Genomic DNA, 41652 nt, shown 5'->3' with positions numbered 1-41652 from the left:
GGCGTCGCCAGGAAACCGGCAGACAGCAGCCCGAACAGCAGGACATGCCCCGCCGTCGCGACGCCCAGGCCGATCTTTTCCGAACGCTCCATAGGACCGACCTAAGGCTCCTGCCCTGAACCGCCGCTGACGTCGACCTGCGCCGCATCGTCATGGCCGCCTGTGCTCACCAGCGCCACCTTGTTGAGGCCGGCGCGGTTGAGTTCGCCCATGACGCGCATCACCCGCCCATAATCCAGCGCGGTGTCGGCGCGCAGGAAGATTTGCGGCGGCTCCGCCTTGCCGGCATTGGCCGACATGATCTCGGCCAGGCGATCGGGCAGGTCGGCATCGCTGATCTGCGCATCGTCAATGAACAGACCGCCGTCCCGGTCGATCGACACCACCGTCGGTTTGACGTCTGCGTCCAGCCCCTTGGCGCGCGTTTCCGGCAGGTTCACGGGCACGCCAGTCACCAGTAACGGCGCCGTCACCATGAAGATGATCAGCAGCACCAGCATGACATCGACCAGCGGCGTCACGTTGATATCGGCCATCGGCGCGCGCCCGCGCCCCCGCCGGCCCGAAGGAGGCCCGGACATCGCCATTATCGCGTCGCTCCCGTCACGGCTGCCCCAACGCTCATCGCTGCGCCTCCAACTCGCGGCTCAGCGTCGCGTAGAAACCGTCGGCGAAGCGGGTCAGCGTGGATTCCAGCCTGTTGATGCCATGGCTGAAACGGTTGTAGGCGATGACCGCCGGGATCGCCGCGAAAAGCCCGATCGCGGTCGCGAACAGCGCTTCGGCAATGCCGGGCGCGACCACCGCAAGGCTGCTATTCTGCTCCGCCGCGATGGAGGTAAAGGCCCGCATGATGCCCCAGACGGTGCCGAACAGGCCGACGAAGGGCGCGACCGATCCGATCGTGGCCAGGATGTTGAGCCGGTCGGACAGGCGATCCACCTCTCCGCCGATCGCGCTCGACATGGCGGTGGACAGGCGGTCGCGCGTGCCGTCGCGATCGATCACGCGCTGCGCGGTAGACCGCCGCCATTCGGTGACCCCCGCCGCCATCACCTTGGCTGCCGGAAACGCCGCTTTGCCGCGCGTTTCGTAGAAGCGATCGATATCCTCGGCCTTCCAGAAATCGGCTTCGAACGATCGGCTTTCCTTGCTTGCCTTGCGCAGCATCACGGAAAAGCCGATGATGATCGCCCAGGTCCAGATGCTGGCCAGCAGCAGTCCGATCATCACGCCTTTTACGACGATGTCGGCCTGGAGGAACAGCGCGAGCGGAGACAGGGTCGCGGCGTCGGCCATCGCGCCGGCGGGCAGGTTGAGGGTCATGGGTGGATGTCTTCCCCTTGGCAAAGGCGATTGAATATGTCGGTCCACGCCTTGGGCTGGCGCTGCGGGCGGCCCTGCGGCGTCAGCCAGGCCACGCTGATGTCGGCGTGGGTCAGTTCTTCGTCGCCGCGCATGACTGACTGCTGAATGGAACAGCGCGTCGGGCGGACGTCGGTCACGCGGCTGACCACCATCAGGTCATCGTCCAGCCGAGCGGGGCGCCGGTATCGAATGTTGAGTTCCGTCACCGCATAGACGCCGCTGCCGCCCTCATGCTCGCTGCGCTGGTCGATCCCGGCGATACGCAGCATGTCGGATCGCGCCCGCTCCATATAGCGCAGATAATTGGCGTGATAGACCAGGCCGGACAGGTCCGTATCCTCGAAATAGATGCGCAGCGGGAAATGATGCACGGCGGCGACGAAGCGTCCGCTGGCTGGCGCTGGCATCGGTTCGGGCAGGAACATGGCCGGCTTTTAACCATGGCTGTGTCCTTGCGCAAAGCGGGAAATGGCTTTTGCCCACCGTCTGTCGGCGCAGGACTCTCGGCTGGCCGCGCCGGCCTTGTCGCGCTACGGGGGGCAGCAGGATGACTCGCAGGAAGAGGAACGAGCGGATATGACCGATATCAGGACGGTGGGCGTGATCGGCGCCGGTCAAATGGGCGCGGGCATCGCGCAGGTGGCGGCGCAGGCCGGCTATGATGTGATCCTCTCCGACATCGACCTTCCCCGCGCGGAAAAGGGCAAGGCCGGCATCGCAAAGCTGCTGGCGCGCGCGGTCGAAAAGGAAAAGATGACGCAGGCCGATGCCGACGCGGCGCTGGGCCGGATCGAGGCGGTGGGCGACATCGCGCCGCTGGCGCGCGCGCAGCTGGTGATCGAGGCCGCGACCGAGCGCGAGGACATCAAGCGCACCATCTTCGGCAATGTCGGGCCGCTGCTGGCGAAAGACGCCATCCTCGCCAGCAACACATCCTCCATCCCGATCACCCGCCTGGCGCAGGCCGCGCCGGACGCGGCGCGCTTCGTTGGCGTTCATTTCTTCAACCCGGTGCCAGTCATGGGCCTGATCGAGGTCATTCGCGGCCTCGGCACCAGCCCGGAAACCGTCGCGACGATCGAAGCCTTCGCGCAGCGTCTGGGCAAGGTGGTGGTCCACGCCTTCGACGCGCCCGGCTTTATCGTGAACCGCGTGCTGATGCCGATGCTCAACGAAGCGATCTTTGCCTTGGGCGAAGGCGTCGCGGGCGTGGTGGACATCGACACGGGCATCAGGCTCGGCCTCAACCATCCGATGGGCCCGCTGACCCTCGCGGATTTCGTCGGGCTCGATACCTGTCTTGAAATTTGCAAGGTGCTGCTGACCAGCACGGGCGATCCCAAATATCGGCCCGCGCCTCTTCTCGTCAAATATGTCGAGGCTGGCTGGTACGGCCGCAAGACCGGCAAGGGCTTCTACGACTATTCGGGGCCTGAACCGGTGCCGACCCGCTGAGAGGATATTGGGCGCGGGTCTTTACCCCGCGCTCAGCCCATGCTTCTTCATGCAGTGGCGCAACTGGTCATAGGTGAGGCCCAGCCCCTTGGCGGTCGCGCGTTGATTGTAGCGGAACCGCTCCAGCGCCGTGCGGATGATCGCCGCCTCATGCGCATCGACCGCGGCGCGCAGATCGCTGATATCCTCGAACGCTGCTGCCGGACTGGGTGTAGAGGCGGGGGAGGCTGCCGCCTCCTCCACCTTGGGCATCAGCGGCCTGGGCTTCCAGGGGGAGGCGAAGGGGTCGAAGGTGATGCGGCTGATGGGCTTGGCCGGTTCGTCCCAGCGATAGACCGCCCGCTCCACCACGTTACGCAGTTCGCGTACATTGCCTGGCCAGCCATGCCCCTCAAGCTCCGCTGCGCAGGCCGCGCTGAAGCCCGGCCATTGAGGCCAGTTGAGTTCGGCCGCCATGCGGCGTCCGAAATGATTGGCCAGCACGGCGACATCGCCCTCCCGCGCGCGCAGCGGGGGCAGGGTGATGACTTCGAAGCTCAGCCGATCGAGAAGGTCCGGGCGAAAGCGCCCGGCATCCGCTGCGGCCGGCAGATCCTCGTTGGTGGCCGCCACGATCCGCACATCCACCATCACTGGTCGCGATGCGCCGATCCGCGTCACTTCGCCATATTCGATCACGCGCAGCAGCCGTTCCTGCGCCGCCATCGACAGCGTGCCCAGTTCGTCGAGGAAAAGCGTGCCACCGTCCGCTTCCTCGAACCGTCCCGGCCGCGCCTTGGTCGCGCCGGTGAAGGCGCCCTGCTCGTGGCCGAAAAGCTCCGCTTCGATGAGGGTTTCAGGAAGAGCGGCGCAGTTCATGACGATCAGCGGCTCGCCCCAGCGGGGAGAAAGATGGTGGAGGCGCTCGGCGATCAGCTCCTTGCCCGTGCCGCGCTCGCCGATGACCAGCACCGGGCGGTTGAGTTCCGCCGCGCGCCCCGCCTGCTCGACCGCGTCGAGGAAGGCGAAGCTTTGACCAACAAACTGCGTATTTTTCTCCATGCGCCAACTTATGGTGAAATATCCCACTCCTTGGCAAGTGCGATGTTGGTGCGGGGCTGCTGAACCAGCCGGAAATCGTCGGATTTTTGAGCCTTTCCACGATTTGGCACGCCCTCTGCAATGCTTTGGGCAATCCGCAACGACATGCGGAACCACATGAAGGCCAAGGTTCAGGGAGCAAGACAATGGAAAAGACCACCGACAGCGTTCGCGAAATCGGCCAGTTGATGTCGGTCGCCGTTGCCGCCGTCCTGTTTGGATCGACCATGATCCTTTCGGCCGTCGGACCGGCCCGCGCCAGCGAATCCATCGCGCTCGCAAGCCACGACATGGCCGCCCCTTCGCGCTATCTTGCGTAAGGACGCGGTTCGAACAGATACGACCAGGAGTGACGTTAAAATGGGCATTTTCTCCCGCACCCGCGACATCATCGCCGCCAACGTGACCGACTTGCTGGACAAGGCGGAAGACCCGGCGAAGATGATCCGCATGATCATCCTCGAAATGGAGGAGACGCTGGTCGAGGTGCGCGCATCCGCCGCCCGCACCATTGCCGACCAGAAGGAGATGCGCCGCCATATCGCGAAGCTGACTGCGCTGCAGGACAGCTGGACGGAAAAGGCGCAGCTTGCGCTCAGCAAGGACCGCGATGATCTTGCGAAGGCGGCGCTGGTCGAAAAGCAGAAGGCCGCCGACATGGCCGAGCAACTGGGTCACGAGATCGAGACGCTTGACGAGGCGCTGGCCGCTTCGGAAGCCGACATCGCCAAGTTGCAGGCCAAGCTGCGCGAGGCGCGCGCCCGGCAGAACAGCATCGTGACGCGGATGCAGAGCGCCGAAAATCGCCTGCGCGTCCGTGAAGCCTATGCCGGCGAGAAGGTCAACGAAGCCTTTGCCCGTTTCGACATGCTGGAACGCCGCGCCGACATTGCCGAAGGGCGGGCCGACGCCATGAACCTGGGCCAGCAGCCCAAGACGCTGGAAGAGGAAATCGCCGAATTGAGGACCTCCGACAAGGTCGATGCCGAACTCGCGGCGCTCAAGGCCAGCATGAATAGGGGAGCCTGATCCATGGAGGACGTGTTCCTGCCCATCATGATCTGCGGCATGCTGTTCATCGGCATGCCCTGGCTGATCTTCCACTATGTCACCAAATGGAAGCAGGCCCCCAAGATCACCGACGAGGACGAGAAGCTGCTGGACGAACTCCACCTTCTCGCCCGGCGGCTGGAGGAAAGGCTGCAGACGGTCGAGCGGATCGTCGCTGCCGACAATCCCGATTTCCGCCCTTCGCGTCCGCAGGAGACGGACGACTATAGCTTCGACCGGAGGAACTGACATGAGCGCCCGCCGCACAAAATTCTACCTCGACAAGGCTAATGGCAAGGTCATGGGCGTGTGCTCCGGCATCGCCGACTATACCGGGATCGACGTGGTCTGGGTTCGGGTCGCGATGTTCCTGTCCTTCTTCATCATCGGCTGGACGCTGCTCGGCTATTTTGCGATCGGCGTGATCGCCGACAACAAGCCCTCAGGCCTCTATACCGACCGGGACGACCAGAAATTCTGGCAGGGCGTGCGGGCCAACCCGGCGCGCTCCACCCGTGACGTGCGGGCGAAGTTCCGCGACATCGACCGGCGCCTGGCCGACATCGAAATCTACTACACCAGCCGCAACACCCGCCTGGCTGAGGAAATCGACAGCCTGCGCTGATCGCAGGCGTCCGACAGGGAGAATGAAGATGCAATGGTCCTGGCTTCTTCCCGTGCTCGTCTGCGTCTCGGTGGCCCTTGGTTCGGTGCTCAACACCTGGATCAAAGCGAAGCACGGTTATCCGGTGACGGGCGAAAACGGGAACACCGTTCATCGAACCGATCCGGACGCCGGTCGAAAAATCGACCTTTTATCAAGCGAAAACGAAAAGCTGAATGGCCGCATCAGCCGCCTTGAGGAACGGATCGCCGTGCTGGAGAGGATCGCCACCGATCCCGCCCTTCGCACCGCCCGCGAAATCGACGCGCTGCGCTGAGCCGGTCGCGCAAGGGAGTTACGGACAATGTCTCAGTTAGGCAATTTCGCGCCGGTCGCGCTGCTGCTCGGTGCGCTGGCCATCGGCGGCTGGATATTCACCACCTGGCTGCGCATCAAACATGGCTATCCGCTGGAAAATAGCTGGGGCAAAGCGGTCTATCCCCGCAAGGACGAGGAAATGGTCGAACGGATCAAGCTGCTCAGCCAGGAAAATGCCCAGCTCCGCGCCGAGGTCGGGTCGATGAAGGATCGCCTTGCCGTGGTCGAACGCATCGTCACTGACGAAAGCCACCAGCTCAATCATGAAATCGAAAGGCTGCGCGGCCCCGCCAACTGAGCGCGCAGGTCATTAGGGGATATATGCAATGATCGACAATCCATTCACCATGGTCGTTCTCATCGTGGCCATCGTCGCGATATCGCGTGTGTTGCAGGCCAAGTTCGGCGTCGTGCGCCACGGCAAGGGCGAAACGCTGATCCAGCGTGGTCCCGACCCGGAGGCCGAACGGCTTCGCGCCGAGGTCAAGGCGCTCAAGGACCGCGTGGCCGTGCTCGAACGGCTCGCCACCGACAGCAACACCGCTCTGGAACGCGAATTCGAAAAGCTCCGGAACGGCGATTGAAGCACGCCATCCGGGCTGGGAGGCATTTATGCAGGACCCTTATGTTTATCTGATCCTGGCGACGACCAGCCTTGCCGGCGTCGCTATCATCGCCGTCGCGGCCTTGCGCGGCTGGAACGGCTGGCTCGACCTCAAGCGGGCGGAACTGGTCCGCCATGGGCAGGGCGACGTCGGCGCCCCGCCATCGGCCGCCGCCCGTATCGAGGTGGCGGACCTTAAGGAACGGATCCGCAAGCTCGAGGCGATCGCCGCCGGGGTGGACCTTTAAAGCTCCGGCGGGCGCGGTTCAGGATCGCGCCCGCCGCAGGGGGTCATCCCCGCAGGCTGGCTCCCAGTTTTTGCGCGGCCTTGACGATAGCGGCGCTGATCGCCTCCAGCTCTTCCTGGGCAAAGCTTTTTTCCCCCGGCTGCAGGGTCACTTCGACAGCCAGCGACTTGTAACCCTCCTCGACGCCCGGCCCCACGAACAGGTCGAACAGTCGGACGTCCGTAATGGCCTTCTTGTCAGCGCCGCGCACCGCACGGACCAGCGCGTCGGCCTCGACATCGGCCGGGACCAGAAAGGCGAAGTCGCGCTTCACCGCCTGCAACGCCGGTGGTGCATAAGGCGGGCGCATGAAGCCGCTCTTCCGCTTGGCGGGAATGGCGTCCAGGAAGATTTCGCCAGCGACGACCGTGCCCGTCAGGTCGAAGGTCCGCGCGAGGCTGGGATGCAGCACGCCATATTCGGCGAGCACGACCTTGGGTCCAAGCCGGAGCGTTCCGGACTGGCCAGGATGATATGCTCCCGACGCCTCTCCGAAATTCTGCAGATTGGCGACCGGAGCGCCCGCGCCCGCCAGCAGCGCGAGCAGTTCGGCCTTCGCGTCGAACGCGTCGAACGGCTGCGCCTTGCCGGAACGCCATCCGCGCGCGCTCTTCTCCCCCGCCAGCACGAAGCCGACCGTGGCCCGCTCGCCCTGCGCGAAATAACGGCGACCCAGTTCGAACAGGCGGACGGACGCCGCGCCGCGATCCATGTTGCGCGCCGCTGCCGCCAGCAGGCCGGGCAGCAGCGAGGGCCGCATCACTTTCAGCTCTTCCGAGATCGGATTGGCCAGAGTCCAGTGGCCGCCGCCAACGCTCGCTGCTTCCTTCTCCGAAATGAAGGACCAGTTGATCGCTTCGGCCAGGCCGCGCGCCGCCGCCGTGCGCCGAACCCGGCGTTCGACCAGCTGTTCGGGCGTGGCGGTGGGTCGGGCAACGCCGGGCAGGCGGGGCAGGGGCGTGGAGGGCACCTGGTCCAGGCCCACGATCCGCACCACTTCCTCGACGATGTCCGGCCAGCCGTCGACATCGCGTCGCCAACTGGGAACGGTCACCTGCCATCGCGCTGGCGTGCTCACCGGCATCCCGTCCTGATATTCGACCGACGACGTCTCTATCGCGACGCCAAAGCCGAGTTGCTCCAGAATATGCTGTTGCTCATAGGCGGGCACGTCCACGCCGGCCAGCGCGACGCAGCGCTCGGGCGCATAGTCCACGACCTTGGCGGTCAGCGGCGGTGCGCCTGCGCGGGTCGCCTCGCTCGGGCTGCCGCCGCACAGGTGCGTCACCAGGAAAGTGGCGATGGACAAGCCGTCGTCGAGGAAGGCCGGATCGACCCCGCGCTCGAACCGCCCGCGCGCGTCGGAAGTAAGGCCCAGCTTCTGCCCCGTGACGGCGATCCGTTCCGGCGTGAAATAGGCGCATTCGATCAGCACGTCGGTCGTGCTTTCCTGCGCGCCTGAATGTTCGCCGCCCATGATGCCGCCGATATCGTGTACCGCTTCATCGTCGGCGATGACGGTCATGGTCTCGTCGACAATGTAGGTCTTGCCGTTGAGCGCCAGCACCTGCTCATCCTGCCGCCCGCGCCGCGCGACCAGACCGCCCTTGAGCGTCCCCAGATCATAGACGTGTAGCGGCCGCCCCAGGTCGATCATGATATAGTTGGTGATGTCCACCAGCGCGCTGATCGGCTTTTGGCCAATGGCTTTCAGCTGCTTCGCCATCCAGTCGGGCGATGCGCCGTTCTTCACGCCGCGCACCACGCGGGCGTAAAAGGCCGGACAACCCTCCGCGTCCTCGATCCGCACCTCAGGACCGGGGCCTGTGCCGGCGATCTCCGGCACGATGATGGCGTTCAGCGTGCCAAGGCCCGCCGCGGCCAGATCGCGCGCGATGCCGCGCACGCCCATGCAGTCCTGCCGATTGGGCGTCACCGACACGTCGATCACCGGATCGTCGAGGCCCGCCCATTGCGCATAGGACTGTCCAACCGGCGCGTCGTCGGCCAGTTCGATGATCCCGTCATGATCCTCGCCCAGTTCCAGTTCGCGGTAGCTGCACATCATACCGTTGGATTCGACACCGCGGATCGCAGTCTTCCTGAGCACCATGCCGTTGACCGGCACGACCGCACCCTCGACCCCGAATACGCCGACAAGGCCAGCGCGCGCATTGGGCGCGCCGCACACGACCTGGAGCGGGTTTCCGTCGCCATGATCGACGGTCAGCACCTGCAACTTGTCCGCCTGCGGATGCCGCTGCGCGGTCAGGACCTTCGCGATCCTGAACGCGCCCAGCTTCTCCGCCGGATTCTCGACGCCCTCGACCTCCAGGCCAATGGCATTCAGCGTCTTGAGGATCGTCGGCAGGTCCGCGTCGGTGGCGAGATGCGTCTTGAGCCAGGACAGGGTGAACTTCATGCGCCCACTCCTCCGCTCAGCGTCGGCACGTCCAGCGCCGAGAAGCCGTAATGGCGCAGCCAGCGAAGGTCGCCGTCGAAGAAAGCGCGCAAGTCGTTCATCCCATATTTGAGCATGGCAAGCCGGTCGACGCCGGTGCCAAAGGCAAAGCCCTGCCACTCGTCGGGGTCGAGGCCGCATGCCTCGATCACGCGGCGGTTCACCATGCCGCTGCCCAGCACCTCCAGCCAACCGCCATCAGCCGCATCGCCGTCGCCGCCGATCACGCGCTGGCCGTTCATCAGCGTATAGCCGACATCGACCTCCACCGACGGCTCGGTGAAGGGGAAATAACTTGGCCGCAGCCGCAGGACGATATCCTCGCGCTCGAAAAACGCCTTGAGGAAGGTTTCCAGCGTCCATTTGAGGTGGCCCAATGTGATGCCTTTGTCGATCACCAGCCCTTCGATCTGGTGGAACATCGGCGTGTGGGTCGCGTCGCTGTCGCTACGATAGACGCGGCCGGGCGCGATGATGCGGATCGGCGGTTCCTGCGTCATCATCGTGCGAATCTGCACGGGCGACGTGTGGGTGCGCAGCAGCATCTTTTTCCCGTCTTCTCCATCGGGGAAATAGAAAGTGTCGTGCATCGCCCGCGCCGGGTGCGTCTCGGGAATGTTAAGCGCGGTGAAATTGTGCCAGTCGTCCTCGATCTCCGGCCCGGTGGCGACCGAAAAACCGAGGTCTGCGAAAATTTCCGCCAGCTCGTCCATCACCTGGCTGACCGGATGGACGCTGCCCTGCGGCACGGGATCGGCAGGTAGCGTCATGTCGACCTTTTCCGAAGCGAGCCGCGCATCGAGCGCCGCCTGCTCCAGCATCGCCTTCTTCTGCGCCAACGCGGCCGTCACGCTTTCGCGCAGGTCCTGGATCGGCGGTCCCTTTTCCAGCCGCTCGTCGGGCGACATGGGGCCCAGCGTCTTGAGGAGGCCGGTGACCACCCCGCTTTTCCCCAACGATCCCACCCGCAGCGCCTCCAGCGCGTCCAGCGTGTCGGCGGCGTCGATGTCGGCGATCAGGCCGGCTTTCAGTGCGCTAATTTCGGTCATCTATCTTCTCGAAGCCTGTGATGGCGGAACCATGGCGCGCCTTAACGGGCCGGGCGGCGCAAGGGAAGGGTCAGGCTCTTGCCCCCAGTAACGCGCCGCCAAAGCCGATGAACAGCAATCCCGTTCCCCGATTGAACAGCCTCTGCCGGTTTGCCGGTTCCAGCCAGCGGGCCAGCCGCGCGCCGCCCAGCGCATAGGCGCCGTACCAGAAGCTCTCGATCACCACGAAGCTGCCGATCAGGATGCCAAGCTGAAGCCAGAAGGGCCGATCGAGCACGATGAACTGGGGGAAGAGCGCCGCGGCGAAGATGATGAGCTTGGGGTTGGACAGGCCGGTGAGCAAACCCGTCGCGTAAAGCGCCCGGTCCGATCGCACGGGCCGTGTCGTCGCGCCGCCGCCAACGGGCGCACGCCACGCTTTGACGCCCAGCCAGATCAAATAGGCGACGCCCGCGTAGCGCAGCAGGTCGAACAGGCGGGGCGAAGCCTTCAGCAGCGCGCCCAGTCCCAGTGCCGACGCGACCAGACACAGCAGCACCGCGCTCATCAATCCGGCCATGGTGGACAGCGCCTTGCGCGGGCCATGGGCGATGCTCTGCGTCATGACGTGCAGCATGTTGGGGCCGGGCGTGGCCGAAATCAGGAAAACCGCCGTGACGTAAATCCACCAGAGATGCAGCGACATGGGGTGCTCCTTCCGAAGCGGTTACCTCATCCGTCCGTCCGCAACGAACGGACGTCGAGCGAAAACAAAAAGGGCGCCGAAGGCATCTGCCCCGGCGCCCCTTTGGACGATCTTGCGATCGATCCGGCTCAGGCCGCCGGCAGCGCAGCCTTCGCCTGGGCGATGATGGCGCTAAACGCCTCGCCCTCGTGCATCGCGATGTCGGCCAGAACCTTCCGGTCCAGCTCCACGCCGGCCAGCTTCAGGCCATGCATGAACTGCGAATAGGTCAGGCCCTCGGCGCGGACGCCGGCGTTGATGCGCTGAATCCACAGACCACGGAAGGTCCGCTTCTTCACCTTACGGTCGCGATAGGCGTACTGGCCGGCCTTTTCGACGGCCTGGCGCGCGATGCGGATGGTGTTCTTGCGACGGCCATAATAGCCCTTCGCCTGATCCAGAATCCGCTTATGCTTCGCCTTCGTGGTCGTACCACGCTTGACACGTGCCATGGGTCAGGCCCTCCTTACTTCAGGCCGTACGGCGCCCAGAGGCGCACGTGACCGGCATCGGCGTCCGACAGGACGGACGTGCCGCGGTTCTGACGGATATATTTCGCATTGTGGCTGATCAGCCGGTGACGCTTGCCAGCGACGCCATGCTTGACCTTGCCGGTGGCGGTGAACTTGAAGCGCTTCTTCACACCGCTCTTGGTCTTCATCTTGGGCATTTTCGTCTCCTTGTTCAGCGCGACGATTACGAACAGCCACGGCAGCCCTAGTTAGCCGGGCGGTTCTTCCGAATATCGCGAAGGGCGGCCCTTAGTGGGCTGAGCGTCAAAAGGCAAGCGATTCGGCGCTGCTCAAGAATGATGATGGTCGTGGTCTTCGGCGTGCAGCGCTTCGAGCACATCCTCCAGCCTTGCCGGATCGCCCAGCGCCAGCACATGGCCTTCGCTGTCCGCCGTCAGCGGCTCGCCGTTCCAGTCGCACATCCGCCCGCCCGCGCCTTCGACAACCGGCACCAGCGCCGCGAAATCATAGCTTTGCAGCCCCGATTCGATCACGATGTCGAGGAAGCCCGACGCCAGCAGCCCATAATTATAGCAGTCGCCGCCATAAACCGGCCCCTGCCGCGGCGATCCGCCCGACACGGCGGCGACCAGCGCCATATAATGCGCCACATCGCCGTCGGCGAACAGGTGCGGGCTGGTCGTGGCGATCCCCGCGCCCTCAAGGACGCGGCAGGTGCGGGTCCGCACCGGCTTGCCGTTGAAGGTCGTCGGCTGGCCGCTCATGCCCGCCCAGCGTTCGCGCGCGATTGGCTGGTCGATGATGCCGATGGTCGGCCAGCCCCCTTGCGTCAGCGCGATCAGCGTGCCGAAGATCGGCCGCCCGGCGATGAAGCTGCGCGTCCCGTCGATCGGATCGAGAATCCACACCCGCTCGGCATCGGTGCGCACCGATCCATATTCCTCACCCACGATGCCGTCGCCCGGCCGCTCCTTTTCCAGGATCGCACGGATCGCTGCCTCAGCGGCGCGATCGGCCTCCGTCACCGGCGACTTGTCCGCCTTCACCTCCACGTCATAGCGTGCCCGAAAAAAGGGACGGATCGCCGCGCCGGCGGCATCGGCAAGGCGGTTGGCGAGGGCCAGATCGTCACGGGTGGTCATGTCGGACGCCTAGCCGCTGAGAGGGCTTTGCGCTACCCTTGCGAACGGAACATGAGGAGAGGATCATGACAGGATCGCCCGTCATCCCTGGCTTGCGCTATACCGACGCGCCGGCCGCCATCGAATTTCTGTGCGACGCCTTTGGTTTCGACCGGCATGCCATCTATGCCGACGACGTCGATTCCACGATCATCCATCATGCCCAGTTGGTACTGGGTACGGGCATGGTCATGCTGGGAAGCGTCCGCGACGGCGAAACCGAATCGCTCTACAGCTGGTCGACGCCGCGTGCCTTGGGAGGGGCGACCACATGCATCTATGTGGTGGTGAACGACCCGGACGCCCATTGCCTGCGTGCGCGTAACGCCGGCGCGGTGGTGGTGAACGAGCCGCACGATAATGAAGGCTATCCGGGGCGCGGCTATGAAGCGCTCGATCCCGAAGGGAATATCTGGAGCTTCGGCAGCTATGATCCCTGGGCACCCCTAACGCATTAAATCTTCCGCAACCCGACCGTTCTAGCCTGCGTCTGGAAAGGGATGAACATGGCGCTGGTCGGTTGGATATTGAGTTTCGCGGCGCTTTTCGGCGGCCTCGCGCTGCGGCAGGATCTCCCCATCGGCGGATCGACCGCGCTATCCAATCTGCTGATCGGTCTCGCCGTCCTTGCCTGTCCAATGCTTTGGCACGAAAAGCCCATGGGGGTTTCGCGCGGTCAACGGATCGTCGCCGGCCTCGCCCTGATCCTCGCCGTGCCGCTCATTCTGCTCCCAGCCGCCTGACACTGTTCAGTCGAACAGGCTCGACACCGAACTCTCGTCCGCGATCCGCTTGATCGCTTCGCCGAGCAAGGGGGCGATCGGCAGGTGGCGGATATGCTTGGCGTTGTTGACCGCGTCCGTGCCCTGGATCGAATCGGTGATGACCAGTTCTAGGAGGTCCGACGCTTCCACCCGCGCCACTGCCCCGCCGGACAGCACGCCATGGCTGACATAGGCGACCACTTCCTCGGCGCCCGCGGCCTTGAGTGCACCCGCCGCGTTGCAGAGCGTGCCCGCCGAATCGACGATGTCGTCGATCAGGATGCAGAAGCGGCCCTTCACATCGCCGATGATGTTCATGACTTCCGATTCGCCCGCCCGTTCGCGGCGCTTGTCGACGATGGCGAGAGGCGCGTTATCCAGGCGCTTGGCCAACGCCCGGGCGCGCACGACGCCGCCGACGTCCGGCGACACGACCATGATGTTGCGGTCGCCGAAACGCGCCTGGATGTCGGCCGACATCACCGGCGCGCCGAACAGATTGTCGGTCGGGATGTCGAAAAAGCCCTGGATCTGCCCGGCATGCAGATCGACCGAGAGCACGCGGTCGGCGCCCGCCGTGGTGATGAGGTTTGCCACCAGCTTCGCGCTGATCGGCGTGCGCGGGCCGGGCTTCCGATCCTGCCGGGCATAGCCGAAATAGGGGACGACCGCTGTGATTCGCTTGGCCGACGCGCGCTTGAGCGCATCGATCATGATCAGCAGCTCCATAAGGTTGTCGTTGGTCGGATAGGCCGTCGACTGGATCACGAACACATCTTCGCCCCGGACATTCTCATGGATTTCCACGAAAACTTCCTCGTCGGCGAAGCGGCGGACGCTGGCGTCGGTCAGGGGGATTTCGATATAATCGGCGATTGCCGCGGCGAGCGGCTTGTTGGAATTGCCGGTCATGAGTTTCATGGCGAAAAACCCCGTGACGAAAGGATGACAGTGCGCGAGACGCGGCCCCTTTAGCGGCGCTTGGGAGCGCTGGAAAGGCGTTTTGCGCCCGCCTTCAAAATGGACTAGGGGGCCGGCATGACCGATAAACTCGTGATCGCGCTGGCGCAGATGACCCAGTCCGTGGGCGACCTTGCCGCCAATGCCGACGCCATGCTGGACTGGCGCGCACGGGCGAGCGGCGCGGATCTCATCGTCTATCCCGAACTCCAGCTGATCGGCTACCCGCCCGAGGATCTGGTGCTGAAGCCCGCGCTTGTGGATCGCGCCAATCAGGAACTGGATCGCCTGGCACGGGCCACCGCGGACGGTGGCCCGGCCATGCTGGTGGGGACGGTGGTCGCATCGCAGGGCGTCCTGTTCAACGTCGTCGCCCTGCTGGAAGGGGGCGCGGTCACCACCATCCGGCAGAAGCGGGAACTGCCCAATTATGGGACATTCGACGAAAAGCGGTTGTTCGCGCCCGGCCCGTTTCCAGCCCCGATCGACTTTCGCGGCGTCAAGATAGGCGTTCCTATTTGCGAGGATATCTGGTTCCCGTTCGTCACCGCGCACTTGAAGGCGCAGGGCGCGGAACTGCTCATCAGCCCCAATGGCAGCCCGTTCGAAGTGGACAAGGACGACCGCCGCCTGAATGCCGTTGCCGGTACTCGCGTTCGGGAAACCGGCCTGCCGCTCGTCTATCTCAATCGCGTCGGCGGGCAGGACGAACTGGTCTTCGATGGCGCATCCTTCGTGATGAATGGCGATCTTTCCATCGCGCACCAGCTGCCCGACTGGGAAGAGGCGCTGACCCTCACCCTGTGGGAGAAGCGGGAAGGCCGCTGGACCTGCCTGCCCGGCGAACGCCACGCGCTCGATGAACGGCCGGCCGACATCTACAATGCGATGCTGCTGGGCCTGCGCGACTATATCGACCGCAACCGCTTTCCCGGCGTTGTGCTGGGCCTGTCGGGCGGGATCGATTCCGCACTTTCGGCTGCGGTCGCCGTCGACGCGCTGGGGCCGGACCGGGTCTGGTGCGTGATGATGCCTTCGCGCTTTACCAGCCGCGACAGCCTCGAAGACGCGGTGGCATGCGCGCGCCTGCTCGGTGTGCGCTATGACACCATCGCGATCGAACCTGCGGTCGGCGCCTTCGACGCCATGCTCGCCCCGGCTTTCGATGGCCGCCAGCGCGACCTTGCCGAAGAAAATATCCAGTCGCGCATCCGCGGCGTGACCTTGATGGCGCTCTCCAACAAGTTCGGGCACATGCTGCTCACGACGGGCAACAAGAGCGAGATGTCGGTGGGCTATGCCACCATCTATGGAGACATGGCGGGCGGCTATTCGGTGCTGAAGGACGCCTATAAGACGACTGTGTTCGATCTGGCGCGCTGGCGCAACGGGAAAGCTTCGTCGCCGGGCCTCGGGCCCGCCGGGCCGGTCATGCCGGACCGCGTCATCACCAAGCCGCCCAGCGCCGAATTGCGCGACAACCAGCGGGATGACGACAGCCTGCCGCCTTATGAAGTGCTGGACCCGATCCTCTACGGCCTGGTCGAGGAGGAACTGTCGGTCGAGCAACTGGTCGCGCGCGGCTTTGATCGCGACACCGTCGCCCGCATCGAGCGTCTGCTTCATGTTGCCGAATATAAGCGCCGCCAGTCGCCTCCGGGCGTGAAGCTGGGCATCCGCAATTTCGGCCGCGACCGCCGCTATCCCATCACCAACGCGTTTCGCACCCTATGACCGTCATCACCCGCTTTGCCCCGTCGCCCACCGGCCATCTTCATGTCGGCAACATCCGCGCCGCGCTGCACAACTGGCTGTGGGCGCGCAAGTCCGGCGGCAAATTTCTGCTGCGTCTCGACGACACCGACCTTGAGCGTTCCCGCATCGAATATGCCGAATCGATCAAGGCCGATCTCGCCTGGCTCGGCTTGCAGTGGGACGGGGAAGAAAAACAGTCGGATCGCTTCGCCCTCTATGAGGCGCGCTTCGCGGCACTGAAGGCGGCGGGCCGCGTCTATCCTGCCTATGAAACGGCGCAGGAACTGGACCTGCGTCGCAAGATATTGCTGGGGCGGGGCTTGCCGCCGGTCTACGACCGCGCCGCCCTTTCACTGACAGCCGATCAAATCGCAGCCTTTGAGGCAGAAGGTCGGTCGCCGCATTGGCGCTTCCGGCTGGATCATAATCGCCCCATTGTGTGGACGGACCTGATCCGCGGTGAACAGCGATTCGATCCGAAGCTGCTGTCCGATCCTGTCGTCCGCCGCAGCGACGGCAGCTGGCTCTACCTGCTCCCCTCTGTGATCGACGATATCGACATGGGGATAAGCCATGTCCTGCGGGGGGAGGATCATGTGTCGAACACCGCGACGCAGATCCAGATGTTTGAAGCGCTTGGCGCGCCCATCCCGTCCTTTGCGCATGAAGCGCTCCTGACCGGTGCAGAGGGCAAGCTGTCGAAGCGGCTGGGTTCGCTCGGGGTCGCCCATTTCCGCGAGCAAGGGCTGGAGCCCATGGCCATCGCCTCGTTGCTCGCCCGCCTCGGCAGTTCGCAGCCGATCGAGCCTTTCGCGCATCTGGCCCCGCTGGTCGAGAGCTTCGACTTCGCCCATTTCGGGCGTGCGCCGGCCCGTTTCGACGAGGGCGAGCTTGCGGCCCTCAACCAGAAGATCGTGCATCTGCTGCCCTACGACGCAGTGGCGGATCGCCTGCCCGAAGGCATGGACGAGGCGGCGTGGCACGCGATCCGTCCCAATCTCGAAACGGTGGCGGGTGTCGCCGATTGGTGGCGTATCGTCACCGGCCCGATCGACGGGCCTCAATCCGACCCGGAGGACCGCGACTTTCTGAACGCAGCGCGCGATATTCTGGCGGACGCGCCATTCGACGCCGACATCTGGCGCAATCTGACCGGCGCGCTGAAGGACAGCACCGGCCGGAAGGGCAAGGCGATCTTCCTGCCGCTCCGCCGCGCGCTCACGGGGCTCGACCACGGCCCCGACATGGCGCAGCTGCTGCCACTCATCGGGAAGGCGGAAGCGATCAGGCGGCTTTCGGCCTAGGCGATTGCAGCCAATGCCCGGCCGACAGCGGCGATACCTTCGGGCGCCGCAGCGAACCCCATGTGGGTGCAATCGACTTCGATCGCCTTGTCACGCTCTCCGGCACGCCCGCGTGCGCATTCCGGCAGGATCACGCCGTCGCGTCGCGACCACAGCGCCACTGTGGGGACGGGCGGCTTTTCCTCGCGCGTGCAGGGGAAAGGGGGGCGATCGACCGGAAAACCCGATACGAGCTGATAGAGCCTCCAGGCATGGTTAGCGCGGGGATCGCCGGAAAAGGGCGTGCCCAATGTGACGACACCGGCGACCTTGTGAGGCGCGAATTTGGCATATTCCCGCGCATAGAGGCCGCCCAGGCTCCATCCCACCAGCGTGACCGGCTCGTCCCGCTCTTGGCGTATGGCATCCAAGCGGGCGTCGATCCTGGTCAGACTGTCCGGGCGGGGACCGAAATTGCGGCCCATGCCCCAGTCGTGGGCGCGATAGCCGCCGGCGCTCAGGATATGGCGCAACCATCCCATCCGCTGTTCGGATGCCATCAACCCCGGGATCAGCAGGACGGGCCGCCCATCGCCGCGCATTTGCGTCGCCAAATCATCCGCCTGCGCACGCGTGCGCGCCAGGTCGAACGGCATCGACAAGTTGCCCAGCAACTGCTGCACCGGCGGCAAGGTCGCGGCACGCGGTCCGGGTGCGAGGCGATCCTTCCAGAAACTGCTGACGGCTTGGGCGTAAGGCGGCACGACGATGAAATTCCCTGATCCCGCAACGGGCAAAGATGACATTGTCGTGACAAACGCGCCGACCGTCTACCGGTTTCAACGCATGCGCCAAACAGTTCGTCGTTTGTGACAGCGGAAAGGTCAGGGGGCGAGCGGCGACGTCTGACTGATGGCAGCGCCTTCGGTCCCGCGCAATTGACGCGGCTCCAATATCGCCGCCGTCTCGATCAGGTCCAGCGCGCGGCGCGCTTCCATGTACCGCCGTGCCGCCTGTATCCAGCGATCGGCGGCTGCCCGTCCGGGCATATGCTCCACCTCGGCCAAGGCGGCATTGACGCGGCCTGCGTCGATGTAGCGCAAGGCGCGATCCATCGCGATTTCAGGCCGGGGCGATGGCGTGCTTTCCTTGCGGATGGAAACCAGCTGGCGCGCCTCATGTTCCAGCGCCGTCCACCAATCCGCCGTCGCCGGGCTCTTTGTGACCTCGTCGGCGATCTGGTTGAGGCCGGCACGCAGATCGACCAGCGTGATCGGGTTGCGGGCTGCATTGATGATGGCCGCGACCGCGCGGGGCTGCGCCTGGCCGAAGCGCAGTCTCAATTGGCCTTCGATATATCCCAGCGGAGCCCCGCTATCGAGTGCCCTGCGGGCGGCAAAGGCGACCAGCAGGCCCTCGGCGCGCGCGGCGTTGCCGGATGCAGCCTGCGCCTCGACCGTGATGCGGTTCAGCCTTTCTTCCAGCTGCACGACGCGCCCGTCCAGCATTTGCGCGGTTCCGGCGGTCAACGGACGCGCGGCGGGCGCGGGATATGCTGCCGGAGCAGTGGCGGCGGGCGTCGTCGCGGCCGGCGGCCGCTCTCCCCATTGACGCTGGATATACGGCCAGGCCCAGACGGTCAGCGCGACGCCCAGGGCGAAGGCGAGCAGCAGCAGGATCAATACCGGCAACAGATTCCGCCGTGGTGCGGGCGGAGGCGTCGCGCCGACGCTTTCAGCCCCATCCTCCTCGCTCATGCCGACCCTTTCGCCTGTCATTGACCCGTCATTCGCATAATCGGCGCGCAAGGGCTAGCATCTCGTCATCGTCCGGCCTCGCGGCGGCATGGCCGCTTGCCCAGCCGTCGCCACTGGCGGCCAGCGCCGCGGCGCTGATCGCGACGACATGCAGGCCGTTTCGCCGGGCCGGCGGCAGCAGCATGGACAGCCTTTCTCCAGCGCGCGGAGAATGGACGAGCAGGATGGCATCTGCGCCTGCCTGTTCTGTCGGTATCCGCTCTGATATCAGGCTGGCCATGGAATAGACGGAGATGCGCCTGACGGACAGGCCGCTTATGTCCATCGGCGCGACCGTGGTGCCGGCCAGATGCAGCACGCGCCGGCGACCATCCGCGCGCACGCGTGCCGCGATGGCATTACCGTCACCTGTTCCGGCAGTCACATCGGCAAAGCCCGCGTCCCGCAAAGCCTGGGCCGTTGCCTCCCCGACGGCATAGGCCGGCAGGATGCGATATCTGTCCAAACCCGCTCCGGCCATCCGCACGCCATTCGCGCTGGTTAGCAGCAGTGCGTCGAATTCGTCGGCGGCCGGCTGGTTCCAGGGTAAGGGTTCCGGCGCGAACAGCGGCAACAGCACGGGCTCCAGCCCCAGTGCTCTTGCCTTTGCCGCCGTCCGGCTGGCACCCGGCTCCGGCCGCAGGATGACGACCTGCCTCACCCCTCGAACAAGGTGCGCAGCGTGGGGCTGGCGCGATCGAGCAGGGCCTGGCCTACCGCTTCGCCGCCGTGCAGGTCGCCTCGCGCCAGTCGCGTTTCTTCTCGCACGGTTTCGCCGCCGTCCGGGCTGATGATTTCCGCGCGGAGGAACAGCCTGTCGCCCTCGATCACGGCGAGCGCGGCGATCGGCGAGTGGCAGGTGCCGCCCAACCCTTTGAGCAACGCCCGCTCAAGCATCACGCAATCGAACGTGTCCCGGTCATTGATCGCCGCCAGAGCCTCAACCACTGTGTCATTGCCGGCCAGCGTCTCGATCCCCACGGCGCCCTGCGACGGGGCCGGCAGCATCGTCTCTACGGGCATGGCAACGCCGATCCCCTGCTGGTCCAGCCGGTCGAGGCCCGCCGCCGCCAGCAGCGTTGCATGCACTTCGCCCGCCGCAAGCTTGGCAAGGCGGGTGGCGACATTGCCGCGGAACAGGGTGATGGTCGCATCGGGACGCAGCCGCATCACCTGCGCCGCGCGGCGGGGCGAACTGGTGCCGATCAGGGGATGGGCCGGCAGATCGCCGAACGTCTCCGCACCGATCAGCCTGTCGCGCATGTCGGCGCGCGGCAACATCGCGGCGATGCGGAAGGCGTCCGGCCGGATCGTCTCCACATCCTTCATGCTGTGCACGGCAAAGTCGATCTCGCCCGCCCCCAGTGCACGATCCAGTTCCTTGGTCCACAGCGCCTTGCCGCCGATGTCCGCAAGGGCACGATCCTGGATCCTGTCGCCGCTGGTCTGCACGGGGACGATTTCGATGGCGGTGTCCGTCCATCCATGGGCGTCGACCAGGGCCTGCGCTGCCATGCGCGCCTGCGCCAGTGCCAAAGGCGATCCCCTGGTGCCCAGGCGCAACGGTCTGTGGGTGAAAAGCATATGCGGCTTGCTCTAATGTCCAGCGGCACTAGATGGAAGCGGCAATGACCATCATCCTTGGCCTGGAATCGAGCTGCGATGAAACCGCCGCTGCGCTGGTAACGGCTGATGGCCGCGTCCTCGCCCATCGTCTGGCGACCCAGGAAGAAGCGCACCGCCCCTATGGCGGCGTCGTGCCGGAAATCGCCGCTCGCGCCCATGTCGAGGCGCTCACGCCATTGGTCGAGGCTGCCCTGGCGGATGCGGAGATGACGCTGGCCGATGTGGATGTGATCGCGGCGACGGCGGGCCCCGGCCTGATCGGCGGGGTGATGGTCGGCCTGGTCACCGGAAAGGCGCTCGCCCATGCGGCCGGAAAGCCGCTGGTCGCGGTCAATCATCTGGAGGGTCACGCCCTTTCCCCCCGGCTGGCCGATCCGACCCTTCAATTCCCCTATCTGCTGCTGCTGGTGTCGGGCGGCCATTGCCAGTTGCTGCTGGTGAAAGGTCCGGGCGACTATGCCCGGTTGGCGACGACGATCGACGATGCCGCGGGCGAGGCGTTCGACAAGACGGCCAAGCTGCTCGGCCTTGGCTATCCCGGCGGACCGCAGGTGGAGAAGGCGGCAAAGGAAGGCAATCCGAAGGCGGTCCCGCTGCCGCGCCCGCTGGTCGGGACCGCCGAACCGCATTTCTCCTTCGCTGGCCTGAAGAGCGCAGTGATGCGCGCTGCCCAGTCCGGACAATATGCGATGCAGGATATCGCCGCTTCCTTTCAGCAGGCCGTGATCGACTGCCTGGTCGACCGGACCCGCCGCGCGCTGGCGCGGGCAGAAGGTGTCACCGCACTGGTCGTGGCGGGCGGAGTTGCGGCTAACGGGCCGATCCGCGCGGCGCTGGAACGGCTCGCGGCGGGTTACGACCTTCCCTTCGTCGCTCCGCCGCTCTGGCTTTGCACGGACAATGCGGCCATGATCGCCTGGGCGGGTGCGGAACGCTTTGCGGCCGGGCTGGTGGATGACCTGACCGTTCCCGCCCGGCCACGCTGGCCGCTCGACCCGGCGGCGGAAAAGGCGCGCGGAGCGGGAGTGAAAGCATGAGGGCGGGAGTCATCGGCGCGGGCGCATGGGGCACGGCTCTGGCGCAATTGATGGCCGGCGATGGGCAGGGCGTCCTGCTGTGGGCCTTGGAGCCTGAGGTGGTCGACGCCATAAACGGGACGCAGCAAAACCCGCTCTATCTGCCCGGCATCCCGCTTTCGACATCCATCCGCGCGACCGGTGCCATGGCCGATCTTGCCGCCTGCGACCTGTTGCTGGTCGTCAGCCCGGCGCAACATCTGCGTAAGGTGCTGGCGCAGGCGCCCGCCGGGGTGCCGCTCCTGCTCTGTTCGAAGGGGATAGAAGCGGGCACCGGTCTCCTGATGTCGGAGGTGGCGCAGGAGGCGCAGCCGGGTTCGCCTATTGCCGTGCTGTCCGGCCCCACCTTCGCGCATGAGGTGGCGAAGGGTCTGCCCACCGCGATCACGCTCGCCTGCGAGGATAAGGCGTTGGGTCAGCGCCTCGCCGCCCGCATCGCCCGCCCGTCCTTTCGGCCCTATCTGTCGGACGACGTCATCGGCGCGGAGATCGGCGGCGCGGTCAAGAATGTTCTGGCCATCGCATGCGGGGTCGCGGAAGGCGCGGGCCTTGGCCTCAACGCGCGCGCCGCGCTCATCAGCCGCGGTTTTGCGGAAATGACCCGATTCGGCCTGGCGCGTGGCGCGCGAGCGGAAACGTTGGGTGGCCTTTCAGGCCTTGGCGATCTCGTGCTCACCTGCTCCTCCACCAATTCGCGCAACTTCTCGCTGGGCAAGGGCCTGGGCGAGGGCGGCAGCGCAACCGCGCTGCTGGCCAACCGCCGCACCGTTGCGGAAGGGGCGCATACCGCGCCCGTGCTGCGCGATGCGGCTCGCGCCGCCGGTGTGGAAATGCCCGTGGCGGAGGCAGTATGCGCATTGCTTACCGAAGCGGCATCGCTGGCCCAGGTGATCGACGCGCTGCTTGCCCGGCCGTTGCGGCCCGAATAATCCATCGCGCGCCAAGCCGAACTTGCCTAGAACCAACCCGCAGCCATGACCCAGGCCCAGCAGCCCCTTACGGCGACGGATCGCACATTGCCCGACGATGGCGGCGATATCGCGGCGTTGGCGAAGGGCGGCCGGACCAATGTGTTCGGATTCCTGCTGCGGCTGGCGGCGCGCCTGCCCTTCCTGTTCATCGCCGGCCGCTGGTATGGCGCGGACGCGCTCGGCCGGTTCGCCTATGCGGTGCTGGTGGTCGAATTCGTCGCGCAGATCGCGACGCTGGGCCTCAAGCGCGGCCTTGCCGGGGCACTCGCGCAGACCGAAAGGCCGCACGCGCATGTCGTAACGGACGCTATGGCCGTCACCTTCCTGGCGACGCTGATCGGCGCGGGCATCCTCATTGCTTTTCCCCAAGCCATGTTCCCGAACAGCGGCATCAACGGCCTTGATCGCCTGCTGGCGCTGGTGGTGATCGCGGTCGCCGGATCGGATGTCGCGCTTGCGGCCTGCGCATACCGGTTCGACGTTGGCGCGACCGTGCGCGCGCGCTCCATCATCGAGCCATGGGCCATCAGCATCGGCGCCTTCGCCTTCGCCTTCTATTCGACGCGGGACGGTCTGATCCTCTCCTACGCCGTTTCAATGATCGCCGCGCTGGTTGCCTCGCTCATTCCCGTGGCCCGCCATTATGGGCTGCCGCGCGGATGGCGGCCGGACGCACGTCGCCTGTGGCGGTTGGCGCGGCGCAACCTGCCGCTTGCCGCCGCCGATGGCGTCGAATGGGGATCGCGGCGGCTCGACATGGCGATCCTGGGGCTGTTCGTCGGGCCGGCGGCGATCGGCATCTACTATGTCGCGCAGCAGGTCGCGTCGCTGCCGCAGAAGCTCAAAACCAGCTTCGATCCCATCCTCGGCCCGGTCATCACCCGCAACCTCGCCGAAAACAATCTGGCCGCCATCGCCCGGCAGGTGAGCCAGGTGGGGTTCTGGATCATCGCCGCGCAGGCCGGGATCGCGCTCGCGCTCGGGATACCGGGGGAGGCGGTGATGGGCCTTGTCGGACCGCATTTCGTCGGCGGCACCGGCGCGCTCGCCTTCCTGTTGCTGGCCGAAGTGGTGGCGGCGACGGCGGTGGTGAGCGAATCGGCGCTGGTCTATATCGCCCGCCATCGCAACCTGATGATCTCGCTGGTCATGATCGCCTTCCAGGCCGGGTTCAGCTTCGTCCTGATCCTGGTGGCGCGGCAGATGGAATTGCCGGTGCTGTGGATCGCCGCGGCCCCGGCTCTGGCGCTGTGCATCGCGCTGGGGTTGGGGGCATTCGTCAAGGCGCGGCTCCTGTCCCGCCTGCTGGACGCGCCGATCAATGCCTGGCGCTGGCCGCTGCTGAGCGCGGCCGGGGTCGCCTGTATCGTCGGCGCCGCCTTCGTCGCGCTGCCGCCGCGCTTCGAGTGGGTGGAACTGGCGGTCGGGATCTGGGCGATCCTAGGCGCCTATGGCGTGGTCATCTGGCGCTGGGGCTTCGGTCCGGAGGATCGCACCCTCTTCAGGCGGCAGAAGGCGGCGTAGGACAGCCGCCCTCCGTTCTTAAGCTCAGGCGAACAGGCGATCGCGGATGACGCCAAGGTCGTCTTCCGGCCGCGCGCCCCAGTGCGAGATTACTTCCGCCGCCGCCGCCGCACCGAGCGCCAGGCAGTCGCCGACGCCCCGGCCTTCGATATGCGCTGCCAGGAAGCCGGCCGCGAACAGATCGCCCGCGCCGGTGGTGTCAATGATGCGATCCACCGACGCGGCGGGCGCTTCGTAGCGGACGCCGTCCACGATCGCCACCGCGCCGCGTTCGCCGCAGGTCGATACCAGCACCGGCACCTTGTTGGCGAAGCAGGCGAGCGCGGCCTCGACATCGTCGCGCTGGGCCAGCGAACGGATTTCGCCTTCGTTGGAGAAAAGGATGTCGATCAGGCCCTGGTCGATCAGGTCGATGAAGTCGGCCCGGTGCCGGTCGATCACGAAATTGTCCGACAGGGTGAAGGCGACCTTGCGGCCCGCCTGCTTGGCAGCGTCGATCGCCGCCCGCATCGCAGCGCGGGGCTGTTCAGGGTCCCAGAGATAGCCTTCGAGATAGAGGATGCCGGCAGACCGGATCATGTCGAGGTCGAGCGCGGCTTCCGGCAGGAATTGCGACGCGCCCAGGAAGGTGTTCATCGTCCGTTGCGCATCGGGCGTGACGAGGATCAGGCAGCGGGCGGTGGGCACGTCGCCCTGCATGGCCGGCGTGTCGAAGCGGATGCCGAGCGCGCGCACGTCATGCGCGAACACCGTGCCCAACTGGTCGTCATTGACCTGGCCGATGAAGCCGCACTTCTTACCCAGCGCCGCAAGGCCAGCAAGCGTGTTCGCGGCCGATCCACCGCTGATTTCCTTCGCCTGGGGCATGTCGGCGTAAAGGGTTTCCGCCATGGTGGCGTCGATCAGCTGCATGCCGCCCTTGGTCAGCGCATGCTGTGCCAGAAAGGCGTCGTCGCTGCGGGCGAGCACGTCGACGATGGCATTGCCGATGGCGACCACGTCGAGTGTGGCGGGAACGGAAGCGGTCACGCGAAATCCTTGTACAGATGGCTGGAATAAAATTTCGCCGTTCCTACCTGTCCGCGCCGCTGCGTGCAACGGCGCTGATTGACGGGGTGCGCGGGCGGGGGGATAGTCGCGCGATGGTGTTCACCGCCGCCCTCAAAGCCTTTCCATCCATTTTCCACGGCGCGGCGCTGCGGCTGCTGGCAAAGACGCTGATCCTGACGCTTTTGCTGTTCGGGCTGCTGGCGACCGCGCTTTGGGCGGGGCTCCATGCGCTGCGCGTCTGGCTGAACATCGGCGGCGGCGCGCTGGCCGAAGGGGCGGCGACGGTGCTGGTCGTCGTGGGAGCTGGATGGCTGTTGTTCCGCGCGACGGCGATGGCGGTGATGAGCCTGTTTGCCGACGACATCGTCGAAGCGGTCGAGCGCGCCGACTATCCCCATGCCGCCGCGCGACAGATGGGATGGGCGCGCAGCCTGTGCCTTGCGCTCGCCTCGCTTGGCCGGGCCATCGGCTGGAACCTTCTCGCGCTGCCCGCCTATATCCTGCTGCTGGTGACGGGTGTGGGCACGGTCGGACTGTTCCTGGCGCTCAACGCCTATCTGCTGGGCCGGGACATGGCCGACCTGGTCGAGCCGCGTCATCCCGCCTTGCCGCCCATCGGACGTGGCAGCCGGTGGCTGATCGGCCTCGTTTCGGCGCTTCTCTTCCTCGTACCGCTGGTCAACCTGCTTGCGCCGATCTTCAGCGCGGCTATGGCCGTGCACATGCTGCTGGGACGAAAATCGCCGTCATGACCTTCCGTGCCGTCCGCCGCCTCGCGCCGGTTCTGGCGCTGCCGCTGCTTGCTGCCTGCGGATCGGCGGTGGTGCCGCCTGCCAGCTATACGCCGCCGCCCGCCGGTCCGCCCGCCAGCGCCTTCACCCGTCAGGGGCCGTTGCTCGGGTCCGACGCCAGGGAGTTGACCCGCCTGTTCGGCACGCCCCGGCTGGACATCAGGGAGACGACGGTGCGCAAGCTGCAGTTCGCCAACGGACGCTGCGTACTGGACGCCTATCTCTATGCCCCGGCCAAGGGGAAGGAGCCGGTCGTCACCCATGTCGATGCACGCACGCCGGCGGGCGCGGATGTCGACCCGGCCGGGTGCGCGGCGACATGGCAGGCGAAGTGAGTCGGCGCGGCAACCGAACCAGGTACAGTTCCTGGCGTTGTGGCCGATCTTTCCCGTAACCCCGGCTCATGGCCAAGCTGACGGGACGCCGGCACATTGCCTCACCGGTCCGTCAGCCGTTCGATCGCCCATTGCGCCGCTTCGGCCACCACCGGAGCAGGATCGTCCGCCAGCGCGCGCAGGTGGGGGAGAAGAGCCGGATCGCCGCTGTTGCCCGCGGCGATGGCGGCGTTGCGGACCATGCGGTCGCGGCCGATGCGCTTGATCGGGGAGCCGGAGAAAATCTCGCGGAACCCCGCGTCATCAAGGTCGAGCAGATCGGCGAGCGCGGGCGCGGCAAGCTCCGCCCGGCCAATGAAGGCGCGGTTGGCGGCGGCGGTTTGGGCGAACTTGTTCCAGGGGCAGACCGCCAGGCAATCGTCGCAGCCATAGATGCGGTTGCCGATGCCGGGGCGCAGATCGTGCGGGATCGGCCCCTTATGTTCGATGGTGAGGTAAGAGATGCAGCGGCGCGCATCGACCATGTAGGGCGCAGGGAAGGCGTTGGTCGGGCAGGCCGTTTGGCACGCGGTGCAGCTGCCGCAATGGTCCTGCTCCGGCGCGTCGGGGGTCAGCGCCAATTCGGTGTAGATTGCGCCCAGGAACAGCCAGCTGCCATGGTCGCGGTTGACGAGATTGCTGTGCTTGCCCTGCCAGCCCAGCCCGGCCCCCTGCGCCAGCGGTTTTTCCATGACGGGGGCGGTGTCCACGAAAACCTTGAGGCTGCCGGGCTGCTGCTCGACCAGCCAGCGGGCGAGACCCTTCAGCCCCTTCTTCACCGTATCGTGATAATCCTTGCCCTGCGCATAGACGGAGATGCGCCCCCGGTCGGGCACGTCCGCCAGCGCCAGCGGATCGCGGCCCGGCGCATAGCTCATGCCCAACATGATAACGCTGCGCACGTCGGGCCACAGGCCCTTGGGAGAGGCCCGCTGTTCGGCGCGTTCTTCCATCCACAGCATGTCGCCATGATGGCCGGCCTGAAGCCAGGCGCGCAGCCTTTCCCCCGCAAGCGGAGCGGCGTCGGCGCGCGCGATGCGGCAGGCTGCGAAGCCGAGCGCACTGGCCTGCGCCTTCAGGCGCTGCTCCAAGGTTTCTGTAGGCATGGCCATGGGTCCACATTATCAGGGCGGCATGATCGCTGACACACCGGCCCTCACGCCCGCCCCATATTCCGGCTATGCCGTGGAAGGCCATGGCCTTGTCAAGTCGTTCGGCGCTTTCCGGGCGGTGGACGGCATCGACATCGCAGTGCCGGTGGGGTCGATCTATGGCGTGCTTGGCCCCAATGGCGCGGGCAAGACGACGCTGCTGCGCACGCTGTTGGGCATCGTCGATCCGGACGAGGGGCACAGGACCCTGCTGGGGGACGCGCGGCCGCTGCGCATGGCGCGTCAGGTCGGCTATCTGCCCGAAGAGCGGGGCCTCTATCCATCCATGAAGGCATTCGAGGCGATCGCCTTCATGGGTGCGCTGCGTGGGCTGCCACTGGCGGAAGGGCGGCGCCGGGCGAAGGCTATGCTCGAAGGACATGGACTGGGCGGCGCGATCGACAAGCCGATCCGCCAGCTGTCCAAGGGCATGGCGCAGACGGTGCAGCTGTTCGGCACGCTCGTCCACGATCCCAGGCTCATCGTGCTGGACGAACCCTTTTCCGGGCTGGATGCGATCAACCAGGAAAAGCTGGAGGCGCTGATCCGCGACCGAGCACGGGCGGGGGTAACGATCCTCTTTTCCACCCATGTCATCGCTCATGCGGAGCGATTGTGCGAGCGCATCGCCATCGTCGCGGGCGGGCGCATCCGCTTCGAGGGTACGCCTGCGCAGGCACGCGACCGGCTGAGATCGCAGGTGCGGCTGCGCACCCGGGCGAGCGACGGGGCGTGGCGGCGCGCGCTGCCCGTCGACACGCTGGCGCAGGACGGCAGCTGGCATTTCGCCCTGCCCGATGGCGGGATCGAACCGCTGCTGCGCGAACTGATCGAGGGGCATGCGGGGATAGAAAGCCTGTCGATCGAACGACCGGGGCTGCACGACGCCTTCGTTGCGATCGCGGGCGCGGATGCGGCGCGGGCGATGGACGCGGCAGGGAACGAGGAGGCGGCGGCATGAGGGAATTGGCGCGCGCCGCCTTCGTCATCGCGCGGCGGGATTTCAGCGCGGTGGTACTGTCGCGCACCTTCATCCTGTTCCTTTTGGGACCGTTATTGCCCATCCTGATCGGGTTCGCTTTTGGGGGCCTGGGGGAACGGATATCGAGCACCGACCTGCGCCCTGTGTTGGGCGTCGCCCTGTCGGCGCAGGACAATGTGGCGATCGGCCGCGCTCGCGAACGGCTGGCGGAGCGGATGGGGGACAAGGCGCTGGCGCGCATCCGGCTGATGCCGCCCACCGCCGATCCGCGCGCGCAGCTTGCCCGGCCCGACGCGCAGGCGGTGGCGATCCTGACCGGCTCGCTCGCCCGGCCGGTGCTGACCGGCAAGGCGGAGGATATCGACCGGCTGCAGGGCGACGTCAGCCTGATGGCCACCGCCGCGCTTGCCGAACGGACGCTGCGATTCGTACCGGTGGAGCGGCAGGAGGTAGCGACCAGCCAGGGTGCGCAGTCGCAGGGGCGATTGCTGATCGGCCGGATCGCGCAGGTGGTGATGTTCTTCCTCACCATCTTGCTGGCGGGCATGATCCTGTCCAATTTGGTCGAAGAAAAGACCAACAAGATCATCGAGATACTTGCTGCTGCGGTGCCCATCGACGCGATCTTCCTCGGGAAGCTGATGGCGATGCTGGCGATGAGCTTCGTGGGTATCGCCTTCTGGGGCGGGACGGCCTTCGTCGTGTTCGCGGCGCTGGGAGGGCAGCCCGCCGCGCTGCCCGCGCCCGCGGTGGGCTGGCCTGCATTCCTGATCCTGGCCGTCCTCTATTTCGCAATGGCCTATACGCTGCTCGGATCGCTGTTCCTGGGGATCGGTGCGCAGGCGGCGACGGTGCGCGAGGTGCAGACGCTCAACATGCCCATCACCATGGGACAGATGCTGATCTTCTTCTTCGCGAGCTACGCCGTCGACCATATGGGATCGCCGGCGGAGGTGGCGGCGTGCATTTTCCCATGGAGTTCGCCCTTCGCCATGATCGCGCGCGCCGGCCAGGACGCCGCGCTGTGGCCACACCTGCTGGCGCTGCTGTGGCAGGCGGCTTTCGTGGCGCTCATCATCCGCGTCGGCGTGTTGCTGTTCCGCCGGCATGTGATGCAGTCGGGCGGGCGGTGGTGGAAGAACCTGTTCAGGCCGGCGACAGGCTGAAGCGCGTAGGAGACGCCGATGAACCGTAGGCATTTCCTGACGGCCCTTGGTGGCGGCGTTGCTGGCCTTGCCCTCTGGCAGATGCTGCCCGGCGAGGCGGAAGCGGCCTATCCCTACAAGCTGAGCGATGCCGAATGGCGGAAGAAGCTCAGCCCTTGGGCGTATAAGGTGCTGCGGCAGGAAGCGACGGAATATCCAGGTAGCAGCCCGCTCAACGAAGAGCATCGCAAGGGCCTGTTCCACTGCGCAGGGTGCGACCAGCCGCTGTTCAGTTCGACCACCAAGTTCGACAGCGGCACCGGATGGCCGAGCTTCTGGCAACCCCTGCCCAAGGCGGTGGGGACGAGCAGGGACTTTGCGCTGGGCTATGCCCGAACGGAAGTGCATTGCGCGCGTTGCGGCGGCCATCTGGGCCATGTGTTCGACGATGGGCCCAAGCCCACCGGTCTGCGCTACTGCATGAACGGTGTGGCGATGCGCTTCAGTCCCGCTTGACACGATAGATGTGCAGCGGGCCCTTGCCCGGAAGGGGCTGGAGCCAGGCGGGAACCTGTCCGCGGGCGAGACGAGCGGCGAGGCCGTTAGGCGCGAGCTTCACATAACCGCGATATTCCCCAAGATCGTCGCAGGTCAGCAGATAATCCGCGCCCTTCCCGCCATTGACGCTGGCCACGATCGTCCGTGCCTGCGCAGGCGGGGCGGTGAAGCCGCGAATGACGGTGGTGATACCGACAGCGTTGCGATGATGGCCGGTGGCCACGATCCGGTGGCCGGTGCGCACCAGGATCGTGGGGCCGATGTCGAGTGGCGAGAACAGCATCGACGGCGGCAGCGCCGCGACGTCGCGCATCGCCATGCCGGGCTGGCAGGCGAGAATCTTCTGCTCGGCGGCTGCTTCCTCTGGCGTTTCGAACAGTGTGACCGCGCCGACCCACAGGATGCTGAGTCCGAACGGGGTGAGCAGCGCGAGGCTGACCGATCCCAGCACGCGGGCGATGGCGGACGAGGATGCCTGCACCCGGGCGAAGAGGGTGAGGATGAGCCAGGCCGTGCCAGGAATCGCCAGCCAGTGCGCCATGGACAGCGCGCGCATCACCAGGGCCGCCACGCCGGTCGATCCGGCCAGCAGCAACGCGAGCAGCAGCCAGCGTAGAAGGGCAGGGCGATCCTGGCGGTGGGCGAAGGCGGCGGCTAGCGTCGCGGCAAGACCGAAGACGGAGGGGATGATGATGACGCCCATGCGCGACACATCCTGTTCCCAGACCGGCCGCCCTTCCATGATGGCCATGTACCAGACGCGGTAGGCAAGTGGGCCGAGGCTCTGGAACGGGTCGCCCGACAGGCAGGGGCCGCCGGACAGCGCGAGCGCCACAAGGGCGCTGCCTGCGCCAAGGCCGGCGGCGGTCAGGCGGCGGCGCCAGTCCGATGCGCCGAGGACAGCATGGGCGAGAGGGAGAGAGATCGCCAGCGCCAGCAGGGGGAAGAGATAGGGCACCGACAGCGCGTCGCATTGCACGCTGCGCAATGGCGTCACGCCGCGCGTCGCGAGCGACAACAGCAGGCTCGCAACGCCCAGCGTTGCCGCCGCGCCAACCAGCCGGCCGCTATCACGCGCAGACAGAAGGTGCTGAATGCCGAGCGCCGACAGGAACAGGGCGACATAGGGCAGCGCTTCGCTGGAAATGCAGAGCCACGCTGCGAGCGCGACGCCGATCAGCGTCCCGCCACGTCGCGGCCGGGTATCGAACAGACCGCAGGTGGCGATGGCCCCCAGCATGATTTGCCAGCCATGATGGTCGATGCGGAACGGTTGGAACTGGACCAGGATGGAAGGAGCGGTGAGCAGTAGCAGGACGCCCAGCAACGCGGTGGAACGGCTACCGCCGATGCGCCTGCCGGCGACCCAGGTTGCGATGACGAGGCCACCCAGCAGCAGTAGTGGCACCGCGATTGTCGCGAACAGTTCCGCGCCGGACGGTCCGACCAGTGGCCGTGCCAACAGGATGAACGCGGCGATCGGCAGGTCGACAATCCGCGACCAATGCATCGGCCCGCCCAGGGGCGGATTGACGCGATGTTGCGTCACGTCGAACCAGGACTGGCCGGCAAGAAGGGCGCGCACCTGTTCCAGCCGCAGTGCGTCATCCGTGTCGAAGAAGCGCAGGTCCGTGAATGGCCAGGCATAGTGCATGGTCATCGCCGCGCAGCAGATCAGCCAGGCAAGAAGGGCGAGCCGGGCCATGTTGGGGAACCGGTCCGCCGCTGCGGCTCTTTCAGGACGCAGCGAAGACGACATGCTTGCGTACCAGATAGACGAGGGTGAAGCTGGCGATCACGGCGATAGCCTTGGCCGGCGCGGCGGGAAGGCCCGTCTGGGTGGCGAGGCTGACGATGCCCACCGTGACACCGAGGCCGAGCAGCGCGCTGAGTGCGAAGCTGAGGCGCTGGGCATGGTTGGCGCGGCCCGATATCCGATCGTGGAAGACGAAGCGCACGGACAGCGCCCAATGGACCAGGATGCCGAACAGATAGCCAGCGCAGGCAGCCCCGCCGGGCGGCAGCAGCCGATCCGAAAGCGCGAGGAAGAGCAGGGTGTCCGCGCACAGCGCACAGAGGCTGACCAGCAGGTAGCGGGCCAGCATTGGCCGCGCTGCCAGGCCGGTCAGGCTACGCGCCGCGGCGATCGGCCGCGCGCCCATCGGATCAGGCGGCCTTCAATCGGGCCGGAACGGCGCGGACGCTGCCAAGCGCGGCCTGCGTATCGGCCTCTTGCCCGTCGCCGATCTGGCCTTCGTCGCCCGCCTCATGATATTCGGCGTCCTCATTGACCTGCCACACGTCATGGACGCGGTGGCCCGCCACGATGTTGCGCACGGTCAGCATCGCCGTCATCATTGCGTGATCCTGATTGTTATAGCGGTGCATGCCGTTGCGCCCGACCATATGAAGCGTGGGATAGCGCGCTTCCAGTTCGGTCCGCATCGCCTGAACATTGGCGGCATAGGCGTCGTCGTAAACTGGGTAGGCCTTTTCCTGCCGCACCACTGCGCCGCCCACGACATCGTCCGGGTTGCAGAGGCCGAGCGCCGCCATCTCCTTCGTCGCGAGCGCGACCAGATCGGCGTCGGAAGAGGCCCAGAGGCCATCCCCTTCGAAACAGAAATATTCAAGGCCGACGCAGGCGAGGCTGGGGTCCGGCACCATTTCAGGCGACCAGCTGCGGAAATTCTGGATGCGGCCGACCAGCACCTTGGGATCGTGGATGTAGATCCAGTTATCGGGAAAGATATCCTCTCCCTTCACCATCAGGGCGACGGTCAGGAAATCGCGATATTTGAGATCCATTGCCTGCGGCAGCGTCGCGGGAAGCGGATGGATGCGCGCCGCAAGTTCGCGCATCGGTGCGGACGAAATAACGTGGCCGGCGTCGATCGCCACCTCGCCTTCGGGGCCGTCCGCGATCAGCCGCCAGCGGCCGGTTGCCTGATCCTCCTCCAGGCGATTGAACCTGTGCGCCATCAGCACATGGTTGCCGCCCTCGACCACCCGGTCGCGCGCGGCTTCCCACATCATGCCGGGGCCAAGGCGCGGATAGCGGAACGTTTCCAGCAGCGTCTTGGTCGCCATGCCGTCATTGGGACGTTTGTTGAGACCGAGGCTGCGCTTGAGGCCATCCTTGACCGCGCCCCAGAGCGACAGGCCCTTGATCCGCTGCGCTGCCCAGTCGGCCGACATCTCGTCGCAGGGCATGCCCCACACTTTTTCGGTATATGTCTTGAAGAAGATAGAGAAAAGCTTGTGGCCGAAGGCGTTGACGGTCCAGTCCTGGAAGGAGCGGACGTTGCGGTTTGGGAACAGCTTCGCCTTCGCGAAGCTTGCCATGCAGAGGGTCGAGCGCCAGACGCCCAGGTTCCACAGCGCCTCGAACGCGCGCAGCGGATAGCTGTAATAGCTGCCTTCATAATAGATGCGGCTCATGCGCGGGCGCTGGATGAAATCGTCCGGCAGGATCTCGTTCCAGAGATCGACCACCTGTTGCGACTTGGAAAAGAAGCGATGCCCGCCAATGTCGAAACGGAAGCCATTGAGTTCCACGGTTCGGCTGATGCCGCCAACATAGACCGGATCCTTCTCGATCACCGTGACGCTGTAGCCCTGCTTCGTGAGGAGATAGGCGGCAGTGAGTCCGGCGGGGCCGGCGCCGATAATGGCAACGTCGACGCTGTTATAGCTATGCGGCATTTCAGGCGGATCCCCAGGCGGTCGTTCGTAATCGGGGAATGAAGGAAATCCTCTAAGGAGTGGTTAATGGCTGGTAAGCATGGAGTGCGCCTGACAAAGCAAAGGGCCGCCCCATGATCTGGAGCGGCCCCTGGCGATTGAGCGGAGTGACGGGCGGTCAGCCTAGGCGCTGCGCCAGCGTGTTGAGATCCGCGCGGGCGCCCTGGATCGCGCTGCCATAGCAGTTGCGATAGTCGTTCGTCACCGGCAGGATCGAGCCATTGACATAGCCGCACACCTGCTTCGAGGCGCGGACCAGCCGATAGTCGGCGCGGCGCAGGCCGCTGTCACTGGCAAGGTTCAGGTCAGCCACGGACACGGCGATGGAGCGGGTTTGCGCGCCGGTGTTACCGTCGACGATGACGTCCATGTCGCTGCTGCCTGCGCTGGCGAGGCCGGGGAGGGCGAGAGCCATTGAGGCAGCCAGCACCGCGAGGGTCTTCTTGGTCATCCAAATATCTCCTGTCGAACGAGAAGTGGTGCCCCACATCTGCCGTGGAAGCAGGGTCCCGACCTAAATAAGTGGACAGGGTGTCGATGAAAAGAGGCCACTTGGTAAAAAATGGCGGTTTTCTGCGGTTTTGCAGGTGCGAACAATGAATATCGTGACCGTACAATGCCTTAACGCAAAACCGGGCCGACCGTTCGTCCACGGCGGCCCGGTCGTAGCGTCAATTTCGCGCGCGGCTGATGCGATCAGTGGCGGAAATGGCGCATTCCGGTGAAGACCATCGCGAGGCCCGCCTCATCGGCGGCGGCGATCACTTCCTCGTCGCGAATCGATCCGCCGGGCTGAATCACCGCTGTTGCGCCGGCCTCCACCGCCGCGAGCAGGCCGTCAGCGAAGGGGAAGAAGGCGTCGGAGGCGACGGCGGAGCCGATAGTGCGCGGCTCCGTCCAGCCTGCCTTTTCCGCTGCATCCTTTGCCTTCCAGGCGGCGATGCGCGCGGATTCGAGGCGGTTCATCTGGCCTGCGCCCACGCCCGCCGTGCTGCCATCCCTGGCATAGACAATGGCGTTCGACTTCACATGCTTGGCGACAGTCCAGGCGAAGAGGCAGTCGCCAAGTTCCTGCTCGGTCGGTGCGCGCTTGGTCACGACTTTCAGCTGGTCGCGGGTGACGCGGCCATTGTCGCGGCTCTGCACCAGCATGCCCCCGGCGATGCTCTTGATCTGCAGGCCAGCACGGGCGGGATCGGGCAGGTCGCCGGTCAGCAGCAGGCGCAGATTCTTCTTCTTGGCAAAGATCGCCTTGGCCTCCTCGTCGGCGTCGGGCGCGGCGACGACTTCGGTGAAGATGCCGCTGATCGCTTCGGCGGTAGGGCCATCGAGCGGCCGGTTGACCGCGATGATGCCACCGAAGGCCGACACGCTGTCGCAGGCGAGCGCGGCTTCATAGGCCTCGATCAGCGTCTCGCCGGTGGCGACGCCGCACGGATTGGCGTGCTTGACGATCACCACGGTCGGCGGGCCGTCGCGGAATTCGCTGACCAGCTCCAGCGCGGCGTCGGCGTCGTTGTAATTATTGTAGCTGAGTTCCTTGCCCTGGACCTGCTGCGCCTGGGCGATACCCTTTGCTGAGGGGCCGACAGGCAAATAGAGCGCGGCCGACTGATGCGGGTTCTCGCCATAGCGCAGCGTCGCGCCCAGCTTGCTCGACACCGCCAGCGTTTCGGGGAATATCGCGCCCTGATCGGCGAAAGCGAACCAGCTGGCGATCATCGAATCATAGGCGGCCGTTGCCGCATAGGCCTTAGCTGCCAGCATCCGGCGGAAATCATAGCTGGTCGCCCCCGCCTTCTCCCCCATCTCCGCGATCAGCCGGGCATAATCGGCCGGATCGGTGACGATGGCGACGCTTTCATGGTTCTTCGCCGCCGAACGGACCATCGACGGACCGCCAATGTCGATATTCTCGATGATTTCCTCCCGCTCCGCGCCCTTGGCGACGGTGGCGGCGAAGGGGTAGAGATTGACGACGACCAGATCGATCGCGCCGATCTCATGCTCGTGCATCGAGGCGACATGCTCCGGGTTGTCGCGCACGGCGAGCAGGCCGCCATGGACCTTTGGATGCAGCGTCTTGACGCGGCCGTCCATCATCTCGGGAAAGCCGGTGAGGTCGGAAATGTCTTTCACCGAAAGACCCGCATCGCGCAGTGCTTTGGCCGTGCCGCCGGTCGACACCAATTCCACGCCATGGGTCGCAAGCGCCTGGCCCAGTTCGATGAGGCCGGCCTTGTCGGACACGGACAGGAGGGCGCGCTTGATACGGACGTCGGTCATTGAGTTGGACTTTCCTTGGGCGAGGGGCAGGACGGTGTCGCGCGGTCCCTTAGTGCCGGAGCGCGCAAAAATACAGTCCCGCCTGCGCTGACCGCGGGCGGAAGCTGGTCGCGCCGCGTTAACCTTGTTGTGGCACTGCTTCTTCATTCCCTCTGTCTAGGCAATGAGGCGGGGAAAGGGAGCACCGCATGATCCGAACAAACGCATGGGCCATCGCCACGGCGATCTTCATCTGCGCGCCCGCGCAGGCGCAGAATATCTATTATTTCGCGGCGCCCGAAGCAGCGACCGCTCCTGGCCCGCGCTATGTTCTGCCGGCGGGCACGCCGATCATGTTGCGCACGACGGCGCAAATCTCGTCCAAGGACAATCTGCCGGGCGAGCGCATTCGGTTGGAAGTGGCGGAGCCGATCGTCTTCGGTCACCAGACCATTATCCCGGCAGGGTCTCCCGCATTTGCCGAGGTCGCCATGACGCAGCGCAACGGCCATTTCGGGCGCAAGGGAAAGATCGAAATCCAGCTGGTCGAAGTCATGACACCCTATGGTCCAGCGCGCCTGACCGGCTCGGGCTATGACGAGGGAAAAAGCGGCACGGCGGCGTCCATCGGGACGATGCTGTTCCTGACCTCACTCGGCTTCCTGATCCATGGCACCAGCGGCTATATTCCCGCCGGGACGGTAGTGAACGGACAGCTCAACAGTGATTTGCGCTTCCGCTATGCCGCCGAGGGTGCGCCGGTGGCGGTCGCGAGCGCCGCCGACCGGTAGGCCCGCCGCCTTCACCCCATGCGCTTGAACAGCCAGCCGATTGACGATCCGCCGGGCAACGCCTCTGCGCTGACGACGAGTTGCCGCGTCGGATGAGGGCGGCCGTCGCCGTCGACCCAAAGGCTTTCCTCGACCGTCAACAACCCTGCGCCCGCGCGGAACTGCCAGAGCGCGCCGGTGTCGACGCGCAGTACCGCGCCCTGATTGTCGGCGGTCAGCGTCGGTTCGACGCCGGGCGCGAGGTGGAAACGGATCTGGACCGGCTGGCGCTGCGGCTTCCGGCGCCGCTCGGCCGGGGTCAGCATGTCCTCCCCCCGCACTTCCCGGCCGTCGCCACTCAGCATCAGCAGGCGGCGGTGGACATAGCCCATACGGCGGACATAGCCGTCATGGCTGATGTCGAGCCGGCTGCCATTGTCCAGCTCCTGCCGGGTCAGCTCCACTTCGGTCACGCCCTTGCCCAGCGTGCCGTCAGGCAAGAGGGCGGTGGAATTGCTGTCCGCCAGAACCAGCGTGCTGTGCGCCGCCGTGGTGCGCAGCCCCTGCGCCAGTTCGCGCGGCACCCACGCCCCCTCCAGCGCCGCGCCGCCGCAACTGACGATCAGCCGGAGCGGCCCGTCGCTGATCTCGAGTCCGCCTGTGGATGCGCAGCCGGCTTCGGCCAGGCGCGCAACGGGAGGTGGGGCGGCATCGACCTGGACGATGGTGTTGCCCGCGACCATCCGCTGATAGCCCCAGTCGCGTGCTTGCCGCAGCGGCCGGGCGCGCACGCGGCTCGCCTGCACCACCGCCTGTACCGATTGCGGATCGATTGCGCCTGCGCCTTGCCAGCTGGCAAGGCCCCCGTCGCCATGGGTGAGGCCCAGAAGCGCCGGAACGACGCGGGCCAGCGCGTCGGTCAGGCAGGCGGGCGGGCTTTCGCGCCGCACGTCGTAGACGGCGCGCAACATGGATAGCAGCATTACCGCCTCCATCTGCGCCAGCGGGGATCGCGACACGATGCCGCCATCGGCGTGGATGCCGCTGTCGATCGCGCGCTTGAGGCCCGCTTCGCCGAACAGGCGGCGCGCCTCGCCACCAGGGATCAGCAGCGCGGCGGCCAGGATCCCGCTCCATGCCGTCAGGCGCGGCAGGCCCATCGGCGCCTTGTCGGCGCTGCGGTCCAGGTGTCGGGCAGTGCGGGCGATGCAATTCAGCACCAGCGAACGATAGACAAGGTCGCTGGAGGAGAGGATGAGCGGCGCGTGCGCAGTCCAGAACAACAGCCGCCAGCCGGCATTGTCGGCGCGCCAGGCGGGCTCGCTGGGCGTTTCATGGTGCGCGTCGAGCCATTTGCGCATCACCGCTTCGGCGATCGGCGCGCCCTGTTCGCGGCTGGCGCTGGCGGCGAGGTCGCGCAGCCAGCGGAAGCCGTGCAGATAGCTTGCAAAGGCGGGGCTGACCGACAGCCTGGTAAAGTCGAGCGTCTCGATGGGCAGTTTCTGCCCGCGGAAGAGGAAATAGCCCGCCCGGATCGCCGCACCCGCGCGCGGATCGCCCGGCACCTGGTCGTCGGGCACGGCGAGCAGCTTGAGCGGATATTTCCCCTTGAGCCGGCGGCCGTGGATCGGCGTCTTCCAACTGAGCAGGTAGAATTGGTTGGCGATCCGCTGCGTCAGCGACAGACCCTTGTCATCCGCGACGCGGATGAGCCGCTTGCCCTGCTCGATGCCGTCCTCTTCCGGTTCGGCGGCAAGCGTCTGGCCCTTGCGGGCGGGGAGGCGGCGGATCTCGTTCACCCGCCCCGCAGCTTCCGGATATTGTCAGCATAGGCGGAAGGGCCGCCGCGGAAAGTGGCGGTGCCCGCGACCAGCACATCCGCGCCCGCCGCGATCGCCTTCGGCGCGGTGACGAGGTCGATGCCGCCGTCGACCTGGAGCCGGATGTCGCGGCCCGACTTGTCGATCATCTTGCGGCACGCCTCGATCTTGCGCAGTTGGTTGTCGATGAAACTCTGTCCGCCAAAGCCCGGATTGACGCTCATGATCAGGATCAGGTCGACATCGTCGATCAGATAATCCAGCATCTTGGCGGGGGTGCCGGGGTTGAGCACCACGCCCGCCTGTACGCCCAGCGACTTGATATGCTGCACGGTGCGGTGGATGTGCGGCCCGGCTTCCGGATGGACAGTGATGATGTCCGCTCCCGCAGCCGCGAAGGCATCGAGATAGAGGTCCACCGGCGAGATCATCAGATGAACGTCGAACGGCTTTTTCGTGTGGGGGCGCAGCGCCTTTACCACCATGGGGCCGATCGTGATGTTGGGCACGAAATGGCCGTCCATGACGTCGATATGGACCCAGTCGCACCCTGCCTCGTCGATGGCGCGCACTTCCTCGCCCAAGCGGGCGAAGTCGGCGGACAGGATGGACGGCGATATGAGGATGGAAGAGGTCATTAACCGTTCGCCTTAGTCGCCGCCGGGGCACAGGGCAACGGGGATTTGCAGGCGAGTCGCGCGCCGCCGGGTGACGACGCGCAAGCCGTTCAAAGCATGACGAAAATGGTGGGGTCCAGCCCGGTAGAGGCGGATGCGCCGCGGGGGAGCAACTGCTTGACGCCCTGCAGGCCGACCGCAGCGCCCTGACTGTTCAGCACGGGCGCGGCAATCAGGCGCATGGCGCAGCGGCCCGCCCCGTCGGCCTGGTCGATGTCGACGTCCAGCGTGAAGCCTCGCCGGTGCCGGATGGCATAGGCGCGCAACCTTTCCATCGCCGCACGCGAGTCTGGTGCATAGAGGGAGACGGCGAGGTCGCGGGGCACGGGGCTGTCCCGTTCCAGCCCGAACAGGTCGTAGACGCCGGCGGTCCAGCTGAGGCTGTTGTCCGCAAGGTCGCATTGCCACAGACCAAGGCCGCGTTCCGCCAGCGCCTCGTCATTGCGCGCGATGCTGGGGTCCAGCAGGACGGGCGCGAGATGTTCGCGCAATGCATAGAGCGGCCAGCTATGATGGAGAGGCAAGGGCTCGATCGGGCGCATGACCGCCTTATGCCGCGAACATAATTAAAAGTCAGTTCGCATTTTTGACGAGGCGGGCGATGAAGAAGCCGTCCGTCCCACCTGCGTCCGCCAGCGTATCGGGAAGGGTGCGAAGCCAGCCGTCCGGCGTGGGCAGGATGCCTGCGGGGAGTTCTTCTGCGGTCGTGGGGAGGAGCGCGAAATCGGGATGGGAGGCCAGGAATTGCGCGCCCTGCTCCTCGCCCTCCGCCCGTTCCAGCGAACAGGTCGCGTAGACAAGGCGGCCCCCCGGTGCGAGCCAGTCCGCCGCGCGGGCGAGCAGATCGGCCTGAAGCTCCGCCAGCTCCGCGATCTGGCGCGGCCCGATGCGGTGCAGCACGTCGGGATGGCGACGATAGATGCCGGTGGCCGTACAGGGGGCATCCAGCAGGATCGCGTGCACTGGCGCGTCTGGCCGCCAGGCCCGCAGGTCGGCCTGCACGACTTCCGCCGTCAGGCCGGTGCGGGTCAGATTGTCCGACAGCCGTTCCAGCCGCTTCTTCGACTGGTCGAGCGCGGTCACACGCCAGCCAGCCGCCGCCAGCTGCATCGTCTTGCCGCCCGGTGCGGCGCACAGATCGAGCACCGTGCGTCCCTCGCCCGCGCCCAGCAGCCGCGCCGCGCAGGAAGCGGCGACGTCCTGCACCCACCATGCGCCTTCGGCAAAGCCTGGCAGGTCGGGGATGGCGACATTCCCCTGATCGGCATGGGACGGCAGGCGGACATGGCCGGGGGCGAAAGACGTGCCGCCCAAAGTCTCCGCCCATTTCGCCGTTTGTTCGGGGTTGCGCAGGCTGATATCGATAGGAGGACGCTGCCCGTAGGCGTGGGCAGCCGCCTGCGGCATAGCGTCGCCCCATTGCGCCGCCCAGCGGTGCGCGACACCGACGGGCAGGGTCGGCGGATCGGGCAGGTCTGGCGCGCCGCGGGTCAGCGTGCCGAACACGCCATGGACCAGCTTGCGCGGGCCGCCGTCCACCAGCGGCAAGGCGGTGGCGATGGCGGCATGCGGCGGCGTATCGAGCTTCAGCGTCTGGGCGAGCGCGATGCGCAGCACCATTCGGGCCTTGGCGTCGGGCGGCAGGATCTGGCGGGTCGCGCTGTCGATCAGGGTGTCGAGATCGGGCAGGTGGCGCAGCACTTCCGCCGCGATGGCGTGGGTCAGCGCCCGGTCGGCCGGAGGCAGGCCCTGCGTCGCGCCATGCAGCGCCAGTTCGAGCGGCTCGCCCCGGCGCAGCACCGCGTCGAGCAGACGGAGCGCCGCGCGGCGGGCGGGCAGGCCGGGGACATCGTCGG

The 41652-nt window shown here is 66.2% G+C and carries 49 protein-coding genes and 1 pseudogene; 22 read left to right on the top strand and 28 right to left on the bottom strand.

Annotated features, from left to right (window positions below):
* The 4 genes and pseudogenes from AX724_RS23290 to AX724_RS06045 all read right to left on the bottom strand — a co-directional run.
* Positions 1-92: pseudogene (locus tag AX724_RS23290) on the bottom strand (cell envelope biogenesis protein TolA); the annotation flags it as partial.
* A gap of 9 nt (positions 93-101) precedes the next feature.
* Entirely contained in the window at positions 102-587 is a 486-nt protein-coding gene (tolR, locus tag AX724_RS06055; RefSeq protein WP_066764386.1) for a protein TolR, read from the bottom strand.
* A gap of 34 nt (positions 588-621) precedes the next feature.
* The gene (gene tolQ / locus AX724_RS06050; protein WP_066764383.1) at positions 622-1326 is read right to left on the bottom strand and encodes a protein TolQ; all 705 of its coding nucleotides are present in this window, start codon (positions 1324-1326) and stop codon (positions 622-624) included.
* Positions 1323-1793: a YbgC/FadM family acyl-CoA thioesterase gene (locus tag AX724_RS06045; protein WP_066764379.1), complete on the bottom strand. Its 471-nt coding sequence runs from the start codon at positions 1791-1793 to the stop codon at positions 1323-1325. The genes tolQ and AX724_RS06045 overlap by 4 nt, the downstream gene beginning before the upstream one ends.
* A gap of 151 nt (positions 1794-1944) precedes the next feature.
* Here AX724_RS06045 and AX724_RS06040 point away from each other — a divergent pair, with 151 nt between their 5' ends.
* On the top strand, positions 1945-2823 hold the full coding sequence (locus AX724_RS06040) for a 3-hydroxybutyryl-CoA dehydrogenase (protein ID WP_066764399.1): 879 nt from the start codon (positions 1945-1947) through the stop codon (positions 2821-2823).
* A gap of 21 nt (positions 2824-2844) precedes the next feature.
* Here AX724_RS06040 and pspF read toward each other — a convergent pair whose 3' ends face one another.
* The gene (gene pspF / locus AX724_RS06035; RefSeq protein ID WP_066764377.1) at positions 2845-3864 is read right to left on the bottom strand and encodes a phage shock protein operon transcriptional activator; all 1020 of its coding nucleotides are present in this window, start codon (positions 3862-3864) and stop codon (positions 2845-2847) included.
* A gap of 8 nt (positions 3865-3872) precedes the next feature.
* On the bottom strand, positions 3873-4031 hold the full coding sequence (locus AX724_RS23920) for a hypothetical protein (RefSeq protein WP_197421491.1): 159 nt from the start codon (positions 4029-4031) through the stop codon (positions 3873-3875).
* 18 nt (positions 4032-4049) lie between these two features.
* Here AX724_RS23920 and AX724_RS23915 point away from each other — a divergent pair, with 18 nt between their 5' ends.
* From AX724_RS23915 to AX724_RS06000, 8 genes are read left to right on the top strand one after another with little or no spacing between them, the layout of a single operon-like run.
* Positions 4050-4223, top strand: coding sequence for a hypothetical protein (locus AX724_RS23915; protein WP_197421490.1), 174 nt, complete (start codon positions 4050-4052; stop codon positions 4221-4223).
* A 40-nt stretch (positions 4224-4263) separates the two neighbouring features.
* Complete coding sequence (pspA, locus tag AX724_RS06030) at positions 4264-4932, top strand: phage shock protein PspA (RefSeq protein ID WP_066764374.1); 669 nt, start codon at positions 4264-4266, stop codon at positions 4930-4932.
* A 3-nt stretch (positions 4933-4935) separates the two neighbouring features.
* Complete coding sequence (pspB, locus tag AX724_RS06025) at positions 4936-5202, top strand: envelope stress response membrane protein PspB (RefSeq protein WP_066764371.1); 267 nt, start codon at positions 4936-4938, stop codon at positions 5200-5202.
* Position 5203: 1 nt separating this feature from the next.
* Complete coding sequence (gene pspC / locus AX724_RS06020; protein WP_066764369.1) at positions 5204-5578, top strand: envelope stress response membrane protein PspC; 375 nt, start codon at positions 5204-5206, stop codon at positions 5576-5578.
* Between the two features lie 52 nt (positions 5579-5630).
* Positions 5631-5894 (top strand): hypothetical protein, encoded by a 264-nt coding sequence (locus AX724_RS06015; protein WP_443018659.1) that lies wholly within the window; start codon positions 5631-5633, stop codon positions 5892-5894.
* 27 nt (positions 5895-5921) lie between these two features.
* Positions 5922-6233, top strand: a complete 312-nt coding sequence (locus AX724_RS06010) for a hypothetical protein (RefSeq protein WP_066764365.1) — start codon at positions 5922-5924, stop codon at positions 6231-6233.
* Positions 6234-6261: 28 nt separating this feature from the next.
* Entirely contained in the window at positions 6262-6519 is a 258-nt protein-coding gene (locus tag AX724_RS06005) for a hypothetical protein (RefSeq protein WP_066764363.1), read from the top strand.
* A 28-nt stretch (positions 6520-6547) separates the two neighbouring features.
* Positions 6548-6787 (top strand): hypothetical protein, encoded by a 240-nt coding sequence (locus AX724_RS06000; RefSeq protein WP_066764360.1) that lies wholly within the window; start codon positions 6548-6550, stop codon positions 6785-6787.
* A gap of 43 nt (positions 6788-6830) precedes the next feature.
* On the opposite strand, the gene pheT is transcribed toward AX724_RS06000, so the two are convergent.
* From pheT to hisN, 6 genes are all read right to left on the bottom strand, one after another.
* Complete coding sequence (gene pheT, locus AX724_RS05995; protein WP_066764352.1) at positions 6831-9248, bottom strand: phenylalanine--tRNA ligase subunit beta; 2418 nt, start codon at positions 9246-9248, stop codon at positions 6831-6833.
* Entirely contained in the window at positions 9245-10336 is a 1092-nt protein-coding gene (pheS, locus tag AX724_RS05990; RefSeq protein ID WP_066764350.1) for a phenylalanine--tRNA ligase subunit alpha, read from the bottom strand. The genes pheT and pheS overlap by 4 nt, the downstream gene beginning before the upstream one ends.
* A 70-nt stretch (positions 10337-10406) precedes the next feature.
* Entirely contained in the window at positions 10407-11021 is a 615-nt protein-coding gene (locus AX724_RS05985; protein WP_066764348.1) for a LysE family translocator, read from the bottom strand.
* 128 nt (positions 11022-11149) lie between these two features.
* Positions 11150-11512 (bottom strand): 50S ribosomal protein L20, encoded by a 363-nt coding sequence (gene rplT / locus AX724_RS05980; protein ID WP_007689504.1) that lies wholly within the window; start codon positions 11510-11512, stop codon positions 11150-11152.
* 14 nt (positions 11513-11526) lie between these two features.
* A complete protein-coding gene (gene rpmI, locus AX724_RS05975; RefSeq protein ID WP_066699836.1) occupies positions 11527-11730 on the bottom strand; it encodes a 50S ribosomal protein L35 in 204 nt (67 codons plus the stop codon).
* Between the two features lie 132 nt (positions 11731-11862).
* Positions 11863-12675, bottom strand: coding sequence for a histidinol-phosphatase (gene hisN, locus AX724_RS05970; RefSeq protein WP_066764346.1), 813 nt, complete (start codon positions 12673-12675; stop codon positions 11863-11865).
* Positions 12676-12740: 65 nt separating this feature from the next.
* On the opposite strand from hisN, the gene AX724_RS05965 reads away from it, so the two are divergent.
* Positions 12741-13172: a VOC family protein gene (locus AX724_RS05965; protein ID WP_066764344.1), complete on the top strand. Its 432-nt coding sequence runs from the start codon at positions 12741-12743 to the stop codon at positions 13170-13172.
* A gap of 48 nt (positions 13173-13220) precedes the next feature.
* Complete coding sequence (locus AX724_RS05960; protein ID WP_066764398.1) at positions 13221-13457, top strand: hypothetical protein; 237 nt, start codon at positions 13221-13223, stop codon at positions 13455-13457.
* 6 nt (positions 13458-13463) lie between these two features.
* Here AX724_RS05960 and AX724_RS05955 read toward each other — a convergent pair whose 3' ends face one another.
* Entirely contained in the window at positions 13464-14399 is a 936-nt protein-coding gene (locus AX724_RS05955; protein ID WP_066764343.1) for a ribose-phosphate pyrophosphokinase, read from the bottom strand.
* Between the two features lie 117 nt (positions 14400-14516).
* Here AX724_RS05955 and AX724_RS05950 point away from each other — a divergent pair, with 117 nt between their 5' ends.
* Together AX724_RS05950 and gltX are read left to right on the top strand one after the other, a co-directional pair.
* The gene (locus AX724_RS05950) at positions 14517-16172 is read left to right on the top strand and encodes an NAD+ synthase (protein WP_066764341.1); all 1656 of its coding nucleotides are present in this window, start codon (positions 14517-14519) and stop codon (positions 16170-16172) included.
* Entirely contained in the window at positions 16169-17497 is a 1329-nt protein-coding gene (gene gltX, locus AX724_RS05945) for a glutamate--tRNA ligase (RefSeq protein ID WP_066764339.1), read from the top strand. Before AX724_RS05950 ends, gltX begins: the two co-directional genes overlap by 4 nt.
* Here the strand turns inward: gltX and AX724_RS05940 are convergent.
* From AX724_RS05940 to hemC, 4 genes are all read right to left on the bottom strand, one after another.
* Complete coding sequence (locus AX724_RS05940) at positions 17494-18240, bottom strand: alpha/beta fold hydrolase (protein WP_066764337.1); 747 nt, start codon at positions 18238-18240, stop codon at positions 17494-17496. The genes gltX and AX724_RS05940 overlap by 4 nt on opposite strands.
* A gap of 120 nt (positions 18241-18360) precedes the next feature.
* Positions 18361-19254 (bottom strand): hypothetical protein, encoded by an 894-nt coding sequence (locus tag AX724_RS05935; protein WP_231736505.1) that lies wholly within the window; start codon positions 19252-19254, stop codon positions 18361-18363.
* Positions 19255-19261: 7 nt separating this feature from the next.
* A complete protein-coding gene (locus AX724_RS05930; protein ID WP_066764335.1) occupies positions 19262-19933 on the bottom strand; it encodes a uroporphyrinogen-III synthase in 672 nt (223 codons plus the stop codon).
* A complete protein-coding gene (gene hemC, locus AX724_RS05925) occupies positions 19930-20856 on the bottom strand; it encodes a hydroxymethylbilane synthase (RefSeq protein WP_066764334.1) in 927 nt (308 codons plus the stop codon). The genes AX724_RS05930 and hemC overlap by 4 nt, the downstream gene beginning before the upstream one ends.
* A gap of 44 nt (positions 20857-20900) precedes the next feature.
* Between hemC and tsaD the strand changes: the two genes are divergently transcribed.
* The 3 genes from tsaD to AX724_RS05910 are packed head-to-tail and all read left to right on the top strand — an operon-like array spanning position 20901 to position 24469.
* Positions 20901-21935, top strand: a complete 1035-nt coding sequence (tsaD, locus tag AX724_RS05920; RefSeq protein ID WP_066764392.1) for a tRNA (adenosine(37)-N6)-threonylcarbamoyltransferase complex transferase subunit TsaD — start codon at positions 20901-20903, stop codon at positions 21933-21935.
* On the top strand, positions 21932-22903 hold the full coding sequence (locus AX724_RS05915) for an NAD(P)H-dependent glycerol-3-phosphate dehydrogenase (protein ID WP_066764332.1): 972 nt from the start codon (positions 21932-21934) through the stop codon (positions 22901-22903). The genes tsaD and AX724_RS05915 overlap by 4 nt, the downstream gene beginning before the upstream one ends.
* 45 nt (positions 22904-22948) lie before the next feature.
* On the top strand, positions 22949-24469 hold the full coding sequence (locus AX724_RS05910) for a lipopolysaccharide biosynthesis protein (protein WP_066764331.1): 1521 nt from the start codon (positions 22949-22951) through the stop codon (positions 24467-24469).
* Positions 24470-24493: 24 nt separating this feature from the next.
* On the opposite strand, the gene AX724_RS05905 is transcribed toward AX724_RS05910, so the two are convergent.
* Complete coding sequence (locus tag AX724_RS05905) at positions 24494-25498, bottom strand: adenosine kinase (RefSeq protein ID WP_066764330.1); 1005 nt, start codon at positions 25496-25498, stop codon at positions 24494-24496.
* 113 nt (positions 25499-25611) lie between these two features.
* Between AX724_RS05905 and AX724_RS05900 the strand changes: the two genes are divergently transcribed.
* Together AX724_RS05900 and AX724_RS05895 are read left to right on the top strand one after the other, a co-directional pair.
* The gene (locus tag AX724_RS05900) at positions 25612-26271 is read left to right on the top strand and encodes an EI24 domain-containing protein (protein ID WP_066764329.1); all 660 of its coding nucleotides are present in this window, start codon (positions 25612-25614) and stop codon (positions 26269-26271) included.
* Positions 26268-26645, top strand: coding sequence for a hypothetical protein (locus AX724_RS05895; RefSeq protein WP_066764326.1), 378 nt, complete (start codon positions 26268-26270; stop codon positions 26643-26645). Before AX724_RS05900 ends, AX724_RS05895 begins: the two co-directional genes overlap by 4 nt.
* 101 nt (positions 26646-26746) lie before the next feature.
* Here the strand turns inward: AX724_RS05895 and queG are convergent, their stop codons facing one another.
* The gene (queG, locus tag AX724_RS05890; protein WP_066764325.1) at positions 26747-27796 is read right to left on the bottom strand and encodes a tRNA epoxyqueuosine(34) reductase QueG; all 1050 of its coding nucleotides are present in this window, start codon (positions 27794-27796) and stop codon (positions 26747-26749) included.
* Positions 27797-27818: 22 nt separating this feature from the next.
* On the opposite strand from queG, the gene AX724_RS05885 reads away from it, so the two are divergent.
* The 3 genes from AX724_RS05885 to msrB are packed head-to-tail and all read left to right on the top strand — an operon-like array spanning position 27819 to position 30478.
* Positions 27819-28796 (top strand): ABC transporter ATP-binding protein, encoded by a 978-nt coding sequence (locus AX724_RS05885; protein ID WP_066764390.1) that lies wholly within the window; start codon positions 27819-27821, stop codon positions 28794-28796.
* A complete protein-coding gene (locus tag AX724_RS05880) occupies positions 28793-29983 on the top strand; it encodes an ABC transporter permease (protein WP_066764324.1) in 1191 nt (396 codons plus the stop codon). Before AX724_RS05885 ends, AX724_RS05880 begins: the two co-directional genes overlap by 4 nt.
* Positions 29984-30001: 18 nt before the next feature.
* Positions 30002-30478 (top strand): peptide-methionine (R)-S-oxide reductase MsrB, encoded by a 477-nt coding sequence (gene msrB / locus AX724_RS05875; RefSeq protein ID WP_066764322.1) that lies wholly within the window; start codon positions 30002-30004, stop codon positions 30476-30478.
* Here the strand turns inward: msrB and AX724_RS05870 are convergent.
* The 5 genes from AX724_RS05870 to purH form a co-directional block, all read right to left on the bottom strand.
* On the bottom strand, positions 30465-32279 hold the full coding sequence (locus AX724_RS05870; protein WP_231736502.1) for a hypothetical protein: 1815 nt from the start codon (positions 32277-32279) through the stop codon (positions 30465-30467). The genes msrB and AX724_RS05870 overlap by 14 nt on opposite strands.
* A complete protein-coding gene (locus AX724_RS05865) occupies positions 32257-32682 on the bottom strand; it encodes a GtrA family protein (RefSeq protein WP_066764316.1) in 426 nt (141 codons plus the stop codon). The genes AX724_RS05870 and AX724_RS05865 overlap by 23 nt, the downstream gene beginning before the upstream one ends.
* Positions 32683-32686: 4 nt before the next feature.
* The gene (locus tag AX724_RS05860; protein ID WP_066764315.1) at positions 32687-34225 is read right to left on the bottom strand and encodes an NAD(P)/FAD-dependent oxidoreductase; all 1539 of its coding nucleotides are present in this window, start codon (positions 34223-34225) and stop codon (positions 32687-32689) included.
* A gap of 157 nt (positions 34226-34382) precedes the next feature.
* Positions 34383-34715: a UrcA family protein gene (locus tag AX724_RS05855; protein WP_066764313.1), complete on the bottom strand. Its 333-nt coding sequence runs from the start codon at positions 34713-34715 to the stop codon at positions 34383-34385.
* Positions 34716-34960: 245 nt separating this feature from the next.
* The gene (purH, locus tag AX724_RS05850; protein WP_066764311.1) at positions 34961-36550 is read right to left on the bottom strand and encodes a bifunctional phosphoribosylaminoimidazolecarboxamide formyltransferase/IMP cyclohydrolase; all 1590 of its coding nucleotides are present in this window, start codon (positions 36548-36550) and stop codon (positions 34961-34963) included.
* 188 nt (positions 36551-36738) lie between these two features.
* Between purH and AX724_RS05845 the strand changes: the two genes are divergently transcribed.
* On the top strand, positions 36739-37320 hold the full coding sequence (locus AX724_RS05845) for a hypothetical protein (protein WP_066764309.1): 582 nt from the start codon (positions 36739-36741) through the stop codon (positions 37318-37320).
* A gap of 11 nt (positions 37321-37331) precedes the next feature.
* On the opposite strand, the gene AX724_RS05840 is transcribed toward AX724_RS05845, so the two are convergent.
* The 4 genes from AX724_RS05840 to AX724_RS05825 form a co-directional block, all read right to left on the bottom strand.
* Positions 37332-39098 (bottom strand): heparinase II/III family protein, encoded by a 1767-nt coding sequence (locus AX724_RS05840; RefSeq protein WP_066764307.1) that lies wholly within the window; start codon positions 39096-39098, stop codon positions 37332-37334.
* Positions 39095-39757 carry a ribulose-phosphate 3-epimerase gene (rpe, locus tag AX724_RS05835; RefSeq protein WP_066764305.1) on the bottom strand — a complete coding sequence of 221 codons (663 nt, stop codon included), beginning with the start codon at positions 39755-39757 and terminating at the stop codon, positions 39095-39097. The genes AX724_RS05840 and rpe overlap by 4 nt, the downstream gene beginning before the upstream one ends.
* An 89-nt stretch (positions 39758-39846) precedes the next feature.
* On the bottom strand, positions 39847-40338 hold the full coding sequence (locus AX724_RS05830; RefSeq protein ID WP_066764303.1) for a diguanylate cyclase: 492 nt from the start codon (positions 40336-40338) through the stop codon (positions 39847-39849).
* 31 nt (positions 40339-40369) lie between these two features.
* On the bottom strand, positions 40370-41652 hold a 1283-nt coding region (locus AX724_RS05825; protein WP_231736500.1), incomplete at its 5' end, for an RsmB/NOP family class I SAM-dependent RNA methyltransferase.

Source organism: Sphingobium sp. CCH11-B1, assembly GCF_001556865.1.
Lineage (GTDB): Bacteria > Pseudomonadota > Alphaproteobacteria > Sphingomonadales > Sphingomonadaceae > Sphingobium.
Note: the sequence above shows the minus strand (reverse complement) of the source record. Positions and strands in the feature narration are given on the sequence as shown.

What these genes read in the sequence shown, in the direction of transcription:
- AX724_RS05915 (WP_066764332.1), top strand. Translation starts at nt 21,932, where the DNA reads ATGAGGGCGGGAGTCATCGGCGCGGGCGCATGGGGCACGGCTCTGGCG.
- msrB (WP_066764322.1), top strand. Translation starts at nt 30,002, where the DNA reads ATGAACCGTAGGCATTTCCTGACGGCCCTTGGTGGCGGCGTTGCTGGC.
- pspA (WP_066764374.1), top strand. Translation starts at nt 4,264, where the DNA reads ATGGGCATTTTCTCCCGCACCCGCGACATCATCGCCGCCAACGTGACC.
- rpe (WP_066764305.1), bottom strand. Translation starts at nt 39,757, where the DNA reads ATGACCTCTTCCATCCTCATATCGCCGTCCATCCTGTCCGCCGACTTC.
- AX724_RS05900 (WP_066764329.1), top strand. Translation starts at nt 25,612, where the DNA reads ATGGTGTTCACCGCCGCCCTCAAAGCCTTTCCATCCATTTTCCACGGC.
- AX724_RS05855 (WP_066764313.1), bottom strand. Translation starts at nt 34,715, where the DNA reads ATGACCAAGAAGACCCTCGCGGTGCTGGCTGCCTCAATGGCTCTCGCC.
- hisN (WP_066764346.1), bottom strand. Translation starts at nt 12,675, where the DNA reads ATGACCACCCGTGACGATCTGGCCCTCGCCAACCGCCTTGCCGATGCC.
- AX724_RS05965 (WP_066764344.1), top strand. Translation starts at nt 12,741, where the DNA reads ATGACAGGATCGCCCGTCATCCCTGGCTTGCGCTATACCGACGCGCCG.
- AX724_RS05870 (WP_231736502.1), bottom strand. Translation starts at nt 32,279, where the DNA reads ATGTCGTCTTCGCTGCGTCCTGAAAGAGCCGCAGCGGCGGACCGGTTC.
- rplT (WP_007689504.1), bottom strand. Translation starts at nt 11,512, where the DNA reads ATGGCACGTGTCAAGCGTGGTACGACCACGAAGGCGAAGCATAAGCGG.
- AX724_RS05865 (WP_066764316.1), bottom strand. Translation starts at nt 32,682, where the DNA reads ATGGGCGCGCGGCCGATCGCCGCGGCGCGTAGCCTGACCGGCCTGGCA.
- tsaD (WP_066764392.1), top strand. Translation starts at nt 20,901, where the DNA reads ATGACCATCATCCTTGGCCTGGAATCGAGCTGCGATGAAACCGCCGCT.
- AX724_RS23915 (WP_197421490.1), top strand. Translation starts at nt 4,050, where the DNA reads ATGGAAAAGACCACCGACAGCGTTCGCGAAATCGGCCAGTTGATGTCG.
- AX724_RS05830 (WP_066764303.1), bottom strand. Translation starts at nt 40,338, where the DNA reads ATGCGCCCGATCGAGCCCTTGCCTCTCCATCATAGCTGGCCGCTCTAT.
- AX724_RS05880 (WP_066764324.1), top strand. Translation starts at nt 28,793, where the DNA reads ATGAGGGAATTGGCGCGCGCCGCCTTCGTCATCGCGCGGCGGGATTTC.
- AX724_RS05985 (WP_066764348.1), bottom strand. Translation starts at nt 11,021, where the DNA reads ATGTCGCTGCATCTCTGGTGGATTTACGTCACGGCGGTTTTCCTGATT.
- AX724_RS05860 (WP_066764315.1), bottom strand. Translation starts at nt 34,225, where the DNA reads ATGCCGCATAGCTATAACAGCGTCGACGTTGCCATTATCGGCGCCGGC.
- pspF (WP_066764377.1), bottom strand. Translation starts at nt 3,864, where the DNA reads ATGGAGAAAAATACGCAGTTTGTTGGTCAAAGCTTCGCCTTCCTCGAC.
- hemC (WP_066764334.1), bottom strand. Translation starts at nt 20,856, where the DNA reads ATGCTTTTCACCCACAGACCGTTGCGCCTGGGCACCAGGGGATCGCCT.
- AX724_RS05910 (WP_066764331.1), top strand. Translation starts at nt 22,949, where the DNA reads ATGACCCAGGCCCAGCAGCCCCTTACGGCGACGGATCGCACATTGCCC.
- AX724_RS05935 (WP_231736505.1), bottom strand. Translation starts at nt 19,254, where the DNA reads ATGACAGGCGAAAGGGTCGGCATGAGCGAGGAGGATGGGGCTGAAAGC.
- pspB (WP_066764371.1), top strand. Translation starts at nt 4,936, where the DNA reads ATGGAGGACGTGTTCCTGCCCATCATGATCTGCGGCATGCTGTTCATC.
- purH (WP_066764311.1), bottom strand. Translation starts at nt 36,550, where the DNA reads ATGACCGACGTCCGTATCAAGCGCGCCCTCCTGTCCGTGTCCGACAAG.
- queG (WP_066764325.1), bottom strand. Translation starts at nt 27,796, where the DNA reads ATGGCCATGCCTACAGAAACCTTGGAGCAGCGCCTGAAGGCGCAGGCC.
- pheS (WP_066764350.1), bottom strand. Translation starts at nt 10,336, where the DNA reads ATGACCGAAATTAGCGCACTGAAAGCCGGCCTGATCGCCGACATCGAC.
- AX724_RS05885 (WP_066764390.1), top strand. Translation starts at nt 27,819, where the DNA reads ATGATCGCTGACACACCGGCCCTCACGCCCGCCCCATATTCCGGCTAT.
- AX724_RS06000 (WP_066764360.1), top strand. Translation starts at nt 6,548, where the DNA reads ATGCAGGACCCTTATGTTTATCTGATCCTGGCGACGACCAGCCTTGCC.
- gltX (WP_066764339.1), top strand. Translation starts at nt 16,169, where the DNA reads ATGACCGTCATCACCCGCTTTGCCCCGTCGCCCACCGGCCATCTTCAT.
- AX724_RS06010 (WP_066764365.1), top strand. Translation starts at nt 5,922, where the DNA reads ATGTCTCAGTTAGGCAATTTCGCGCCGGTCGCGCTGCTGCTCGGTGCG.
- pheT (WP_066764352.1), bottom strand. Translation starts at nt 9,248, where the DNA reads ATGAAGTTCACCCTGTCCTGGCTCAAGACGCATCTCGCCACCGACGCG.
- AX724_RS05895 (WP_066764326.1), top strand. Translation starts at nt 26,268, where the DNA reads ATGACCTTCCGTGCCGTCCGCCGCCTCGCGCCGGTTCTGGCGCTGCCG.
- AX724_RS06045 (WP_066764379.1), bottom strand. Translation starts at nt 1,793, where the DNA reads ATGTTCCTGCCCGAACCGATGCCAGCGCCAGCCAGCGGACGCTTCGTC.
- AX724_RS05955 (WP_066764343.1), bottom strand. Translation starts at nt 14,399, where the DNA reads ATGAAACTCATGACCGGCAATTCCAACAAGCCGCTCGCCGCGGCAATC.
- tolQ (WP_066764383.1), bottom strand. Translation starts at nt 1,326, where the DNA reads ATGACCCTCAACCTGCCCGCCGGCGCGATGGCCGACGCCGCGACCCTG.
- pspC (WP_066764369.1), top strand. Translation starts at nt 5,204, where the DNA reads ATGAGCGCCCGCCGCACAAAATTCTACCTCGACAAGGCTAATGGCAAG.
- AX724_RS05960 (WP_066764398.1), top strand. Translation starts at nt 13,221, where the DNA reads ATGGCGCTGGTCGGTTGGATATTGAGTTTCGCGGCGCTTTTCGGCGGC.
- tolR (WP_066764386.1), bottom strand. Translation starts at nt 587, where the DNA reads ATGGCGATGTCCGGGCCTCCTTCGGGCCGGCGGGGGCGCGGGCGCGCG.
- AX724_RS06040 (WP_066764399.1), top strand. Translation starts at nt 1,945, where the DNA reads ATGACCGATATCAGGACGGTGGGCGTGATCGGCGCCGGTCAAATGGGC.
- rpmI (WP_066699836.1), bottom strand. Translation starts at nt 11,730, where the DNA reads ATGCCCAAGATGAAGACCAAGAGCGGTGTGAAGAAGCGCTTCAAGTTC.
- AX724_RS05845 (WP_066764309.1), top strand. Translation starts at nt 36,739, where the DNA reads ATGATCCGAACAAACGCATGGGCCATCGCCACGGCGATCTTCATCTGC.
- AX724_RS06005 (WP_066764363.1), top strand. Translation starts at nt 6,262, where the DNA reads ATGATCGACAATCCATTCACCATGGTCGTTCTCATCGTGGCCATCGTC.
- AX724_RS05950 (WP_066764341.1), top strand. Translation starts at nt 14,517, where the DNA reads ATGACCGATAAACTCGTGATCGCGCTGGCGCAGATGACCCAGTCCGTG.